Source organism: Paenarthrobacter sp. NPDC089714 (assembly GCF_044748905.1).
Lineage (GTDB): Bacteria > Actinomycetota > Actinomycetes > Actinomycetales > Micrococcaceae > Arthrobacter.
Window position 1 is genome coordinate 342418 of record NZ_JBIVGX010000003.1, and the last position, 57671, is coordinate 400088.

Below are 57671 nucleotides of genomic sequence, written 5' to 3' on the forward strand. Positions count from 1 at the left end.
AATGGCGACAAGGTTGCGGTGACCTACCGTAGCGAATCAGAACTCCCTGAAGGGATTCTGGGAGTGAAGGCCGACGTCACCGATGAAGGATCGATCGATGCCGCATTCAAGGCGGTCGAGGAAGCCCACGGGCCCGTGGAGGTGCTGGTGGCGAACGCCGGCATCACCAAGGACACCCTGTTGCTCCGGATGAGCGAGGACGACTTCACCTCGGTTTTGGACACGAACCTCACCGGCGCGTTCCGCGTCATCAAGCGGGCGTCCAAAGGCATGATCCGCCTCCGGAAGGGCCGCGTCATCCTGATCTCTTCGGTATCCGGCCTGTACGGTGCGCCAGGACAGATCAACTACTCGGCCTCAAAGGCCGGCATGGTTGGCATCGCCCGATCGCTCACCCGTGAACTCGGCAGCCGCGGCATTACCGCGAATGTGGTGGCGCCAGGATTCATCAACACCGACATGACGGCTGAGCTCCCCGAGGAGACACAGAAGTCCTACCTGGCCAACGTCCCGGCCGGCCGCTTTGCCGAGGCCTCCGAGGTAGCCAACGTGGTGCGCTGGGTTGCCAGTGATGAAGCCGCCTACATCTCCGGTGCCGTCATCCCCGTCGATGGCGGACTGGGCATGGGCCACTAGCCGTTGCCGCACTAGCCGATCAGGCAGTTTTTGTTGGCGCTCCACAATCATCTTTCCGGCACGCGCTGGCAAGATGGAATCCGAGCCCACAGTTTTTGGATGAAGTGAACAAAAGGAGCACGTATGGGAACGCTGGATAACAAGACTGCCATCGTCACGGGATCATCCCGCGGTATCGGAGCCGAAGTTGCCAAGATCCTCGCGGGCGAGGGTGCCGCCGTCGTCGTTAACTACCGCCAGAAGGCCCCGCGGGCCAATAAGGTGGTGGCTGGGATCCAGTCCGCAGGTGGACGCGCAGCCGCCGTCGGCGCGGACCTCACCACGGATGAAGGCGTCCATGCCCTGGCCAGTGCCGCCATGGAGGAGTTCGGATCACTCGACGTCCTGGTGCTGAATGCCTCCGGTGGCATGGAAACGGGCATGGAGGAGGGCTACGCATTGAAGCTCAACCGCGATGCCCAGATCAATATGCTGAACGCGGCCGTGCCGCTCATGCCCGAGGGTTCGCGGGTTGTCTTCGTGACCAGCCACCAGGCCCACTTCGTCGAGACCGTACCCACGATGCCTGAGTACGAGCCCGTAGCAAAGAGCAAGAGGGCCGGCGAGGATGCGCTCCGCGCCCTGTTGCCCGATCTTGCCAACAAGGGCATTTCGCTGGTGGTCGTCTCCGGCGACATGATCGAGGGAACGGTGACGGCTACTCTCCTTGACCGTTCCAACCCCGGTGCCATCGAGGCACGCCGTGCAGAGGCCGGCAAACTGTACTCCGTGGAGGAGTTTGCGGCCGAGGTGGCCAAGATGGTCACGGCCGACGTCGAATCGGGCCACACCGAGTACGTTGGTGGCGCCGATTACTTCGGTAAGAGCGAGCAGTAGCGGCACACGAGGAAGAGGCCCGGGATGGCATCCCGGGCCTCTTTCACGTTAAACGGACCTTCATCCCTGGCTCAACACTTCATGACGATTTCATAAATTATTGCCATTCTTTCGTCACGAATTTCATTAACTTGTTTCCAGATTCTAATTTTGCATTAAAGTTCGCCATCTGATTGACTCGGCAATACGCCTGCGTCCGTAGTTGCGTGCAATATTGTGCCTTGGGCAGCGCGCATCAACGGGCTTTTCCTGCCAGTCCCTCCGCGATTCTGCGAACAAGGAGCTTTATTGGACCTGCTACTGCACGCCGACGATATCCGCGCGTCCTATGACCAGCGGCGCATCCTCAAAGGCGTCAGCTTCTCATTGCACCGGGGTGAAATCCTGGGATTGATCGGAACCAACGGTGCCGGCAAAACCACATTGATGGGCGTCCTGGCTGGAGCCCACAAACACGACGGTGGCCGCATGAATCTCGCCGGAGAAAAGTTCGCACCCGACTCCCTGGAAGAAGCCCAAGCCTGCGGTGTCGGCCTCATTCCGCAAAACTTCCGGGTGGATCCTGAATTAACGGTTGCCGAAGCCATATTCCGCGGGACGTTCCAAGCGGGGAAAGCCCACGGGGAATTAAGGGAACAAACAGCGAAATTGATTCTGGACGCCGGGATTGACCTTGATCCGGACATGGAAGTCGGAGCCCTGATCCGTGCGGAGCAAACTTTGGTGGAAGTTCTCCGGATGGTTGCGGAGGAAGCCCAGCTTGTCATCATGGACGAAGTTGCGGCCTCCTTGCCGGACCACGACGTTGCCGTCCTGCACAAAGTCCTGCGAATGCTGAACCAGCAGGGCAGGGCGATCATCTACATCACCCACCGGCTCGATGAAGTGCGGTCCATAGCCCACCGCATCGCGATTCTGCGTGACGGGCGGGTTCATCGCGTGGTGGACGCAAGTCAGACAGACATCGCCGAACTCGCTTTCATGCTCTTGCAGCAAAAACTGGAGCCAAACGCCCGTCCCGTGGAACTGGCTACCGGTGAAGAGGCGCTGCGGGTGGTGAACCTGGGTGTAGGTGACGTGGTCCGCGACGTCACGTTCAACGTGGCCAAGGGCGAGATCTTTGGCCTCGTGGGTACGCACCGCTCCGGGATCTACCCTTTGATTGGTGCCCTTGTAGGGACGAACCCCAGCACCTCCGGGGAGATCTTCATGCACGGCGACAAGGTGGAAATCAGGGAACAGCCGGATGCCAAGCGTTTGAAGATCGGGTTCCTGTCAGAGACGGACGACAACTTTGAGGCGAGTGCCACCGTCGCCGACGGGCTTCAACAGGTGGCGGACGACCATGAGGTGAGCCTCCAGGACGAGGTGATGCAGCTCCGGGGGGTCATTGAACTTGTCAGGCGCATGCGGATCAACACCACGAACATCCACGGAACCATCGCAACATTGTCCGGCGGCGACCGGCAGAAGGTGCAGCTCGCCAAGTGGATGACCACCGATTGCGACATCCTGATCCTCAGCCACCCCAGCCGGGGCATCGACATCGGCGCCAAGGAAATCGTTTACAAGATGCTCCACGAACTCAGCCAAACGGGAGTGGCCATTATCCTGCTGTCATCTGACTTGTCTGAACTGGTTGGGTGGTGCCACAGGATCGGCGTGATGCGGGACGGCGAAATGGTTTCCATCGAAGCGAACGCAAATACCAACGAGGATGTCTTGGTCCACCACATGTTGGGCGAGAAATTCGAGGCAGCATCCCGGGAGCCCAGGCGCCAAAAGAGTTAGTTCGTTGGGAGATGAAGAAGGGGTGGTCCTCAGGAGGACCACCCCTTCTTCATTCGGTGACACTAGATGGTGATGCCCTTGGCCAGGTTCTTGAGCTTGTGGCGGGCCAAGGCAAGGTTCGCGTAGGTGCGGTCCAATACCAGGTAGACAAACAAGCCCTTGGAGCCGGCCGAGTTCAACACGTTGATCAAGTGGTACTGGGTATCCAACGTGATGAGAATGTCTTCGATATCGCTCTCCAGGTTCAGGTCGGACATGGTGCGCAGTTTTGCGCTGACCACATTCGAATTGCCTGCCGCCGCGACGCCGAGATCGAAGCCGGGGCTTCCGCCCTGGGCCAAAGCCATGCCGCTGGTGTAGTCAACCACGGCGGCACCGGTGGCGCCTTCAATGGACAGTAGTTGCTTTACGGCTTCGTCAAGTGAACTCATATTCCGATCTTCCTGTTCTGTTTCCTTGGTGGAGGGTTGCGGGAAGTAATCGGTGGTGGATTCGCGGAACGGAACCTCCAGGAAACCCGGCTCCCCAACCACCGCCTTCCCATGGGGCGTGCCCGTGCCAGGGTCTTCTTCCTTGAGTACCTCTTCCAGGAAGGAGGCAGAACCTGTTGTCGGGTCAGGGGACCCATCGGCAAGGGGACCTTCAGTAAGGCGTCTCCACCATTTCCAGGTGCGCTGTGAACCTTCCACTTACCGTCCTGGCGTCCATGTGGTCCTGACGGCCACATGGTGCGTTGCAGACGTGAAGATATGGTTCATGATGCTCCTGGGTCAACGATGGGACGCCAGGCAGCACCTCATCGAAGGAACCTCTGTCAACGAGTCGCCGGACCATGGCAGCCGGACACAACAGTTAAGTGTCGGGAACCCCGGTTCGTGACGACGATTCATCCACGGAGAAACGGCCGCATGCATCGCTGGATCCGCGGAACCGTTCTCCTCGACCACGGCGGCGAGGAAATCCGGCTCAGACGTTGGCGATATGCCGGACCGCGTCGAGGTAAGGCATGTTGATGGCCGCGTCCGCCACGGCCCGTACGGCCGGCTTCGCGTTGAAAGCCACGCCGATCCCAGCGGCCCCCAGCATGTCGAGGTCATTGGCACCGTCGCCGACGGCGATGGTGTGCTCAAGGTCGATGCCTTCGGCTGCAGCCCACTCCCGCAGGTACTTTTCCTTTGCGGCGCGGTCAATGACAGCGCCCAGCACCTTGCCCGTCAGCGCGCCGTCGACGATTTCAAGCTCGTTGGCAATCCAGTAATCGAGGCCGAGTTCCCCGGCAAGCGGACCAAGAATCTGGTTGAAGCCGCCGGAAACAACAGCCACCACATGGCCGGCCGCCTTGAACGCGGCAACGAGCTCTGCCGCACCCAGGCTGAGGCGCACCTCGGCACGAACGGAATTCACGACGTCGACCGGCAAGCCTGCCAGTACTGCGACGCGGGCGTGAAGGCTTTGGGCAAAGTCGAGTTCGCCGCGCATCGCCGCTTCGGTGACGGCCGCGACTTCCTCCCGCTTGCCGGCGTAGGCAGCAAGCAGTTCAATGACTTCCTGCTGGATGAGAGTGGAGTCGACGTCCATGATGAGCAGCTTCCGCGACGCCTTCCGGAGGCTTTCGGGCACCAGCGCCGTATCCATGCCTGGAGCATCCACCCCGGCAACAGTGCGGCGCAATGCAGCCACGTCTTCTGCCGTGGCTGCGGCGACGTTGAGTTCAGCGGTATGCACTGCGTAACGCCCGTCACCGGACTGTGATTCTGCTGACACTGTGACGCCGGCGCCCGTGAGTGCCTTGCGCACGCCATCAAGGGATTCGGGGGACAATGTCATGCCATAGCTGACCGCAGCCAAGTTCGAAGTCATGCCCTCAATCCTAGCGAGGCGGCTATATGTACCCGAATTGGTTTCGCCTGGTAAACAAGGACAAGTGCCGGTTATCAGTCATGTTCATTTTTGTCCTAGTGTCTACTGCTATGAGTGATGTTCTGGAATTGGCTTCCGTCAGCGTTGTCCGAGGCAAAAAAACCCTGCTGGACAAAGTGGACTGGCAGGTCAACGAGGGCGAACGCTGGGTCATCCTGGGACCCAACGGCGCGGGCAAGACCACGCTTCTGCAGATTGCTGCCGCACGTCTTCATCCCAGCAGCGGCAAGGCCGGCATCCTCGACGAAACCCTGGGCCGTGTGGATGTCTTCGAACTCCGCCCCAGGATCGGCCTCTCTTCGGCTGCCCTTGCCACCCAGATCCCCGAGCACGAGAACGTGCTTAACGTCGTTGTCACCGCGGCCTACGGTGTCACGGGCCGCTGGCGCGAAGGCTACGAGCGCGACGACGAACGCCGCGCCTTTGGTCTCTTGAACGACTGGGGGATGGGGCCGCTGCTGAACAGGACCTTCGCCACGCTGTCCGAGGGAGAGCGCAAGCGCGTCCAGATCGCCCGGGCACTCATGACCGACCCCGAACTCCTGCTCCTCGACGAGCCCGCGGCCGGGCTGGACCTTGGCGGACGCGAGGAACTGGTCCACAAGCTGGGCGAACTTGCCCAGGACGAAGCCTCCCCGGCAATGGTCCTCGTGACGCACCACCTTGAGGAAGTGCCGCCGGGCTTCACCCATGCCATGTTGCTGCGCGAAGGCGAAGTGGTGGCCGCGGGGCCCATCAACGACGTCCTGACCAATGAACACCTCAGCAGCACCTTCGGCCTTGAGCTGGACGTCACCGAAAACGCTGGCCGCTACACGGCCACTGCCCGCCGCTAGGCCGGAAACGCATATTCACTATGGAAATTCTTAGCAGCATCCTGGTCTTTTTCGCTGGCCTCTGGGCGGGCACCATCAACGCCGTCGTGGGATCCGGCACCCTGGTCACCTTCCCGGTACTTATCGCACTCGGTGTGGTTCCCGTGGTGGCCTCCATGAGCAATGCCATGGGCCTCGTCGCAGGCACCGCAGCTGGCGCCTGGGGCTACCGGCGCGAGCTGAAGGGCCGGGGCAGGCAACTGATGAAGTTGATGCCGGCCTCCCTCCTTGGCGGCATTACCGGCGCCTGGCTCCTCCTTCATTTGCCGGAGAAAGTCTTTGGCTATGTCGCACCGGTGCTGCTGGTTGCGGCCTTGCTGATGGTGCTGTTCCAGCCGAAGCTGCAGGGCTGGATAAAAAACCGCGAGCAGAACCCGGAGCACGCCCTCAAGGACAAGAGCCACGGCATCCTCCTGGTGGTCCTCATCTACCTCGCCGGCGTTTACGGCGGCTACTTCGTTGCAGCCCAGGGAATCCTCCTGGTAGGCATCCTTGGCGTGTTCATGTCCGGCACCATGCAAAACGCCAATGCCATGAAGAACATCCTGACGCTCACGGTCAACATGGTGGCGGCCATCTCCTACCTGATCTTCGCCTTCGACCGGATCGACTGGCTGGTGGTCCTCCTCATTGCCGTGAGCTCCACCATTGGCGGCCTGGTTGGCTCGAAGGTGGGCCGCAAACTCTCGCCGAAAGTCCTCCGCAGCGTCATTTTCACCCTCGGCATTGTGGCCCTCGGTTTCATGATCGCCAATCTCCTGAAGTAAACCCATCGTGACCTTCCACTATCTCGAAGCTGCGGACGACCCCCGCGTCTCCGACTACACGACGCTGACAGATGTCCATTTGCGCAAGCTGCGTGAGCCGGAAGAGGGAATGTACATCGCAGAGTCGTCCCGCGTGCTTCGCCGTGCACTGGCTGCCGGGCACCAGCCACGGTCCTTCTTCCTGGCGGAGAAATGGATCGACGACCTCGCGGACGTCTTCGAGGCATACCCCGAGGTTCCGGTCTTCATTGGCAAAGCCTCCCTGCTGGAAGAGATCACCGGCTTCCACCTGCACCGGGGCGCGATGGCTGCCATGCACCGGCCTGCCCCGGTAGCCCTGCCGGAACTGCTCGCCGGCGCCCAGCGAGTGGCGGTGCTCGAGGACATCGTGGACCACACGAATGTGGGTGCCATCTTCCGCTCCGCGGCGGCCCTCGGCGTGGATGCAGTCCTTGTCTCGCCGCGCTGCGGTGACCCGCTGTACCGGCGCAGCGTCCGCGTCAGCATGGGGACCGTATTTCAAGTTCCTTGGGCCCGGTTGGAAAACTGGCCCGGGGATCTGGCGCTGCTGCAGGAGCAAGGTTTTACTGTCGCGGCCATGGAACTAACGGATGACGCCCTGGACCTTGACGAACTGGCGGCCCGGGAGATCCCCAAGCTCGCGTTGGTGCTCGGCACCGAAGGAGCCGGCATGAGCGCCGGGACGCTCGCCGCCGTCGACCTTGCAGTGAAGATTCCCATGCGTGCCGGCGTCGACTCCCTCAACGTCGCCGCTGCCTCGGCGGTGGCTTTCTGGGAGCTGCGTCCCCGCGATTGACGCGGGGCCGCCCACTGGTTCGTGCAGATGGAAAGCATCAGGTAGGATGGTTTGTTGGTCCGGACGTTGAAATGAGTTATGGCATCTACGGACCACCTCCATTCATACCTGGCAGCTGGCAAAATCCAGCTGCGCGAACAAAGGTCCAATTATGAAGTCTGATATCCACCCGAAGTACGAAGCTGTTGTCTTCAACGACCTGGCTTCCGGCGTCAAGTTCCTGACCAAGTCCACCGTGTCTTCCTCGAAGACCATCGAGTGGGAAGACGGCAACACCTACCCGGTCATCGACGTCGAAATCTCCTCGGAGTCCCACCCGTTCTACACGGGCAAGCAGCGCATCATGGACTCCGCTGGCCGCGTCGAGCGCTTCAACGCTCGCTTCAAGGGCTTCGGCGGCAAGAAGTAACCCACTTCACCCCAAGTCTTCTCGAAGGCCCGCATCACCGGTTTCCGGCGAGGCGGGCTTTTGCGTTTTCCGGCAAGATGGAAACCATGACTTCCCTCCCAGCACAGGAAATGAACGACGACGGCACGCACCTTCACGGGGAGTACAAAGTTCCCGGCGGGAAGCTGGTTGTGGTTGATCTGGACGTCGTCGAGGGCCGGTTTGCGAATGTCTCCGTGAGCGGAGACTTCTTCCTTGAACCCGACGAAGCACTCCTGGACATCAACACGGCTCTCACCGGGCTCCCCGCTGAATCGTCGGCTGCGGAGATCGCGTCCGCCGTCAACTCGCGGGTTCCGGAGGGGGCAGTGCTGTTTGGCTTCTCGGCGGAGGCCGTGGCCGTCACCGTCCGGAGGGCCTTGTCCAAGGCCACGGGATGGGCGGACCACCAATGGGACGTTATCCCTCCGTCAGTCCTTCCGACACCTGTCAACGTGGCCCTCGACGAAGTCCTGACCGAGGAGGTGGGCGCTGGACTCCGGAATCCCACCCTCCGTTTTTGGGACTGGGCGGAACCCTCCGCGGTGATCGGGAGCTTCCAGTCCGTCCGCAACGAGGTGGATCCGGAGGGTGTCGCGAGGCACGGGGTGACAGTGGTCCGCCGCATCAGCGGGGGAGGGGCCATGTTCATGGAGGCGGGCAACTGTATCACCTACTCCCTCTACGTGCCGCAGACCCTGGTTGACGGGATCAGCTTCGCCGACTCCTACGCCTTCCTTGACTCCTGGGTCATGGCCGCCCTGGAGAAGCTCGGCATCAGTGCTTTCTATGTGCCGCTCAATGACATCGCCACGGACCAAGGCAAGATCGGTGGCGCGGCCCAGAAGCGGCTGGCGAACGGCGGCATGCTGCACCACGTGACCATGAGTTATGACATCGATGCGGACAAGATGGTGGACGTCCTGCGGATCGGCAAGGAGAAGCTCTCCGACAAGGGAACCCGCAGTGCGAAGAAACGGGTGGACCCCTTGAGGAGGCAAACAGGCCTCGCCCGGACGGCCATTATCGACGCCATGCAGGAGGTCTTTACAGAGCGCTACGGTGCCGTCGTGTCGCACCTGACGGATGCCGAGTTGACCGAGGCCAGGAAACGGGTGGACACCAAGTTCGGCACCGCCGAATGGCTCAACCGCGTTCCCTGACCCCGGCTGCCTCCTCTGCAAGGGTGGATGTCAGCCTGCTGCCTGCGCTGTCAGGGCGCGCAGCAGGTGGCTGCGCTGCTCGATGATGATCCGGCGCAGGGCGCGGGGCGCGTCTGCGTGCTCCTGCAACCACTGGTCGGTCCGTAGCACCACGGGGTGGGCGACAGGGTCGGTCCCCTCCGGGAGGTCCTGGGAAGCGGGGAACAGGCCCCGGACAATCCGGCCGGCGATCTCGATGGAACGCTCTGCCCACACCGTCTCAAGAGCCTGGAAGTACGGTTCGATATAGGGGTCGAGCAGCGCGGTGGGCGCCACCATGAAGCCGTTGATGGTGGCCGACAGGATCTCGTTGGAGAGCTCCGAGCCAAGAACGGCGGCTTTCCAGGCGGACGCCTTGACAGCATCGTCCGGCCGGGCCGCCATGGCCAGCGCGTGTCCTTCATGGCCCGAAGCCGTTCGGTCACCCACCAGCTCTGCGTCCAATTGCTCCTGGGAAGCCTGCCCATGCGCCGCCAGCGCCTGCCAGAGGCTCCACCGAAGCTCCGCATCCACCGTCAGGCCATCGATCACCACGCCGCCCTCCAACAGGCCCATCACCAGCGGAAGTTCCCGGTCCGAATGCCGTGACATATCTGCCAGGGTGCGCGCCCAAGCCAGTTGCTGGTCCGAGCCAGGCAGTGCAGCGCGAAGTTGGCGCGCTGCCACGGACAGGAACCCGGACCTGACCTTGTCCCGCTGGGGAGCCGGAACGTAGCGCCCGGCAGCAAAGGCGGCATTGGCCAGCACGTTGAGGAGCACGCCGATGCCGGTTTCCGCAGGAGCGAACTGTTCTACGGCGGACACGTACTGCGACGATGGCGTCACGCCGTCCCGCGCAGCGTCCCACAGGGCTGTCCAGCACAACGCGCGCGCCATGGGGTCCTGGATGCGGTGCAGGGACATACGGACGGTCTGCTCTGAAACCGTGTCCAGCCTGACCTTGGCATAGCTGAGATCGTCATCATTGACCAGGAGCAGGGCCGGGCGGGGTTTTCCGGAAAGCCCGTCCACCAAGGTCCGCGGGCCGGCCACATCCACCTCAATGCTGTCCACGCGGACCAAAGCGCCGTCCTGGTCCGGGTCGTACAGCCCGATCCGCATCCGGTGGGGACGCAATTCCTGGTCTCCGGTCAGCGGGTCCACCGCATCCTGCGTCAGTGTCACGGCCCCAAGGATGCCGTTGTCCTCGACGATCTCGGCACCGATCGTGGAGATGCCGGATGTCTGAAGCCATTGGCGGGCCCACACGGCTAGGTCCCGCCCGGACGCGTCGCTGAGCGCGCGCAGGAGGTCGTGGAGGGAGGTGTTGCCATATTCGTGGTTGCGGAAGTACTGCCTGGATCCGGCAATGAAGGCGTCGAATCCAACGTAGGCAACCAATTGCTTGAGCACCGAGGCGCCCTTGGCATAGGTGATGCCGTCGAAATTCTGTTTGGCCGCCTCCAGGTCGGGGATGTCGGCAACGATCGGGTGCGTGGTGGGCAGTTGGTCCTGGACATAGGCCCAGGCCTTGCGCTTGCTCGCGAAGTTCACCCACGCGGTGTCCCAGTCCGTGGCCCGGTCTACGCCCAACGTGCCCATGTAGTCGGCGAAAGACTCCTTCAACCACAAATCGTCCCACCAGGTCATGGTCACCAAGTCGCCAAACCACATGTGGGCCATCTCGTGCATGAGCGTGTTGGCACGTGCCTGGTACTGGGCGTCCGTTGCCCGTGACGCGTAGACGTACTTTTCGGTGAACGTCACCAGCCCGGGGTTCTCCATGGCTCCAAGGTTGTACTCGGGAACGAAGGCTTGGTCGTACTTCCCCCACGGGTACGGATAATCGAAGAGTTCATTGAAGAACGCGAGGCCCTTCTTGGTGAGTTTGAAGAGCTCACCGGCATCAAAGGACCCAGCCAAAGACGCGCGGCAGTAAAGGGCCAGCGGAACATCAAGGCGGGTGCCGCCGTCGAGCGTTGCTCCCCAGTGGTCCGTCGCCTTGAAGTACGGGCCAGCCAAAACGGTGGTGATGTAGGTGGACATCCGGGCCGTTGTGGCGAAGTCCCACAGGGCCGCGGACGGATCGTCGCGCAGTGGCGTCCGCGCCACCTCAACACCGTTGGAGGCAACTTCCCATCCGGTGGGCGCGATCACGTGGACGGTGAATTCGGCTTTCAGGTCAGGCTGTTCGAAGTTGGCGAAGACGCGCCTGCTGTCCGCCGGTTCGTACTGCGTGTAGAGGTAGCACTTGCCGTCCGCGGGATCCACGAAGCGGTGCATGCCCTCGCCGGAACGGCTGTAGAGGGCCGTCGCGGAGACCGTAACCACGTTTTCTGCCGCAAGGCTTTCAAGGATGATCCGGTCCTGGTCTACTGCCAGGGCGACGTCCAAGGCGCGGCCGTTAAGGACGACGGACTCAACGGTGCCGCCGATGAAATCAAGGAAAGTGGCCGAGCCGGGCTCGGCGGAAAAGGCGATGGTGCTGGTGCTCGGGTATCCGGTGACTGCGGGATCTGCCGCGTTGCGGACATCGAGGGTGACGTCGTAGGAATGGGTGGTGATCAGGGCTGAGCGGGTAGCGGCTTCTTCGCGCGACAAATTGTGATTCGACACACAGCCATCTAATCATGCGCCAGGTGACGGCCTGACGCGGGAGGCCTGCGAAACCGCGACACAATCAGCGCGAAATGCGCTCGACCCAAAAAGGTGATTGTCTATTTCCCATGTCTGACCTCTTCCAGGATTACTCAGAGGCCGCCGCGCGCAGCGGTGCCTATGACGAAATGTTTGCCAACGGCCACGTCGCCAGAAAATCCTACGGTCAGGTTGCCGGCGCCCTGCAGGAGCTTTCCCTGGCGGATGTCACCGCCCGGGCCGACTCCATGGCCCGCAGCTTCCTCGACCGTGGCGTCACCTTTGACTATGCGGGCGAGGAGCGGCCGTTCCCGCTGGACATTGTTCCCAGGGTCATCCCGGCTGACGAATGGGATGTGCTGGAACGCGGTGTGGCCCAGCGCGTCAAGGCCCTCGAAGCCTTCCTCAACGACGTCTACGGGCGCATGGCGGTGGTGGCGGACGGCGTGATCCCGCGCCAACTGGTGACCACCAGTGCGCACTTCCACCGCGCCGTGCATGGCTTCGAACCGTCCGGCGGTGTCCGCGTCCACGTTTCGGGCATCGATGTGGTCCGTGATGCGGCGGGCACGTTCCGGGTCCTTGAGGACAACGTCCGCGTCCCGTCGGGCGTCAGTTATGTCCTGGAAAACCGCCAGGCGATGGCCAAGGGCCTTCCCGAGGCGTTCGGCCAGCAGCATATCCGTCCCGTGGAGGAGTACCCCCGCAGGCTTCTCTCGGCTCTTCGCAAGACAGCTCCGGCGGGCGTGGACGACCCCACAGTGGTGGTCCTGACGCCCGGGGTCTTCAACAGCGCCTACTTTGAGCACACACTCCTTGCGGGCCTCATGGGCGTGGAACTGGTGGAAGGCCGCGACCTCATCTGCCGCGGCAACCGCGTCTATATGCGGACCACCGCCGGCGAGCAGCGCGTGGACGTCATCTACAAGAGGATCGATGACGACTTCCTTGATCCGTTGCAGTTCCGTTCCGACTCCATGCTGGGTTGTCCCGGATTGGTCAATGCAGCGCGGGCCGGCGGCGTGACGATCGCCAACGCCGTGGGCAACGGCGTCGCAGACGACAAGCTCGTGTACAGTTACGTCCCTGACCTGATCCGCTACTACCTTCACGAAGAGCCGATCATTGCCAACGTCGACACTTTCCGGCTCGAGGAAAAGGAAGCCAGGGAGCATGTTTTGGACCGGCTCGAAGAGTTGGTGGTCAAGCCCGTGGACGGTTCCGGCGGAAAGGGCCTGGTCATTGGCCCGGATGCTTCCAGGGACGAACTCGATGCTTTGCGCAAGCGCGTGATCGCCGATCCCCGAGGCTGGATCGCGCAGCCTGTGCTGCAGTTGTCCACGGTTCCGACGCTGTCCGGAGACAAGTTCGGCCCCCGGCACGTGGACTTGCGTCCGTTCGCAGTGAACGACGGCGACGACGTCTGGGTCCTGCCCGGCGGACTCACCCGTGTGGCGCTCAAGGAGGGGTCGCTGATTGTGAACTCCAGCCAGGGCGGCGGATCCAAGGACACGTGGGTACTGGCCAATTCGCCGCAGATGCCGTCCGAATTCATTCCACGGCAATCAGTGACCGTTCGCGAACAGGTGTCCGTGTGGCCGGTGGAAAGCAACTGGCGGGACCGGCAGACGGAACAACAGCAGTGAGCGGCGTTCCGTTCCTCCCCACCCTTGAACTTCGACAAGCACCACGCGAAGGAGGCACAGCCGCATGCTGAGCCGTATTGCCGAGTCACTCTTCTGGATCGGCCGCTATGTTGAGCGCGCCGATGGCACCGCCCGCATCCTGGACGTCCACTTGGAACGCCTCAACCACTTGCCCCTTGAGGAACAGCGCACCGTGGCAAGGGACCTGCTTGCCGTCATGGGCGCCAAGCCGCAAAACGAGGACTTCGGCCTGCCCGAACTCCTGCATGCCCTGGCCTACGACAAGCAAAGTGCGTCCTCGATCGCCGGTTCCCTCGGGGCCGCCCGTGAAAACGCACGCCGTGCCCGCGAGACCGTGTCCCAGTCGCTCTGGGAGAGCCTCAACACCACCTACTACGGCCTTAACCAGCACCGCAAGGACGTGGTGGGCACCTACCGGTTCTGCAACTGGGTCCTGGAACGAACCGCCATGGTCCGCGGCCTCGCCGACACTACGGTGAGCCACGACGAAAGCTGGCTGTTCATGGTGCTTGGCCGCTCCCTGGAACGGGCGGACATGACCGCACGCATGCTCTCCACCCGCGACGTCCAGTCGGCCGGCATGTCCTGGGTCAACATGCTGCGGTGCGCCGGTGCGTACGAGTCGTTCATCCGGACCCGCAGGGCCGCTTTCGGTGACCAGCACGCCGCCGAGTTCCTGCTCCTGGACCGGCTCTTCCCACGGTCCATCGTCTACGCACTGCGTGATGCCGACGAGTCCTTGGCCAAACTGGATCCCTCGGCCCAGCGCGTTGGCTTCATCAACGATGCCCGCAGGATCGTGGGCCAAGCCCGCACCTTCCTTGAGTTCCACCGGACCGACGACCTGATGTCCGAGCTTCCCGAGCACATGGAACGTGTGCAGAAGGCCGTGACGCAGGCCTCGGACGCGATTTCCCGTAAGTACTTCAATCAGGCTGATGAGCACGCCTGGGTGGGAGAAGTTTCATGACCCGGTTGAGCATCGTCCACAAGACCGCCTACAAGTACAACCGCCGTGTGACCCTCAGCTACAACGAGGCCCGCATGACGCCGTTGACGGACGGCCAGCAAGTGGTCCTTGAGTCCTCGCTGAAGGTGAGCCCCAGCCAGGCCTCGGTGAGTACCTACCGCGACTATTGGGGTACCCGCGTTACCGCCTTCGACATGCAGATGCCGCACGAGAACCTTGAGGTCCTGGCGACTGCCACTGTGGAGGTCCACCGCACTGAACGGGTGGCGAACGACGACGATATTGTTGGCTGGGACGTCATCCGTTCCGCGAAGATCCAGGACGAATTCAGCGACTGGTTGCCGCAGTCACGGCTCAGCGGTCCGGGCGAGGAAGTCCTCAGCCTGGTTCCCGGCGTCGTCGAGGGCAAGAACCCGCATGAGGCGGCACTTGCGGTCTTCTCCTGGATGGCCGGTGAGATGACCTACATGAAGGGCACCACGGGAGTCACCACCAACGCCGAGCAGGCCTGGACCCAGCGTCAGGGTGTTTGCCAGGACCTCGCACACCTGGCCATCGGCTCGCTGCGCAGTTGCGGCATTCCGGCGCGGTACGTCTCCGGCTACATCCACCCGAGGTCCTCGGCGGACATCGGCGAAACCGTGGCGGGCCAGTCCCACGCGTGGCTGGAGTGGTGGGATGGCGAATGGCGCAGCTGGGACCCCACCAACCACAAGCCGGCGGGGGACTACCACGTGACAGTTGCCAAGGGGCGCGACTACCGGGATGTGCCGCCGCTGAAGGGAATCCTTTCGGGCGGCGGCGGCTCCGGTTTGTCGGTGTCGGTGGAGATTACCCGCCTGGCGTAGTGCTCACCAGGGCGAGGACTTGTAATCCTTGAGGAAGACGCCGTACTGGTCCTCGCCCTGCTCGCCCATCACGATCGGATCGTAAACCCGGGCGGCGCCGTCCACCAGGTCCAAGGGAGCATGGAAGCCTTCCTCCATGAGCCGGATCTTGGTGTAGTGCGGCCGCTCGTCGGTGATCCATCCGGTATCGACGGCGGTCATCAGGATACCGTCGGCGTCCAGCATTTCCTGGGCACTGGTCCGCGTCATCATGTTCAAGGCTGCCTTGGCCATGTTGGTATGCGGATGGCCCGGCCCCTTGTAGGCGCGGGAGAACTGCCCCTCCATGGCGGAAACATTCACGATGTACTTCCGCCGTGCCGTGGAGCGCTTCATCGCGCCGCGAAGACGGCTGACCAGCAGGAACGGTGCCGTGACATTGCACAGTTGGACCTCCAGCATCTCGAGCGGATCCACCTCATCCACCACTTGCGTCCAGCTGTTGATCGTGGCGAGGTCCGGAACCAAGCCACCGGCATCGATCGCCGTTCCGGATTCGATCCGTTCCAGGGAAGCGGACCCTGTGGACAGCGCCAACGAGGTAATGGCGTCGCCGGCGAGGACCGGGTGCTCGGTCACGCTGCTCGCCAGGGCCAGCGGGTGCTTGTCGTGGGCGTGGCCGAAGGTGACCAACTCGGGCCCACCGTTGGCCGTTTCGAGGGCGGCGGGCAACGGCTCGTCCTCCGCGTCCACCAATGGCTTGTAGGCATTGCCTGACCTGCGCACCGTCTGAGCCGCGTTGTTGATGATGATGTCCAACGGACCGGCCTCGTTGAGTGAATCCGTCAGTGCCATGACCTGCGCCGGATCGCGGAGGTCGATGCCCACGATCTTCAGGCGGTGCAGCCATTCGGAACTGTCCTCCATGGCCGCGAAACGGCGCGCGGCATCTTTGGGGAAGCGCGTGGTGATGGTGGTGTGGGCGCCGTCACGGAGCAGTCGCAGCGCGATGTACATGCCGATCTTGGCCCGCCCGCCGGTCAGCAGCGCCCTGCGCCCGGTGAGGTCCGTGCGCGCATCCCGCTTGCTGTGGCTGAATGCGGCGCACTCCGGGCACAACTGGTGGTAGAAGGCATCCACCTGGGTGTAGTGCTGTTTGCAGATATAGCAGGGCCGGGACCGGATGAGGTGACCGGCTACCTCACCGGTTGCCGAGGGGGCCAGCTTGTTGCCCCGGGTTTCGTCGTCAATGCGGTCCGGGGCCGCTGTGGCGGTAAGGGCGATCACCGCGCGGTCCGCTTCCGCGATCAGGTCCCGCTTGGTCACCCGCCGGTGACGCTTGACCGCCTTGAACATCTTGCCCGTGGCACGGCGGACGGCAATATAGTCCGGATGCTCTTCGTCGTAGGCATGGATGGTGGTTAAAACCTTGAGGCAGGCCTGGATCTCCTCAGGCGTCAGGTCGGTGGAGCTCATTGACCTGATTTTACAGCCTTGGGACCCCGGGGCCTGCCTCGGGTTGGTGGTGCGGGCTTCGTCAGTGCGCGGCGCCTTGGGAAGCTGCGTCCACCACGCGCGCCTGGATCCCGGCGGCTACTTTCTCGGCAGAGTCGCGAATGTCGGGATCGCCCTGCGTTGCTGCCTTGAGGGCTTCAGGAAGGCTGCGGCGGTACTCGGCGGAAAGCGCCAGCTCTTCTTCGCCGGGTTCCGGGACCACCTGGCCCTTGGCCAGCACCGTGATGCCGGATTCGGTGACCTTGTACCCCCGGGCCTTGTCCAAGGCCGCATCCACGCCAATGGCAGCACCGGCGGGGACTTTGACGTTCTTGTCAAGGATGGCCCGTTTGATCACGGCACCCTCCCCAACGCGAACCTTGTCCATGAGTACGGAATCCTGGACCCGGCTGCCGGCTTCGACGAAGACGTCGTTGGACAGGACCGAACCCTCAACAATGCCACCGGAGATCACCACGCCGCTGGCAACGATCGAATCCAGGGCTGTTCCCACCGTGCTGTTTTCGCCGCGGACAAACTTGGCCGGCGGGGAAATGCTCTGCCGGGTGTAGATCGGCCATTCGGAGTTGTACAGGTTGAAGACGGGGACGGGGGAGATCAGGTCCATGTGGGCGTCGTAGAAGGAATCGATGGTTCCTACATCGCGCCAGTACGTGCGGTCGCGCTCCGTGGCGCCCGGGATGTCATTGAGCGTGAAGTCGTAGACCCCTGCCTCACCCTTGTCCACGAAATACGGGATGATGTCGCCGCCCATGTCGTGCTTGGTGTCCAGCCGTTCGGCATCCACATGCAACGCTTCCACCAGGGCGTCGGCGTTGAAGACGTAGTTGCCCATGGAAGCCAGGAACTGGCTGGGGTCGGCCGCGAGCCCAGGCGTGCTGGCGGGCTTCTCGACGAAGGCGGCGATCTTCTGGGGATCGTTCTGGTCGACCTCGATCACGCCGAACTGGTTGGCCATGTTCAGCGGCTGGCGCACGGCTGCAACGGTGGCCTTTGCGCCGCTGGCAATGTGCTGCTCAACCATCTGCGAGAAGTCCATGCGGTAGACGTGGTCAGCACCCACAACAACCACAATGTCCGGGGCGTCGTCGTGGATCAGGTTTAAGGATTGGTAGATGGCGTTGGCGCTGCCGAGGAACCAGCTCTTGCCCACCCGCTGCTGCGCCGGAACGGAAGCGACGTAGCGCCCCAGCTGGGTGGACATGCGCCAGGTCTCGGAGATATGGCGGTCCAGGCTGTGCGATTTGTATTGGGTCAGCACAACAATTCGCAAATATCCCGAATTGACCAGATTCGATAGTGCAAAGTCAATAAGCCGGTAACCGCCGGCAAACGGTACAGCTGGCTTGGCACGGTCTGCTGTCAGCGGCATCAGGCGGTTGCCCTCTCCACCGGCCAACACGATTGCCAAAACTTTCTTCAACGCCATGGTCACAGCTCCCCGTACGTCTTCGTAGCCCCCAAAAGTCCGATTTTCCGGACTCTTTCACACTAGAACACATACGGCTGAACGACTACGTTGGTTAGCGTGCGAATAGACATTGTGACTAAAGAATTCCCCCCGGAAATTTATGGCGGTGCCGGTGTCCATGTTGCCGAGCTCAGCCGCGTGCTGGCGAAGCACGTTGACCTCCATGTGCGGGCCTTCGGCGCGGCACGCGAAGCCGACTACCACGGTGCAACGGTTGACTCCTATGCGACACCCGGGGATCTGGACGGGGCCAACGCTGCCGTGCAGACCCTCGGCGTCGATCTGAGGATCGTTCCGGACGTTGCGGGGGCGGACCTCGTCCACTCGCATACCTGGTACGCGAACATGGCAGGGCACTTGGCGTCGCTGCTGCACGGTATTCCCCACGTGCTCAGTGCCCACAGCCTTGAACCGTTGCGGCCATGGAAAGCCGAGCAACTTGGTGGCGGATACGCGCTCTCGTCGTGGGTGGAAAAGACCGCCTACGAGGCCGCGGCCGCGATCATCGCCGTGTCGGAGGGGATGCGCCAGGATATCCTCCGCAGCTATCCCAACGTCGATCCGGCCAAGGTGCGCGTGGTCCACAACGGGATCGACGTGTCCCTGTGGGAGCGCGACGAGGAAGAAGACGCAATCCGTGCGCTCGGCATCGATCCCGCCAAGCCAAGTGTGGTCTTCGTGGGCCGCAATACGCGCCAGAAGGGTGTTCCCTACCTGCTGCGCGCTGCCTCGAGCCTTCCCGGGGACGTGCAGCTGGTTCTTTGCCTCGGCGCGGCTGACACCCCCGAACTTGCCGCGGAAACGGCCAAGCTCATCGAAGAACTGCAGAGCCAGCGTGAGGGCGTCATCCTCATTGAACGGATGCTGCCGCGGCGCGAGCTGATCCAGGTCCTGAGCCACGCCACCGCGTTCGCCTGCCCGTCCATCTACGAGCCCCTCGGCATCGTCAACCTTGAAGCCATGGCCTGCGGCGCGGCGGTGGTGGCCAGTGCCACCGGCGGCATCCCGGAGGTGGTGGACCACGGAAACACCGGGCTCCTGGTGGAGCTGGAACAGGTCACCGACGGGACGGGTACGCCGCTGGACCCGGAGAAGTTCGTCCGTGACTTCGCCGCTGCCCTCAACGAGGTGGTGACCGATCCGGACCGTGCACGCGCCATGGGTGTGGCAGGACGGCGCCGGGCCGAGGAACATTTCTCGTGGGAATCCATCACTGAGGCCACCCTTGAGGTCTACCGCTCGGTGCTCGCCTAAGCGTCGCTGAAGCAGCCGAAACCACGACGGCGCCGCCCCCTCAGGTGGGGACGGCGCCGTCGTGGTTTCCAAGCTTCAGCAATTGTTCACCCCTTGGCCAGCCCGGACTGCTAGACCCCGAAAATCACTGTTGCCGGCCCGCTTTCAGCGCCATCAGGGCCTTTTCGTCGGCTGGGGCGCTGCCGCTGGCTCGCTCGTGCCGGTAGTAGGTACGGGCTTCCTCCTGGCGCGTGGCCTCGGCACCGGTGGCTACCGCAGCCCGCAAGTGCTCCGGGCCGTAGCCGAAGGCATCCACGAGGTCCAGGGCATGCGGGCGGATCTTCACCAGCAGCCGGTTGATGTAGGTGCCTACCGTGCGGCCGCGCTGCATGGAGAGGCGGCCGTTCATGAGGTACCACGAGAGGTGTTTCTCAATCAGGGACAGTCCAAAGAGATCACGCAACCACGTCAGCACTTGCTTGGTTCCGGCATCGGATACCGATTCCAGGGCTTCGGTGAACGCCTCCCACTGAAGCAGTTCAGCGTGTGCCTGGGCGGCTTCGATGAGCTCATGCTGGTGCTGGTTGAACAGCGCTGCCGCCTGGTGCTGGAGAAGCTTGTTGGCGCCCTTCAACGCGGCCCCGACCTCCGCCACCATTGACTGGACCCTGTCCGTCAGCAGGGTGCGCTGGCCGGCCTCATCCCGCAAGGCCAGTGCGGCTTTCTGGACGGATCCGGAATCAGCCACGAACTGCGCTACTTGGCGAAGGCCGGTCCGGTGGAACGCCACATCCGCAGCCTGGTCTACAACGTAGCGGGCCAGCACTCCGAAATCGGCACTGCGGAATTCCTTGGCGTAATCGGCCAGCAGCCGCTTGGCCACCAACTGAAGGAGAACCGTATTGTCGCCTTCGAAGGTCACGTACACATCCAGGTCGGCCCGCAGGGAGGCGAATCGGTTCTCGATGAGGAACCCGGCCCCACCACAGGCTTCCCGGCACTCCTGCAAGGTGTCCAGGGCGTGCCAGGTGCTGAGCGGCTTCAAGGCTGCGGCGAGGGTTTCCAGATCCTGGCGGTCGGCGTCGGTGTCGTGGGCTCCGGAGAAAACGTCGTCGAACTTCGTGAGCAACTGTTCGTGCGCAAAGCTTGCCGCGTAGGTGGTGGCCAGCCGCGTGAACAGGCGGCGCTGGTGTCGCTGGTAGTCCAGCAGCACTTCCTCGTCCGTGGGCGATGACGCGTTGAACTGGCGGCGCTCTGCCGCGTAGTGGATGGCGGCCTTCAGGGCCACCTTGCTGGCCGCCACTGCGGCGCCGTCAAGGGAAACCCGCCCCTGGACCAACGTGCCCAGCATGGTGAAGAACCGGCGGCCCGGGCTTTCGATGGTGGAGCTGTAGGTGCCGTCGGCGGCGACGTCGCCGTAGCGGTTCAGCAGGTTGGTCCGCGGAACCCTGACGTTGGTGAAGTGCAGGCGTCCGTTGTCGATGCCGTTAAGCCCACCCTTGATGCCATCGTCCTCGCCCCCGATGCCCGGGAGGAACTCCTTGGTGTCCGGATCGCGCAACTCAACGTAGAACGCGTGGACGCCGTGGTTGACGTTGCGTGTGACGAGTTGGGCGAAGACCACCGCAGCCAGGCCGTCGTTGGCGGCGTTGCCGATGTAGTCCTTCCAGGCCGCCCGGAACGGAGTGTTGATGACGAATGCCTGGCTGGCGGCGTCATAGGTGGCTGTGGTGGCGATACTTGCCACGTCGGAACCGTGACCGGTTTCCGTCATGGCAAAGCACCCGGGGATGTCCAGGCTCATGATTCCTGGAAGCCATTTGTCGTGATGTTCCTGCGTGCCCAGGTGCATCACTGCGGAGCCGAAAAGCCCCCACTGCACGCCCGCCTTGATCTGAAGCGAAGGGTCGGCGGTGACCAGCTCCTCGAACCCGGCAATATTTCCGCCGTGATCGTCCGATCCGCCCAGGCGCACCGGAAAAGCCCGGTGGACGGCGTTGTTGTCCACGAGGTACTTCAACTGGTCGAAGACGCGGTGGCGGTGGTCTGTATGAGTGAGGCCCTCGATCTTCCGGACTTCGGGGCGGCCGGCGAGTTCACGGGCCTGGCGCCGGACGCCGGCCCACGTGCCGAGGAGTTGCTCGCCCAATGCCGCGACGTCCACGGCGGGCACGGCTTCGACACCGGGTGCAGGGTTGCCCGCGGTCGCCTGCCGGGCTGATGATTCGCGATCCACTACGTCGGTCATGCTTCTTCTTTCTCTGGTTCCGGACAACTGCTGCGTCTTTGCTGGTGTCAGGTGGTCTTGAGCTGTGGGGCGATGCCCAGGCACAGCCAGTCGGTGATGTTCGCGGCCATGGTGGCCTGGTCCGGCTTGGCGGGCGTGGCGGCACTTCCGAGCCACATTTCGCCGGCGTTCCGGACCAGGCCGATCGCAGCCGTAGGCCAATATTCGATGAGGGCCTCGTTGTCCGGCCCCAGGTATTGACGCATGGGAGTGGCGATCATGCCGGTGATCTGCTCGAAAAAGTTGCCCAGGGCGCCGGATGCGGCAATGGCATCCTGCGCCGAGGCTTCTCCCGGGGTCAGCCTGGTAATGAAGGCATAGACATTCGGGCTGGATTCGGCCATCTGGAGGTAGGCGGAGACCATGGCGTACAGCCCCTCACGCGGAGTCTGCGCCGACTGGGCTGCGTCCTTCATGCGGCGTTGCATCTGCCCAAGAACCACTTCGCCCATGGCCTGTTGCAGCCCCGCTTTGTCTCCGAAATACCGGTAGTAGACCGATTTGGAGGTTCCGGCCGCGCCAGCGATGTCCTCCATGGAAGCGTCGCTGCCGAGCGCGTGGACGGCCTTCCTCGCCGTCTTGATCAAGGCCCGCCGTCGTTCTTCGCGGTGGGACTGCCAACGGGCCGTGCGGCCATCCATGGCGGTTTCGGCCCCGGCGACGGCTGCAGGGGAGTGCTCGACGCCGGTTCGGCCGGCGCCTTGGTGGGCAGGTGGGAAATCTGCGGGACCGCTGTTCACGATACCCAGCGTATCAGGTACGCTGGGTATCAGTAACCGGCATCTTTTCAGGAGGAGACAAGCATGGCTGCAACAGAGGTAACCACGGGTGCAGGCCCGCAACCGCTCCAAGCACGTTCGGCAGTCATCGTGGGCGGAAACCGGATTCCGTTTGCGCGCACCGGCGGTGCGTACGTGAAGTCGTCCAACCAGGACATGCTCACCGCAGCACTGGACGGGCTGATCGCACGCTTTGGGTTGCAGGATGAACGCATCGGCGAAGTCGCGGCAGGGGCCGTGCTGAAGCATTCCCGGGATTTCAACCTCACCCGTGAGGCGGTCCTCGGCTCGGCGCTGTCTCCGGAGACTCCGGCGTACGACCTGCAGCAGGCTTGCGCCACCGGCCTTGAAACGGTCCTCGGCCTGGCCAACAAGATCAAACTGGGCCAGATCGATTCCGCCATTGCCGGCGGCGTGGACTCAGCCTCGGATGCCCCCATTGCAGTCAGCGAGGGGTTGCGGGAGATCCTCCTGGACCTTAACCGCGCCAAGACCCCGGTCCAGAAATTGCGCATCCTTGGAAAGATCAGGCCCAAGGACCTGGCCCCGGATGCGCCCAACACCGGCGAACCGCGCACCGGACTGTCCATGGGGGAACACCAGGCCCTGACTACGGCACAGTGGAAGATCTCCCGCGAGGCCCAGGATGAACTCGCCTTCAACAGCCACCACAATCTCGCCTCCGCCTACGACCACGGCTTCTTCGATGACCTCATCACCCCTTACCGTGGCCTCAACCGCGACTCGAACCTGCGACCGGACACGTCCCTTGAGAAGCTCGCTGCGCTCAAACCGGTGTTCGGAAAGAACCTTGGATCCCAGGCCACCATGACCGCCGGCAACTCGACGCCGCTCACGGACGGCGCTTCGACGGTGCTGCTCGCCAGCGCGGAGTGGGCGGAAAGCCGTGGCCTGCCCAAGCTGGCCACCGTCGTGGACGGTGAAGCCGCCGCCGTCGACTTTGTCCATGGCAAGGACGGGCTGCTCATGGCGCCGGTATTTGCCGTCCCGCGGCTTCTGGCACGCCAAGGACTCACCTTGGAGGACATCGACTTCTTCGAAATCCACGAGGCCTTTGCCGGGACCGTGCTCAGCACCCTGGCGGCGTGGGAGGACGAAGACTTTGGCCGCACCCGACTTGGCTTGGACGGTGCGCTGGGCAAGGTGGACCGCGCAAAGCTCAACGTGAATGGATCGTCCCTCGCGGCAGGCCATCCCTTCGCGGCGACCGGGGGCAGGATTGTTGCCTCGCTGGCCAAAATGCTGCACGGAAAGGGCACGGTGGACGGTCGTCCGGCCCGCGGCCTCATCTCCGTTTGCGCCGCGGGCGGCCAGGGCGTCGTCGCCATCCTGGAAGCTGCATAGGGGACCCGATGACGGACAAATACACCCAAATCGTCAGCGGTGGGCTGGGCCGGGACGTGGCCAGGAAGCTTGGCCTGCCCCAGCCCGTCCTGTTGCGTCGCTACCAGCCCGGTGCCCCGTTGATCTCCGGTCCGGTGTTGGTCAACGGGGACAGTGCGGGCGCCGACGATCTCGCCACCACCTTGCTGGGTTGGGGCCTGGACGTCCGCCGGAATGCCTTGCCCAAGGAAAAGTTGGGCGCCATCATTCTGGTCCTCGATTCAGTGCAGCACCCTGAGGACCTGGGCAAGCCTGTCCTTGCCGTGGGTGCTTCCCTCCGGGACCTTGCACCCAACGGCCGGGTCATCACGGTGTCCCGGGCACCCCAGGGAACCTCGTCGCCGGCAACCGCCGCCGCCCGCCAAGGCATCGACGGCCTGCTGCGTTCCCTGGCGAAGGAGCTCCGGTCGGGGGCTACGGCCAACGGCGTCGTGCTTGCGGAGGACCTGGCCACCACCAGCCCCTCCGCCCTCGGGGCCGTCCGGTTCTTCCTGTCCGGTCGCTCGGCCTACGTCGACGGACAATTCCTTTCGGTGACCTCGGCGGCCGGTCGGATGCCGGCTGTGGCGGACAAGCCCCTTGCAGGAAAAGTCGCCGTGGTCACCGGCGCGGCGCGGGGGATCGGTGCCGCGATCGCCCGCACCCTGCACCGGGATGGCGCGAAAGTGGTGTTGGTGGACATCCCTGCGGCCGGAGACCACCTGGCCGAGGTGGCCAACCAGGTGCACGGGACGGCGCTGCAACTGGACATCAGCCGCAGCGATGCGGGGCAGCGGATCATCGAGCACGCCGTGGAGCGACACGGCAGGCTGGACATCGTGGTGCATAATGCCGGCATCACCCGGGACCGCCTCCTCGCCAACATGGACCAGGGCCGGTGGCAGTCGGTCATTGCCGTGAACATCGCCGCGCAATTGCGGATCAATGAGGCACTCCTGGCGTCCGGGCATTTCAAGGATGCCCCGCGCATCGTCTCGGTGGCCTCTACCAGCGGCATCGCCGGCAACCGGGGCCAGACGAACTACGGTGCCTCCAAGGCCGGTGTGATCGGCATGGTGCGTTCAACCGCGCCGTTGATGGCCTCCTTTGGCGGGACCATCAACGCTGTTGCTCCGGGCTTCATCGAAACGGAGATGACCGCGCGGATGCCCCTGGCCATCAGGGAGGCGGCCCGCCGGCTGAACTCCCTCAAGCAGGGCGGCCAGCCGACGGATGTGGCCGAAGCCATTGCCTTCCTCGCGAGCGACTCCGCCGGGGGCATTTCCGGGGAGGTCCTTCGAGTCTGCGGACAGCAACTGGTGGGCGCATGATCCAGGCCCAGCCCGTCATCCTCGGGGAGTTGCCGTCGCTGTCCAAGCTCTACGTCAATGCCGCCGCCAACGCGGCCCGGAGGCGCGTCCTGGGGACCCCGCCGCGCAGGAAGCTTCCGGCCGTGAGCCATGAGGTCCGGGACGTGACGGCGGACGTTGAAAACCTCACGTCCTATCAGCATTTCCTGGGTGAAACGGCAAGCGACATCCTTCCTGCCGGGTTCGTCCACGCGCTGGCTTTCCCGGTGGCCATGAGCGTGATGAACCGTGACGACTTTCCGTTGCCACTGCTGGGGATGATCCATCTCAGGAACCACGTGGAGCAGTACAGCCCTATCCAGTTCACCCAGGCGCTGGATATCAGGGCCTGGGCGGAAAACCTCCACGGTCACCGCGCAGGTACCCAAGTGGATGTGGTGGCCGAAGTCCGTTCCCACGCTTCGGGAGTGTTGCTGTGGCGTGGCGTTTCCACTTACCTGGCCAAAGGCGTCTTCCTGCCCGGAATCGACAAGGCCGGGACGTCCAACAGTGCGGCAAAGACGGACTTCAAGCCCCCGTTTCCCACCGCTCTCTGGCAACTCGGGGTGGATACGGGACGCAGCTATGCCGCGGTATCAGGTGACTTCAACCCGATCCATTTGAGCGGTCTTTCCGCCAAGGCCCTGGGGCTGCGCGGATCGATTGCCCACGGCATGTACCTGGCGTCCAGGGCGTTGGCCGATGTGGGCGCCGTCAAGGCCGAAGCGTTCACTTGGGACGTGGCCTTCGAGGCCCCCGTGTTCCTGCCGGCGCGGGTGGCTTTGGATATCTCCACGACCCAGGCGGCATCCGGGGCTTGGGAACGCTCGGAGTACGTCGCCTGGAATCCGCGCAGCGGACGCCGCCATTTCATCGGCAGTGTTGCTGCGCCGGGCTAGGCCCCAGAGCACGTCGACGGCGGCAGTCAGCAATGGTGACTGCCGCCGTCGTCGTGTATATGACAAAGCGGGATTTCGGCACATGACGCCGGTGGCAATTAATGTGAGCAAGCTCGCAAGCGGGTATTTTTGCGACAATGCCTAAAACAATCAAGGCCCGGAATTCGAAAATTCCAGGCCTTGAATTGGTGCGCGGAGGGGGACTTGAACCCCCACCCCCTTTCGAGGACTAGCACCTCAAGCTAGCGCGTCTGCCATTCCGCCACCCGCGCAGGTGGTGTCCGAAGTAACTGTTTGCGCCGTGCGGCACTTTACTTTCCTTCGAAGCAGCGAGAAAAACTCTAACACGCTTTGGGGGAACACAGAAATCGGGCAGCCGGTGCGCGGTGGTGCGGTAGAGCCCGCTCCAACGGGTGGCCCGAATGTCTGCACCCTGGCCCATCCGATGAGTAGGCTGAGGGGACACGGGACAGCACAGCGGCGGAGTCCGCGCTGCGCGTCACCGGAACCTGCAGCCCAGCCACGCAAGGAGAACTTCCATGTCTGTCATCCGTCCCGAGGACGAAGTAGTCCGGATCTGCCAGGAGCTCATTCGCATCGACTCGTCCAACTTCGGCGATGGCAGCGGACCGGGGGAACGTGCTGCCGCTGAGTACACCGCAGGCCTCATCAGCGAAGTCGGCCTCGACGTCGAGATCTTCGAATCCGAGCCTGGGCGGGCAAGCGTGGTCACCCGCATGGCCGGCGAGAATCCATCCGCGGACGCGTTGGTGGTCCATGGCCACCTGGACGTGGTTCCGGCACTGAAGGACCAGTGGAGCGTGGATCCTTTCAGCGGTGAACTGAAGGACGGCCTGATCTGGGGCCGTGGAGCGGTGGACATGAAGGACATGGACGCCATGATCCTGTCCGTGCTGCGTGATTTCGCCAGGACTGGCCGCAAGCCCAAGAGGGACATCATTTTTGCCTTTTTCGCCGACGAGGAAGCGGGCGGAACGTACGGAGCGCGCTATGCCGTGGAGCACCGCCGTGAACTGTTCGACGGTGCAACTGAAGCCATCTCCGAAGTGGGCGGTTTCTCGGCAACAATCGGTGGCCAGCGGACGTATCTCCTGCAAACAGCCGAGAAGGGTATCTCCTGGCTGCGGCTTGTAGCCCACGGCCGCGCCGGCCACGGCTCCCAGATCAACACGGACAACGCAGTGACCCGTCTCGCGGCTGCCGTCACCAGGATCGGCGAGTACACGTGGCCCATCGAGCTGACTCCCACCACGCGGCAGTTCCTGGACGGCGTCACCGAACTCACCGGAGTGGAGTTCGACCCCGACAACCCGGACATCCTCCTCAAGGAACTGGGGACCGTGGCGCGGTTCGTTGGTGCGACCCTGCAGAACACTTCCAACCCCACGTACTTGCGCTCGGGTTACAAGCACAATGTCATTCCGGAGTCCGCCGAAGCTTTCGTCGATTGCCGCACGCTGCCGGGTCAGCAGGAGTTGGTGTTCCAGACCATCAAGGAGCTCGCCGGTGAAGGCATTGACATCAGCTACGTGAACAAGGACGTGTCCTTGGAAGTCCCGTTTGCGGGGAACCTGGTGGACTCCATGATCGATGCCCTCCACTCGGAGGACCCTGGAGCGAAAGTACTGCCCTATACGCTTTCCGGTGGAACGGACAACAAGTCGTTAAGCAAAATCGGCATCACGGGCTACGGCTTTGCCCCGCTCATGCTCCCGGACGAGCTCGATTTCACCGGCATGTTCCACGGCGTCGATGAGAGGGTTCCCGCCGAATCGTTGAAGTTCGGCGCCCGCGTCCTGAACAGGCTGCTCACCAACTACTAGGAAGGCTGAGGCAATGGTTCCCGAGGAAATCCTGCCCGACGAACTGCTCGAGCGGCTCCGGGGGCGGGCTGCGGGCTACGACAGGGACAATGCGTTCTTCCACGAAGACCTCGCGGACCTTGCCGACGCCGGTTACCTCAAGGCTTTTGTCCCGGCGTCCGACGGCGGCCTGGGCCTTGGCCTCGAAGCGGTGGCTGCGCTTCAGCGCCGGCTCGCCACGGCCGCGCCGGCCACAGCGTTGGGCGTGAACATGCACCTGGTCTGGACCGGCGTCGCGCATGTCATGAACGCAAGGGGAGACGATTCCCTGGCCTTTGTCCTCAAAGAAGCCGGAGAAGGGGAGGTCTTTGCCTTCGGGATTTCCGAAGCGGGCAATGACTCCATGCTCTTCGATTCCGGAACTGTGGCCGAGCCGTTGCCTGATGGCGGCTACCGGTTTACCGGCCGCAAGATCTTCACCAGCCTGTCCCACGGCTGGACACGGCTGGGTACCTTCGGCAAGGACTCCGATGCCCGTGATGGCGAGGGCGAACTGGTGTTCGGATTCCTGCGCCGCGAGGATCCCGGGCACCGGACCCTTGATGATTGGAACACGTTGGGCATGCGTGCCAGTGCGTCCAACAGCACCTTGCTGGAGGGTGCTGTGGTGCCGCCGGAACGGATCTTCCGGAAGCTCCCGGCAGGACCGAACCGGGATCTGCTGATCTTCGCGATTTTCGCCTGCTTCGAAACGTTGCTCGCCGCCGTCTACACCGGGCTTGCGGACCGTGCCTTCGTCCTGGGCGTGGACGCCGTGAAACGGCGCGTCTCCTCGAAGTACGGGGGACGCAGTTTTGCCCAGGATCCGGACATCCGCTGGAAGATCGCCGATGCCGCCATGGCCCTGGACGGCATCTACCCACAGCTGGCCGGCCTGGCCCGGGACGTGGACGGGTTGGTGGACCACGGTCCGCAATGGTTCCCGAAGCTGGTGGGCCTGAAATCACGGGCGACGGAGAATGCCCGCTACGTGGTTGACGTGGCCATCAGGGTGTCCGGGGCAGGGAGCTATTTCCGTGGCTCGGAGCTCGAGCGGCTCTACCGTGACGTGCTGGCCGGCATCTTCCACCCGTCCAACGACGAATCGGCGCACAATACAGTGGCCAGCGCCTGGTTGGGACCCTTGGAAAACTAGTCGGTGGGACTACACCGTTCGTTGGACGGAGTACACCTTCCGGCGAAGCCAGAAACGGCGGCCGCCGCCCATATACAGCCGGCTGCGCTCCAACTCCCACTTGCCGTACTCGGAGTGCTCAGCCAGCCGACGGCGGGCCTCCGGCAGCGAATCCTCAGGTCCAACCGTCAGGACGAGGTACTCGTACTGACGCGCATAGTCTCGTTGGCGCTCAACGGAGCCGCCTTGAAATTGTTCCTTCATCCCTCTCCATTTTGGTCCTTTTCCGGCTAACGTGAAGGCATGAGCATCGATCCGCGTGTCGCGCTGCAGTCACTGACTGCTGCCTTCGAAGAGCATCTGGCCGCTGCCTCCGCCCGGCGCGGGGAGGGTGATCCCACCGTCGAGGCGGCCTTCTTCGCCGTCGCCGATGCGTTCGAGGTTTACGAGGACGCACTCTACGAGGCCTATTCCGAGGTTACTCCCCTTCAAGTGTTCGACGAGGATGACGAGGACGGTGAAGAGGTCCTCGACGAGGACCTCGAAAGCCTGGAGGACTGAGCAACTGTCACCGGCCACCCAACGGGTGGCCGGTTTTTTTGTGCCGGTTTTGGCCTTCTTTGTGCTGCCTTGGGCCCGGATTGGCGCTGATCTCCGGCGTCGAACCACGAGCCAAGGCACGTAGTCCCAAGTAGCGCAGCTAGGTACTCGCGAGTATGCGCAAGGGGTAAACCTGCGCAAAGTTGAGTACCGACTACTGGTGCGCCCCCATTTCCCCCCGGCTTCACTGGGTTGTAGGCAATGGCAGGTCTGCAAAAGAAGGCTGACATGGTACGAGTTCCGCTCTTGCGCCAAGGCAAGGCAACAGCACCCAAGCGTGCAACCCACACCGTCGCGGCATTCCCCCTGCAACCGGCCGTTGCCACCGTCAATCCGCCGGTGTCTCCCTGGATTGACAAGTCCGTTGCTGCACAACGGACTGAAAAGGCGGGACTGGCGGCACTGGGGGCAGATGTCACCCTGGACCTCATGCCGCCAGTCACCCGCCGGCCCGCACACGCGGTGCTGCCGCGGCCCGACCGTTCAACGTGGATCCGGTTGCTGAGGAATGCCCTCCGCCTTTCCGACAGTGTTTTGGTGGCGGTCGCGGTTTTTGCCGGATACCTGCTGAACACCGATGGCTTCGCTACGGCCGCGGAGGGAACCGGATACACACGGCAAGCCATCCTGGGACTGCTCATCGGGTTGGCGTGGATTGGCGCACTGGAGGTCTACCGCACGCGGGATTCGAAGGTCCTTGGCGTCGGCCCGGAGGAATACAAGCGCGTCCTCTCGGCCAGCCTGCGGGTCTTCGGCTTCCTGGGCGTCGCCGCGGTGGTGTTCAGGATCGAGTCCGTCAGCACCTTCGTCCTTGTTTCGCTGCCCATCGGCGTTGCTGCCCTTGCGGTGAACCGGTGGGCTTTCAGGCGCTGGCTGGGCCGGCAGAAGGCCCATGGCCTGTGCCTCTCCCGAGCCATCGTGGTGGGTGAGCCGGAGGACGTCAGGTACGTCATCAAGCAAATCAACAGGAAGTCCGGAGCCCCTTACGACATTGTGGGAGCCTGCCTTCCGGGCGCACGCCGGGGAGCAACCCTGGTGGTGGACGAACGCCGTGTCCCTGTTCTCTCTTCGATCTACGGGGTGGCCCGCACCGTCCGGCAGACCGGAGCCAACGCAGTGATCGTGGCAGGCCCAGTTCCGGGCGGCAACCAGTTCATCCGCGAGCTGGGGTGGCGGCTCGAGGAAGACGCTGCCGAACTGGTCCTCGCGGCAACACTGACCAACGTCGCCGGTCCCCGCATCCACTGGCGGCCGGTCGAAGGCCTCCCCCTGATGCACGTCGACATCCCGCACTATTCCGGTGGCAAGCACACCCTCAAGCGGGTCATGGACATCGCCGTCGCGGGCGCAGCCCTCCTGGTCCTGGCGCCCGTGCTGCTGGCACTGGCCCTCGTAGTCCGGTCCGACAGCCCCGGTCCCGTCCTGTTCAAGCAGGAAAGGATCGGAAAGCGCGGAACCACCTTCCAGATGCTCAAGTTCCGCTCCATGGTGGTGGACGCCGAGGCCCGGTTGGAAGAACTCAGCACCAAGGACCAAGGAGCCGGCGTGCTGTTCAAGATCAAGGGCGACCCCAGGATCACCAAATGCGGACGCTGGATGCGGAAGTACTCCCTGGACGAACTGCCGCAGTTCTGGAACGTCCTGATGGGCACCATGAGCCTGGTGGGCCCCCGCCCGCCCTTGCTCCGCGAAGTTAACGGCTATGAGCAGCACACCCACCGCAGGCTACTGATCAAGCCGGGCATCACCGGCCTGTGGCAAATCAATGGACGGTCCGACCTCCCATGGGACGAAGCTGTCCGCCTGGACCTCTATTACGTCGAGAACTGGTCCATCGCGGGGGACCTCATGATCATGTGGCGGACCTTCCGGGCCATGACCCGGCCCGCCGGAGCCTACTAAACCCTTTCAACCCAGTCACCCTCACAGAATCCGAGTGGAAAATGAGCATAGGAACCATTCCATCAGGCCAACTGAATGGCCACGGGCTGCGCCCGAAACTGCGGATCGCCGTGGTGGGCGCGGGCTATTGGGGACCCAACCTGGCAAGGAACCTCAAAGCGAGCCCGGACTGGGAACTCGTGGCCATCTGCGACCTTGACGTGGAGCGGGGACTCCGCCTGGCGGAAACGGTGGGTGGGGTGGCCGTCGTCGAATCCCTCGACGAACTGTTGGACACCTACAACCTCGACGCCGTAGCCGTGGCGACGCCGGCCCACACCCACCACGGAGTGGTGATGACCGCCCTGCGGGCAGGCAAGCATGTACTGGTGGAGAAACCGCTGGCAGACAGCAGGGCAAAAGGCCTCGAGATGGTCGAGGAAGCCAAAGCCCGCGGCTTGGTCCTGATGGCCGACCACACCTACTGCTTTACCCCGGCGGTCCTGAAAATCCAGGAGCTGGTCAGCAGCGGCGCTTTGGGCGACATCCTGTACGTCGACTCGGTGCGTATCAACCTTGGCCTGGTCCAGCCCGATGTGAACGTGTTCTGGGACCTTGCCCCGCACGATCTGTCCATCCTGGATTTCATCCTCCCCGGCGGACTGCACCCGACGGAGATCTCCGCGCACGGAGCCGATCCACTCGGAACCGGGCGTGACTGCGTAGGCCACCTCACCTTCGGGTTGCCCAACGACGCCATGGTCCACATCCATGTGAACTGGCTCAGTCCCACGAAGATCAGGCAAATGATCATCGGCGGTTCCAAGAGGACGCTGGTGTGGGATGACCTGAATCCCCAGCAGCGGCTCAGCGTCTATGACCGCGGCGTCAGCCTGGAACACCAGCCCCGCTCTGCTGCGGACAAGAAAGCGACCGCCATTTCCTACCGCCTGGGAGACACATGGTCCCCGGCCCTCCAGGAACGGGAACCCTTGACCCAGGTAGTGGCCGAGCTGGCCTCGTCCATCCGCAACCACTCGACTCCGCGAACCAGCGGCGAGTCCGGACTGCGCGTCCTGTCAGTCCTGGAAGCCGTCACCCAAAGCCTCGGCACCGACGGTCATGCGGCCGTTGTGGCGGGGAACGAAGTTTCCCTCCAGGTTGCCCAATGAACGCCCTCCTCGGCGCCACCGTCCTGGTCACGGGCGGGGCCGGCACCATCGGGTCCACCCTCGTGGACCAGTTGCTCGACGCCGGAGTGGCCCACGTGGACATCCTGGACAACCTGGTACGCGGCCGCAAAGCCAACCTCGACGATGCCATGGCCTCAGGACGTGTCCGTTTGATCGAGGGGGATATCCGCGAGCGCGACCTGGTCCACGATGCGACGATCGGCAAGGACCTGGTGTTTCATCAGGCGGCCATCCGCATCACCCAGTGCGCGGAAGAACCACGGCTCGCGCTGGAAGTACTGGTGGACGGGACGTTCACTGTCCTTGAAGCGGCCGTCGAGCACAAAGTAGGAAAGCTCATCGCGGCTTCCAGTGCGTCGGTTTACGGCATGGCAGAGGAATTTCCCACGACGGAACGCCACCACCACCACAACAACGACACCTTCTACGGCGCCGCCAAGTCGTTCAACGAAGGCATGGCCAGGAGTTTCCGGGCCATGTCCGGCCTGGACTACGTGCTGCTGCGCTACTTCAACGTCTATGGTCCCCGCATGGACGTCCACGGACTCTATACCGAGGTGCTGGTCCGCTGGATGGAGAGGATCGTTGATGGACTTCCTCCGTTGATCTTCGGAAACGGTGAGCAGACCATGGACTTCGTGCACACGGCAGACGTGGCCCGGGCCAATGTCCTTGCAGCGGCGAGCCCCGTGAATGAGGGCGTGTACAACGTGGCCAGCGGCACGGAGACCAGCCTTGCTGACCTCGCCCGTACCCTGCTGCACGTCATGGATTCGCCTTTGCACCTGGAGCATGGGCCGGAACGGGCAGTGAACGGAGTTGTCCGCCGGCTGGCTGACACCACCCTTGCCCGGCGGGACCTGGGATTTGAGGCCGCGGTGGGATTGGAGGACGGATTGCGTTCCCTGGTTGATTGGTGGAGGCCACTCCGGGAGGAAATCGCCGCAGCCAGGTCCGCCACCCGGCCGGCAGTGCCTGCGGCAGGTGCACGATGACCCTGTCAGAGACCTCGCTGGCGCGTATCGACGTCATGAAGCCGTGGCTTGGAGCCGAAGAGGCCCAGGCCGTGGCGGAGGTCATCGCATCGGGCTGGGTTGCCCAGGGACCGAAGGTGCGCCAGTTCGAGGAAGCTTTCGCTGTGGAACAGCAGGCGGCTTATGCCGTTGCCGTCTCGAGCTGCACGTCCGCCCTGCATCTGGCTTTGGCCGTTGCCGGTGTTGGTCCCGGCGATGACGTGGTTGTGCCGTCCCTTTCCTTCATCGCCACTGCGAACGCGCCCACGTACGTGGGCGCACGGCCGGTGTTCGCCGACGTCGACCGCGTCACCGGCTGCGTGACGGCCGAAACCGTGGCCGCCGCGCTTACTCCCGCCACCCGGGCCGTGATCGCCGTGGACCAGGGTGGTGTGCCGGTGGACCTGGAACCCATCCGTGAGCTGTGTGATCCTTTGGGCATCGTGGTGGTGGAAGATGCGGCGTGCGCCATCGGGTCGCGCTACCGCGGGCGGCCGGTGGGTGCCGGTGCGGACGTGGCTGCATGGTCCTTCCACCCCCGCAAGATCCTCACCACAGGAGAGGGTGGCATGCTCTCGACGTCCCGGAAGGACTTCGGCGACCGTGCCCGCAGGCTCCGCGAACATGCCATGAGCGTTTCTGCCGCCGACCGGCATGCAAGCGTCCTGGCCCCGGCCGAGGAGTACCTCGAAGTTGGCTTCAATTACCGCATGACAGACCTTCAGGCCGCCGTCGGACTCGTGCAGTTGGGCCGGCTGGCCCAAGCCGTACGGCGGCGTCGTGAAATGGCCGCCAACTACGCTGACGCGTTTGCCGGTGTGGAAGGACTGCGGCTCGTGGAGGATCCCGTGTACGGGGCGGGCAATTACCAGTCGTGCTGGCTGGAAATCGGTGACGCCTTCCCGTTGGGACGCGACCAGCTGATGGTCCGCCTGGCGGAGGACGGAATCTCGGCCCGCCGCGGCATCATGGCCGCGCACCGCCAGCCCGCCTATGCCGGCAGGGATACCGGCAGCGCAGCCCTCGACGCCACGGAATGGCTCACGGACCACACGTTGATCCTGCCCCTCTACCATCAGCTCACGCTCGCCGACCAGGTCCGCGTCATTGATTCCGTGCTCCGGGCGGCAGGGCGGGGACGATGAGCGAGTTGCTCCTGATCGCTGCAAGCGGCCTGGCCCGGGAAGTCCTGGCCATGGTCCGCACCAGCGGGCCGTTCGACGTCATCGGCATACTTGACGACGACGAAGACAAGCTCGGACGTGTTGTGGATGGAGCCCACGTACTCGGTCCCATCCGCGACGCCCTGAAATTCCCGCATGCACTGCTGTTGGTCTGCATCGGATCGGGCAGCGGCAGGGAAAGCGTCGTCATGCGGCTTCGGGCGCTCGGGCTGTCCGAGGACCGTTACGCGACCGCCGTCGATCCCTCCGCCCATGTTCCGGAAGGGTGCCGCATTGGCCCCGGCAGCATCATCCTGGCGCACGTCACCATGACTGCTTCGGTGACCCTCGGCAGCCACGTCGTGGCCATGCCCGGAGTGACGTTCACGCACGATGATGTTGTGAGCGACTTCGCGACCTTCGCCGCGGGCGTGTCCCTGGGCGGGAACGTCCACATCGGCAGGTCAGCGTACATCGGAATGAACGCCAGCGTCCGCGAGCGCCGCACGGTTGGCGCCGGTGCCACCATTGGCATGGGTGCCGCCGTTCTGAGCGACGTTCCCGAGGATGAGACGTGGGCGGGTGTTCCTGCACGGATCATCCGGCGCGGCAACTACCCCGCGCTGGAGGGCATCCTGTGACTCTCCAGAAGCACGTGGCGACCCAACGCCGGCCAACGCCTTCAAGGGCCTTTGCGCTGAGCGTCATCAATGCGTTCGTCACGCGCCTGGGGACCATTGGCATTGGCATTGCCCTGGCCCGTTTGCTGGGACCGGAGGAGTTCGGTACGTACGCGGTGGCGTTCGTCGCCCTGATCGCCGTGTTGAGCTTCAACGAGTTGGGGGTGAGCCTGGCCATTGTCCGGTGGCCCGGGGACCCAAAGCATATCGCTGCTACGGTTACCACGATTTCCACGGCGTGCAGTGTTGTTCTCTTCGCTGCGTCCTATGTGGCTGCCCCGTACTTTGCTGCTGCCATGGGCAACGAGGCCGCCACGGATGTTGTCCGGCTGCTTGCCACCTGCATCGTCTTCAACGGCCTCGTGGCCACCCCCGCTGCCCTCCTGCAAAGAAACTTCCGTCAAGGGCAGCGGATGGCCATCGACCAGGTGAACGTGTGGCTCGGTGCGGGTGTTTCCCTGGTCCTGGTCATCGCCGGCATGGGAGCCATGAGCCTTGCCGTCGGCCGGGTGGCAGCAAGCATTGTGTCTGCCGTGCTCTTCGTCGTTTTTTCGCCGTTGCCTTACCGCTTCGGCTTTTCCCGGAAGGCGGCCCGCGAGCTGTTGTCGTTCGGGCTGCCGCTGGCAGGGGCGAGCCTGGTGGTTTTCAGCGTCGGCTACGTGGACCAGCTGGTGGCAGGCAAGATGCTGGGACCCGTGACGCTGGGACTCTACGTGATGGCGTTCAACATGGCCGGTTGGCCCGCGGCGCTGTTGTCACAGCCCCTCAGGAGCGTCGCCCCGGCCATGTTTGCCCGCTTGCAGGACAATCCGGAAGATATGCGCGCCGCGTTGCTTTCCTTGCTCGGTGCATTGTCCGCGGTGCTCCTTCCGGTCTGCGCGGTGATGATGGGCTGCGCTGTCGCGTTGGTGACCTTGGTCTACGGGGATGCCTGGTCCTTGGCGGGCCTGGCCCTGGTATGGCTTGCACCGTTGACGGCACTGCGCATCCTTCACGAGCTGCTCTATGACTACCTCGTGGTGGTTGGCCTCTCCATGTCAATCTTCAGTGTCCAACTGGTGGCGCTGCTGGCATTGGTTCCAGGACTGATTGCCGGGGCCGCGCTTGGCGGGATGCCCGGCCTGGCCATGGCTCCGGCAGGGGTGGCCCTGCTGGTGACCACTCCCATGTATCTGAGGACCCTGCACCGGGCGAACGTGGCCATGAAGGACCTGGCGGCCCGTGTTGCCGTTCCGCTCGCCCTGGCCGCCGCCACTGGTTACGCATCGTGGCTCGTGTCCCAGGCGCTGCACTCACCCTTGCCGGCTGTCCTTGCTTCCACCGGCATTGGACTCGTGGCCATGGGTGCCGCCCTCGCCCTGAGGCGCTCCGACGTCGCCGAAATCCGGCGCTGGGGCCGTGGCCGCGAGGAGGTGGCCGCATGAGGATCGTTGTCTACCCCCACGACCTTGGCCTCGGCGGCAGCCAACTGAACGCCATCGAACTGGGCGCCGCCGTCCAGGCACTGGGACACGAAGTGATGCTGTTCGGACAGCCCGGCCCCTTGGTTCGCAGGGCCAGGGAACTGGGCCTCGAGTACATCCAGGCTCCAGTACCGGGGAAACGTCCCTCTCCGGCCGTGGTCCGGGCACTGGGACGCCTGGTCCGCGAGCGCGGCGTCGACATCATCCACGGCTATGAATGGCCCCCCGCCTTGGAATGCCTCGCCGCCAGCAAAATCGCGGGCGGTTCCGCCGTCGCCACCGTCATGTCCATGGCGGTCGCACCCTTCATCCCGTATTCCATGCCCCTGATGGTGGGAACAGAGCAGATCCGCCGCCATGAAGAGAAGGCTGGCCGGGGAATGGTCCGCCTGATGGAACCACCTGTGGATACTGCAGCCAACGTTCCGGATACGGGCGCTGCCACAGACGAATTCCGGGAACGGTGGGGGCTGGCGGACGCGGCCATGCACGTTGTCTGTGTTTCGCGCCTGGCGCACGAACTTAAGCTGGAGGGAATTCTCGCAGCCATGGACGCCGTGGCGGATCTTTCCCGCGCAGGAGACGTGCGTCTGGTAGTTGTGGGATCCGGGCCGGCCGAGGCAACCGTCCGCGCACGGGCCGAACGGATCAATGCCGGGGCCGGACGCACCGTGGTTGTCCTGACCGGGGAAATCGAGGACCCACGTCCCGCCTACGGCATGGCCGACGTGATCTTGGGAATGGGCGGCTCAGCCTTGCGGGGCATGGCGTTTGCCAAACCCTTGGTGGTCCAGGGCGAGGAGGGCTTTTGGGAGCTCCTCACGCCGGAATCGCTGCCAACCTTCCTGTGGCAGGGCTGGTACGGCGCAGGGCCCGGGAGTTCCGGGCAGGGAAGCGGTGCACTCACCGCCATCCTGGCCCGCCTGCTTGATGACCAGGGGCTGCGCATCGCCCTGGGAAGCTACGGCCGGCGCCTGGTTGTGGAACGTTTCTCCCTGGAGCACTCCGCACAACGGCAACTTGACCTCTACACGGAAGTTACCGGGTCACCGCAGCGGCCGCCTGCGCTGGCACCGGCCGAGGCGACGGCCCTGGCACGGTATGCCGCTTACATTGCGCGACGCCGCTGGCTCCGGCTCCGCGGCAGGGCCGCCTTGGATGATTTCAATTCCCGCCCCGTGGCGTCGTCGCCACGTCCGGCCTGGAACCCCGCTGAGGTCCGGCCATGACGCAGACCATCATGTACATTTCCGGAGGTCGCTGGGACGGCATCCCCGGCACGGACAGGCTCCTCGCCGAGGCGCTCGCAGCACGAGGCGATGTGTTGTGGGCGGACCAGCCAGTCTCCGTCCACCGCTACGCCGACGTCCGCCGCCACGCGTTCAGGAGCCTCAACGGTGTTCCCGAACAGGTGGCACCGTCCATCAACCGGCTCCGCCTCCCTGCACTTCCCGGCTTCAGCCGCCCCCTGGTCCGGCGAAGCACCGAAGCGCTGGCCACAAGGGCGCTGGTGTCCGCCGCGCAGAAGGCGGACATCGCCGTCGTCGTCAATTCCTCCCCGGTGGTGCCGTTCCCTGCAACCATCAGGGCTCCCCGGCTTCTCCACCTCACTGACGACTGGCTGGCGGCCTCGGACCTCCTTGGCTTGTCGCGCCGCCATGTGGAACGGGTCCTGCAGGCCAACTGCGCCATGGCAGATGTGGTCACCGCGGTCTCGCCAGGCCTGGCCGAAAAAATGACCGCGCTCGCAGGCCGCACAGTGGAATTGCTGCCCAATGGTTGCCGAACCCCGGCGGCAGGGGACCCGGACGCCGTGCGGCGGCCCGTTGCCGCCCTGGTGGGGCAACTGAACGAACGGCTGGACAAGGACATCCTCACCGAACTGGGCCATGCCGCAGTGCCCCTGGTGGTGGTGGGACCCCGGACCGAACGTGATCCGGGGATGGCACGGTTCCTGGATGGCTTCCTGGCCCTGCCGTCGGTGGATTGGCGCGGTGCAGTCCCCGCCGAAGAGGTGGCCCGGATCCTCCAAACAGTCGCGGTGGGCCTGACCCCATACAGCGTTTCGGAGTTCAATACGTCAAGTTTTCCCTTGAAGACCCTCGAATACCTTGCATCAGGTGTTCCCGTGGTTGCGACGGACCTGCCCGCCACACGGTGGGCTGGGGGATTGTCCGTCGCCATCGCCGGGACACCAAGGGAATTCGTGGATCTTGTGCGTTCCAGGATCGTTGACCCGCCCGGCCCTGTGCGGCGGCTGGCGATCCAGGACTCGGCCCTCGCGCACACGTGGGATGTCAGGGCAGAACAGCTGCTTTCCCTTGTGGGCAAGCATCAAACCACGGAGCCGGGCAGCACACGCGGATCCCGTCATGTTGGGAGCAAATGATGCAATTTCGTACCGTCATAGCGAGCATAATCCGGCGGTGGTACGTGCTGGTCGCCGGCATCCTGGTCACCGGGCTGTTGTGCGTGGCCATCCAGATGAACGCCCCGGACAAGTTCAAAGCCCAAGCCAGCCTGGTGCTGATGCCCTCCAGCCAAAGCATCGGCAGCGCGGGCAACCCCTACCTCTACCTGGGAGGCATGAGCGAGGCACTGGACATCCTGATCCGCAAACTCTCCTCGCAGCCGGTCAAGGAGCGCGTCCTGGCGAACTTCGGCACGGCCACGTACACGGCCGAACCGGACCGCGGCACCAACGGCGCCATCCTGGTCATCACGGCAAATGCTGACTCACCGGAACAGACCATGTCCCTCCTCAAGGCCGTGATGGAGGAAACCCCGCGCTCCCTCAACGAGATGCAGGAAGCACTCAATGTCGCCGTTCCGGCCAGGATCACCACCATGAACCTGCTGGTGGACCGGCAGGCCGTGCCGGAGGTGAAAGCCCGGACCCAGCTGGTGTTGGTAGCAGGCGCCGGTGGCGTCGCCGTGACCCTGGTGATCGCCGTCCTCCTGGACGGGCTGCTCCTGACCCGGCGCCGCCGCAAGCTCGCAGCAGAGCAGGAAATCACCGTGGACCCCTTGGCCGCCTCGCCGGTGCGATCCCGTAACCGGAACAAGACCCAGGCCACCACGGAACCTGAAGCAGACGGCGTCCTGCCCTTGTCTTCCGGACCAAGTTAGCCATGACGGCGGCTACATTCCTCGGGATCCTCCTGCGCCGTTGGTACGTAGTAGCCATAGGCCTGGTGCTGGGCCTGGCTGCATTGGGCGCCATCAGATCCTCCGAGCCCGTTTTCTGGACCGAGGCAGATGTCACCTTCCTCGCCCCGGAACGGGAACCTGCCTATTGGATCTCAGGGGGCAGCGCCATGACGTTGGTGGAGTTCGCGGACATGGTCAAGCGCCGGGTCAACCAGGATTCTGCTGCCGTGGACCTGGTCCTGACGAGCGGAACACTGTACGGCGCAGGAGTCCAGCAGGGCTACTCCGTTACCTTGCCCAACAATGGTGGCCAGTGGAACAAGACCTTCAGCCAGCCCGTGCTCAAAGTGCAGGTTGTGGATTCGAGCGCGGAGAAGGTGAACCAGGTGCTGGCGAACGTCCTTGACCGGATCAACGACGCTACCGTCGCGCTGCAATCCGAAGCCAAGGTCAAAGGGGACCTCATCTCCACCCAGACCACTCCGTCCAAATCGGAGGTGGTCTTCGGCGGTGGAACTCCGGTCACGCGGCTCAAAGGAGCGGTGGTGCTCGAGGCGCTCTGCCTGGCGGTCACGTCCGTGGCCACCATCTACATTGACCGCATCATGGTCCGCCGCCGCCAGAGCAAGATGCAACCAAGGGAGGTGTCCGATGCCAAGGCCCGGGTCTGAGCGGAACACGCTGCTTGCCAACCCCACACCCCTCGAACCCGCTGAACGCAGGGACGTCTCATCGTTCGTCATCGTCTACCTGCTACTCACCTGTGCCATCCCTTCCAACCTGACACTCACCGCCTTGGGGTCCGTGGGCAGGCCCAGCACCCTGTGCGGGCTCCTGGCCTTCGCGTGGTGGTTGCTGTACCAACTGCAGCGCACCACCCCAAGCCGTGCTGGAACGCAAATGGTCCGCAACGCCATGGCCGTTTTCCTGGCCATGGCGTTGGCCAGCTACGCCCTGGCCATGCTCCACGGAGTCCCCGCACCCGAAACGAGCCCGGCCGACAGCGGCATCATCCGCCTGACGAGCTGGGCGGGCATCTTCTTGCTGATCAACGATGGCCTGGCCAGTCGCCGAACCCTGATGAAGGTCCTCCGCGCCCTGGTCCTGGTGGGAACAGGAACAGCACTGCTGGGCCTCCTGCAGTTTGCCACAGGCCAGTCGCTGGTGGACTGGATCAGCTTGCCCGGGTTCAGCGCCGCCTCGGAGCTCACCGGCGTACAGTCCAGGGGTGGCTTCGTTCGCGCGGCCGGCATGGCCAGCCACCCCCTGGAGTACGGCGTCGTCCTGGTGGCCTCCCTCCCCGTAGCCATCGCATTCGCCGTGACCGACAGGCACCGGGGATGGCTCCTCAGATGGTCACCGGCAGCGATCATCTCTGCCGCAGCCGTCCTCTCGGTGTCCCGTTCAGCGCTCACAGCCTTCGCCGTCGCTATCGTCGCCCTGGTTCCGTCATGGCCCAAAAAGATCCGACGCCGGGCGATCCTCCTGGCCGTCGTCCTGGCCGGCGCCCTGTACGTCCTGACTCCCGGCATGCTGGGTACCCTTCGCGGACTCTTCACGGTGGGAACCGAGGACCCCAGCATCAGCTCCCGCACCAGCGCCTACAGCACTGCGTTCGGGATGCTGGCCAACAACCCAATCGTCGGCCGCGGGTTCGGAACGTTCCTGCCCGATTACGTGATCGTGGATAACCAGTACCTTGGCACCCTCGTGGAACTTGGAGTCCTCGGCCTCCTGGCCTTCCTTGGGGTCATCGCCTGCGCGCTCGCCGCCACCTGGCAGGCCAGGAAACTCGCCACGGATCCCGCCGCCCAACAGCTCTCCCAAGCGGTTCTGGCCTCAGTAGCAGCAATCGCGGTCACCTTCGCCTTCTTCGATGGATTGTCCTTCGCCATGTCCGCCAGCGTCCTGTTCTTCATGCTCGGAATCTCCGGAGCGCTGTGGCGGCTGGCCCGCACGGACGCAGCCCTCGAACCCACTCCGCACTGACCACCGGGAATCGGGGAACCATGAACCGCAGGTCCGCGGCAATACTCGGAGCGCTGGCACTGCTCTGCCTCCTGGCAGGTGCCACGATCAGCGGGGGAGCACCCCTCGCGGGCACGGCGCCGCAACCTGAACCAACCCACCCGGCGGGCACTGCACTGCGCCCTGTAGACGGCGGACCGGGCTTCTACGGACAATTCCGCAACCCATTGCCTACCGATCCGGACTACTTTCCCGTGGGTGTCTGGTTCGAAAGTGCCTTGGAAAAGGACTATGTGGCCAAGGACCTCGCGGCGGGACTCAACACGTACGTCGTGCTCACACCGGACTCCGACATGGAACTCATCAAGTCCTCCGGAATGTACGCCATCCCCACCTACCCGGCCGGGACAGCCTCAGGCTTCGCGTTGGGTGACGAAGTGGACATGTGGGCCGGCGGCGGTGACGGTGCGTGGAGCGGCAAATACCCCGGGGAGGGGACCATCTGCGTTCCCGAACAAGCCAAATGCGGCTACACGGTCCAGGGCCAACTGCGCGCCGCCGCGCCACCAGGCACCATGGTCTACGCCAACTATGGCAAGGGTGTCACTTTCTGGCTGTCCGACGAACAATCACAAAAGTTCCTTCGCGAATATCAGGACGTTGTCTCGGCGGACAACTACTGGTTCACGGACCCCAACATCTGCGCCAAGACCGAAGGCGGCGCCATCAACGGCTACCTCCGGGACCTCACCCCCGCAGAATGCCGGCTCGCGGCCAATTACGGGTGGACGGTGGAGCGCATCCGCAAACTCACGGGAGGCAGCCAACCCGTATGGGCTTTCGTCGAGGCAGGCCACCCGTTCGAGGACTCACCAGCCGCTGCCACCATTACCGGTCCCCAACTGCGTGCGGCCGTATGGAGCAGCCTCATCCACGGTGCCCGCGGAATCGTGTACTTCAACCACAGCTTTGGCGGGGACTGTGTGACCCAGCACGTGCTTCGTGACTGCCCCGGAGACGTCCGGCCTGCGGTCACGGCAGTGAACCACCAGATCAAGCAGCTCGCCCCCGTGCTGAACGCGCCGTTCCTGGATGGTGCCGCCACCGCATCCGGTCCCGTGGATGTCGCGACGAAACTCCACAACGGGCAGGTCTACGTCTTCTCCGGTGCCAACACCCAGGCCGCAGGCCAGGCCACCTTCCACCTCGCCTGCGGCGGCAGCACCGCCGTCGTGATCGATGAAAACCGCACCATTCCCATCACTGACGGAACGTTCACCGACAGTTTCGCCGACGGCAACGCGGTCCACCTCTACCGCATTGAAGGAGGCACCAGCTGCGGCTGGTGACTTAGCGGCTGCTGTTGTCCCTCTCCCAGGCCAACGCCGGGGTGCCCGGGCGTAGTGCACGACGGCGGCCCGCACCTGCGAAGGCCGCATACACCAACGCGTCGAAGGCCGTCAGCGGACCACGGACCGATTCCACCAACTGCCGCAGCGTCCTGGAAGCCGAGGCATCACCGGAAACCGCATCCTGCTGGGCGTTACCCCGGGACGTACGCCGCAGGACGGCCATCAAGGCAGACGGGGAACGGGGGGTCCGAACCACCACCGGTTCCGTGTCCAGGACGGCCTTCTCCTCTGCCGTGAACAACCTGTCAACGTAGTAGTCGTCGCCACTCAGCGGCGGAAAGGTCCCCAAGCGGGCGTGTCCCGCCTCGCTGAGGGCATAAGCCCCCGCACCCCACAAGCCCTCCGAGTTCCCGGGGATCCTGGTCCTGGCCCGGTAATAGGCGCGGACAAGGAACGTTGCACCCGTGGTGTCGTACCGGTAGGCGGGGCGCCCGGCAAGGAGACTACCCTCCGTCAGCGCCGAGAACACCGCAGACAGGGCACCGGCCGTCACTTCTATGTCGGCATCCAGGTACAGCCGTGGCCACAGCTGCGCAGCCTCATCAGCGGCATTCAATGCCGCCACCTTCGAAGCTGCCTCCACCTCGATGACACGCACGCCGTCATAGGCCGCCGCAATGGCCTCCGTCCCATCCGAACACCCATTGCAGGCAACAATCACCTCCACGGTGCCCCATGCCAGCACCTCGCGCAACGAATCCAGCGTCCGCCCGATCACCGCGGCCTCATTGTGCGCCGGAATAACCACCGAGCCCACCGGGCGAACAACCGGTCCCGGTTCCGGGTAGGCTCCCGCATGGGGCAAGGAAGCCCAACGCCTGCGGCTCAGCAACGCCACAGCGGCCTCCCGGTGACCGGGTTTCCCGAGGCGCGCAATCTCCGAGCCCAGCACCGCCAGCCGGAAAGCCCCCGAACGCCCACGGCCCAGATGCTTCTCCGCATACCGCACCCGGTTGACCGACATCAGGGCCGACAACTGCGCAGACGAACCCGACCCGCCACGCTCGTGCCACATCCTGGCAGACGGCTCAAACCAAATCGGGAAGCCCAACTCCCTGACCCGCCGGCAAAAGTCTGTTTCCTCCGAGTAGAGGAAGAACTGTTCGTCCCACTCGCCCACGGCCTCAGCCACCCTCGCATCGATCAGCAAGGCCGCACCCGTTGCCCACTCCACAGCGTGGGCATACTTGTAGCTCTCTGCATCAAAGTCCATCTCGGACAACCATCCGGGCCGTCCGGGCAGACGGCTTCCCATGGCCGCGTCACCCAGCGCTCGCAGGATGCTGGGTTCGCGCCGCAAAGAGGGATAGACGCTACCGTCGTCATCGAGGAGAACAGGTACCACCGCACCGGCGCCCGATGCCGCCATGCGGCGCCGCAGCGCAGCCACCGCGCCCCGTTCCACGCGCAGGTCAGGGTTGAGAATGAGGAAGGCACCAGCCGGACCAGCGGCCCGGAGCCCCACGTTGATTCCACCGGCATACCCCAGGTTGCCGCCCGTGCTCTTGGCAATCACATCTGGATGGTCCGCCAGGGCTGCCATGGTGTCGCCGTTCGGTGAGTTGTCCGCCACCACTACCTTGAGCGTCTGGGTTGCCGTTTCGGCCCGGAGGCTTTCGATGAGCGGGCCAATATCATCGGCGTTGTTGTAGGTCACCACCACGACGGCGATGTCCGCTTGGTCTTCCGCCGAAGCGAAGGTGCCCGGCGCCTGGAGTGGCGCGTGCGCAGGTTGTCCCACGGCGCGGGTCATCCCGGACGCGGCGGACAGTCCGCTGTCCCGCCGCAGGTGGAGGTAGGCCTCGGGGCCGTCCACGAGGTAGCGGTGGGCCAGCCGGCGGGGCTCGAGCATGAGGCGCCATGCCCATTCGAAGCCATGTCCGGCCACCCAGGCCGGTGCCCTCGTGATGCGGCCGGCAAGGAAGTCCACCACGGCACCGAACGCCAGAAGGACCTTGGCTCCTGTCAGGTGGCCGTACTCGGTGATCCACAGTTCCTGGCGCGGTTTGCCCAAACCCACCACCAGGAGGTCTGCGTCGCTGGCAGCTATCTCACCGGCCAGTCGCCTCGATGCCTCCGGATCGCTGATCTCGGACCGGTCCGGCGCCCACCAGCCAGCGATGGCCAGTCCCGGACGATCCGCGGCGAACCGCTGGCGGATCAGCTGCTGGGCCTGCCCGGACCCACCGAGGAAGCCCACGCGCAATCCGCGTCTCTCTGCTTCGTCGAGGAGGGGTCCCACCAGGTCGCTGCCCGCCAGCCGTGGCCACGGCTTGCCGGTGAGGCGCTCCGCTTCCACGGCAAGGGGAGCGCCATCGATGAGGGTGAGCCACTCAACCGCGGGGCCGGCCATCGTTCCTGCCCAACGGCTTCCCGTGCCGAAGTGCCGGATGTGGTCCAGGTTCGCCGAGCACACACCGAGGGGCGGTGTTCCCAGGTGTGTGGCGCGGTCCATGATGAAGCGGACGGCCTCCGGGAACTCCATGAGCCGGACCGAGGAGCCGCCGAGACAAAGCTCCTTGGCTTGGGCCGCCTGTGGCGCTGCTGGAGGGTGGTAACTCAGCCGTCCGGCGAGGTCGTGGAAAAGGCCCCCGATGGGGAAGGTCTTTGACTGCAGCATTATCGGCTCTCCAGACGCAAGGTCTCGCTCGGGTCCAACTCAAGGCATGGACAATTGACCGGCGATCCCTGGCCGCTGCACTGCCTTGGATCGCCGCGGGCAACTGGTGCTGCCCGTACTTGCTTGAGTTGTCTCCCGGCCCCGTCTGATCGAGGTTGCCGTACGGCCACTGTAGGACGTTTTGTGCCGCAGGGCTAGGGTTTCAGGTCCTGCAGGTACTCCTTGAGCCGGACGTGTGCCTCCGGGGGCACGAATCCGGCCGCCTTGATCCTGCCAAGATCCAGCACGCTTCGTCGCGGACGGGCCGCCATGCCGGGTTTGGCGTACTCTTCGGCGCTCACCGGGGTCACCAGCCCGGGATCCACGCCGCTGAGGCGGTAGACGTCCCGCGCGATGTCCGCCCACGATTGCACCGGCCCGTCGTTGCTGACGTTGTACGTTCCATACGGAGCGCCGGTGCCCAGCAAGTGCCTGATCGCCGCCGCGATGTCCTCGGCAAACGTCAGGCGCCCCCACTGATCGTCGACGACGGACGGTCCTGCACCGCGTCCGGCCAGCGCGGCCATGGTGCGCACGAAGTTCTTTCCATCGCCTACCACCCAGCTGCTCCGGAGGATGTAGTGCTTCGGTGCCACAGCAGCGGCCGCATCGCCCGCGGCCTTGCTCTGCCCGTAGACGCCGAGGGGACTGGGTTGCTCGTCCTCGCCGTGGATCTCCGCCGTGCCGTCGAAGACGTAGTCGCTGGAGACGTGCACCAAGGTCAGTGAATGGTCGACGGCGGTCCTCGCCAGGTTCGACACCGCACCGGCATTGACCTGCCAGGCCGCAGTCCGGCCCGCCGGGGTTTCGGCGGCGTCGACGGCGGTGTAGGCGGCGGCGTTGATGACCGTGGCGTACTTCCGCCAATCGGCCCGGTCAAAGGAGCTGCCATCCGTGACATCAAAGTCCGCCCGGTCAAAGAAGTCCACGGTGTCCAGATGCGCGAAGACCTTCCGCAAGGCGGACCCCAGTTGGCCGTTGGCGCCCAGAACCATGGTCCGGAGCGGCTTCATGGGAGCAACCTGGGCCAAGGATGGGTGCTGTTGGTCCTGGGTGGACATGGTGGCTTCGGCCAAGGGGATCGGCCACGGCACAGCAGCGGTGGCGTCGGCCAGGTTCAGGAACGTGTAGTCGGCCTGGGCTTCGGAGCTCCAGTGGTCGTTGACCAGATACGTGTACGCCGTGTTGTCGTCAAGGGTTTGGAAGGCGTTGCCCACGCCCCGCGGGACGAAGACGGCCTCGCCGGGACCCATTTCGGTGAAAAACACCGTGCCGAATCCCGGACCGCTCCTCAGGTCCACCCACGCTCCGAAGATCCTGCCGGAAGCTACCGAAATGAACTTGTCCCACGGCTCGGCATGGATTCCCCGCGTCGTACCGCGTCGGGCATTGAATGAGATGTTGTTTTGCACGGGCCCGAAGTCGGGCAGGCCCAGGGCGCCCATTGTCCTGCGGTTCCAGTTCTCCTTGAACCAGCCTCTTTCGTCTGCGTGCACCGGCAGGTCGAAGAGCAGTAAACCGCGGATCGGGGTGGACCGGGACGTCAACTCTTTGGGTGTCGGCATCGGCGCTAGTGACCTTGCCCTGCGTACTTCACTTCAGTTTCGGCTTTTTGCGGCCGCCACCAGTCCTCGTTCTCCTGGTACCACTGCACTGTAGCCGCCAGTCCGGCGTCGAAATCTTCGAACAGCGGCCGCCACCCGAGCTCGCGTCGCAACTTGGTGGAGTCTATGGCGTAGCGCAGGTCGTGGCCTGGGCGGTCCGTGACGAGGTCGTAGGCATCGGATGGTTGGCCCATCAGGTGGAGCAGTTTCTCCACCACCGTGCGGTTGGACTGTTCCCCGTCGGCGCCGATCAAGTACGTCTCACCAATGCGGCCGCGTTCCAGGATGGCCGCCACCGCCGAGGAATGGTCTTCCACATGGATCCAGTCCCGGACATTCAGGCCTTGTCCGTAGAGCCGTGGCCGGTGTCCATCCAGGAGATTCGTGATCTGGCGGGGAATGAATTTCTCCACGTGCTGGTATGGCCCGTAATTGTTGGAGCAATTGCTGATGGTGGCCTGCAACCCGAAAGAACGGACCCAGGCCCGCACCAGCAGGTCCGAACCGGCTTTCGTTGCGGAGTAGGGGCTCGTGGGCCGGTACACCGAATGCTCGGTGAAACGGGTGGGCTCATCCAGGGCGAGGTCTCCATATACCTCATCGGTTGAGATGTGATGGAATCGCGTCCCGTGCTTCCGGGCAGCCTCAATGAGGGTGTAGGTCCCCAAGAGATTGGTGTCCATGAATGGCCTGGGATCCTGCAGGGAATTGTCATTGTGGGATTCCGCCGCGAAATGCACCACCGCATCAACACTGGCCGTAAGCCGGTCAACAAGCACGGAGTCGCAAATATCGCCCTTGATGAATTCGAATCTTTCCGGTGGCAGCCCGGCCAGGGATGATTCATTTCCCGCATAGGTCAATTTGTCCAGGACAGTGACATGAACGCTGCCGTGTTCCATGATGTAGTGGACAAAGTTGCATCCGATGAATCCGGCCCCGCCGGTGACAAGGATTCTCTGCATGGCGATAGCGTAACCGCCAGCACCGGTCACGGGCAGGGGAGAGGAGCGCAAAATGCGCGGAATTATTCTGGCAGGTGGAACGGGCTCACGGCTTCATCCCATCACGCTCGGAATCAGCAAACAATTGGTTCCGGTGTTTGACAAGCCCATGATCTACTACCCGCTCTGCACCCTCATGCTGGCGGGAATCCGCGACATCCTGGTGATCACCACCCCCAAGGACGCCCCCCAATTCGAGAACCTCCTGGGCGATGGCTCCCACTTCGGCATTTCCCTCACGTACGCCCAGCAGCCCACCCCGGACGGCCTGGCACAGGCCTTCATCCTGGGCGAGGAACACATCGGCGGCGGCAAGGTGGCGCTCATCCTCGGGGACAACATCTTCAACGGTCCCGGCATGGGTGCCCAGCTCCGGCATTACAACGACGTCGACGGCGGCGCCATCTTCGGCTACTGGGTCAAGGACCCGACGGCGTACGGCGTGGTGGAGTTCGACGACGACGGCCTCGCCATCTCGATCGAGGAAAAGCCCGCGCATCCAAAGAGCAACTACGCCGTACCGGGACTCTACTTCTACGACAACGACGTCGTTTCCATGGCCAAGGACCTGGCGCCCTCGCCCCGTGGCGAACTGGAGATCACGGACATCAACAGGAAGTACATGGAGCTTGGCAAACTCCACGTCCAGAAGTTCCCACGCGGCACCGCGTGGCTGGATACCGGTACCTTCGGCGACCTTAATGACGCCTCGAACTATGTCCGCACCACGGAAAACCGGCAGGGGCTGAAAATCGGCGCGCCGGAAGAAGTGGCATGGCGCATGGGCTACCTGAGCGATGACGAACTGCGCCGGCAGGCGGCCAAACTGGCCAAGAGCGGCTACGGGAGCTATCTCCTGGACATCCTGGACAGGCGCTAGGAAACGTCTTCCAGGGCCCGCGAAATTTCCGCCGGCAGGACACCCAGTTGCGCGTCGAGGAGTTCCTTGAGCTGGACTGCGTTGCGCGGTCCGACGATGGCGGTAGAGACGCCCGGGCGGGAGAGCAGCCAGCTCAGTGACACATCCAGCGGCGAGCGTCCCAGACCCCGCGCTGCCATGGCCACGGCTTCCACCACCCGGGAGGCCTGAGGGTCAAGGTACCTTTCCACGTACGCGGTCAACCGGCCCTGGGCTGCCCGTGAATCCGTGGGGATCTGTCCGCGGTACTTGCCGCTCAGCACTCCGCGGCCCAGTGGAGCCCAGGCCATGAGTCCCAAGCCGGCATCTTCAATGGCCGGGACAAGTTCATCTTCCGGCCGGCGCTGGAGGAGCGAGTACTCGGATTGGTTGGCCACGAGGGTGAAGCCGGCAATCGCCGCAGCTTTGGCTGTTTGCCAGCCGTTGTAGTTCGAAATTCCCACATAGCGTGCCCGACCGGTCCGCTGGGCCAGTTCCAGCGCGGACAGGGTCTCTTCGAGGGGAACGTTCGGATCCCACTCGTGGGCGAACCAGATGTCAATGTAATCCGTCCCGAGCCGCGCCAGGCTCGCGTCCAAAGCAGCCAGCATGGCACCCCGCGAAGCGTTGATGCTGCGACGGGATTCGGAACTGGACACGCCGGCTTTCGTGGAAAGGACCACTTCGGAACGGGCAACCACGTCTCCCAGCATGGAGCCGAGCATCGCTTCGGCCTGACCCTGGGCGTAGGACGCGGCGGTATCGATCACGGTCCCGCCGCCGTCCACGAAGGCATGCAGGAGGGCGGCGGCTTCCTGTTCGTCCGTCTCTTGTGCCCAGGACATGGTTCCAAGCGACAAAGAGGACACCCGGAACCCACTGTTTCCGACATAACGCTGCTGCATGCTGATAGCTTACGGGGAGTTCCCATACTTCATGACGTAGGGTCTATTCACGTGAACTGGATAGAAGCTGCCTTGCTGGGCCTGGTGCAGGGCCTCACCGAATTCCTCCCGATCTCTTCGAGCGCGCACCTGCGGATTGTGGGCTCGTTCCTCCCGAATGCCTCCGATCCCGGCGCCGCGTTTACGGCGATTACGCAGCTCGGTACGGAAACCGCCGTCATTGTGTATTTCTGGCGGGACATCGTCAGGATCATTCGCGCCTGGTTCGGTTCCCTGACCGGCAAAGTCGCCAGGAACAACCCCGACGCGCGGATGGGGTGGCTGGTGATCCTCGGCAGCCTGCCCATCGTCATTTTGGGCCTTTTGTTCCAGGACCAGATCGAATCCGTGTTCCGCAGCATGTGGATCGTTGCCACCATGCTGATCGTCTTCGGCATGATCCTGGCGGTGGCAGATGCCACAGGCAAACAGGAAAGGGACCTTTCCCAGCTGAGCTACAAGCACGGCATCCTGTACGGCTTCGCCCAGGCCATGGCGTTGATCCCAGGCGTCTCCCGTTCCGGGGGCACCATCACTGCCGGCCTCCTGATGGGCTACACGCGTGAGGCGGCCGCCCGCTACTCCTTCCTCCTTGCGATCCCCGCGGTGTTCGGCAGTGGCTTCTACCAGTTGTACAAGACCGTCTCCAAGGAAGGGCTCGCTGGCCCCTACGGTCTCCCCGAGACTGCCCTGGCCACCGTGATCGCCTTCGTGGTGGGCTACGTCATCATTGGCTGGTTCCTCAAGTTCGTTTCGACCAGGAGCTACCGGCTCTTCGTTTGGTACAGGATCCTGCTGGGCTTGGCGTTGTATGTCCTGCTCGGTTTCGGTGTGATAAGCGCCTAGCACTAAGGTTGACTCGTGAAATCGTGGATCTCCCGCCCTGTTCCTGAGCTGCCCGGCAGCCTGGCGTCCCTGCGCCTTTTCGATACTGCCCTGGGGCAGGTGGTGGAGGTCGGCCACAAAGCGGACCAGTCCATGTACGTGTGCGGCATCACCCCGTATGACGCTACGCACATGGGCCACGCCGCCAGCTATGTGGCCTTCGACCTCCTCAACCGTGCGTGGCGTGACGCCGGAACCACAGTGTCCTACGTCCAGAACGTGACGGACATTGACGATCCCCTCCTGGAGCGGGCCAATGCCACCGGCGTGGACTGGCGGGAGCTGGCAGCGAGCCAGATCGAGCTGTTCCACACTGACATGGACGCCCTCAATGTCCTGGCTCCGGACCACTACATCGGTGCCGTGGAGGCCATCCCGGACATTGTGCCTGCGGTCGAGCGCTTGATCGCCGACGGCGTCGCTTACCGGGTCCAGGGTGCGGATGGCGAACCTGACGGCGACGTCTATTACGACGTCGAAACGGCCGGCAAACGCTCGGACGCCACCGATGCCTGGACCCTCGGTGACGTCTCCGGTCTGGGCGAAGCGGAAATGCTGGAGCTCTTCGCCGAGCGTGGCGGCGATCCGGCCCGCCCGGGAAAGCGCCAGGCCCTTGACCCACTGCTGTGGCGCGTAGCCCGCGAGGGCGAGCCGAGCTGGCCGGGTGCCAGCCTCGGTGACGGCCGGCCCGGCTGGCACATTGAGTGTACGGTGATCGCCCAGAAGTACCTCCCGGCACCGTTCACCGTCCAGGGTGGTGGCTCAGACCTCATCTTCCCGCACCACGAAATGGGAGCCGGCCACGCCTACTCCTTGGCCCATGTTCCCCTCGCACGGCACTACGCCCACGCTGGCATGGTGGGCCTTGACGGCGAAAAAATGAGCAAGTCCAAGGGCAACCTCGTCCTCGTTTCCAAGCTTCGCGCCGCCGGCGAAGAGCCTGCGGCCATCCGCCTGGCCATCCTTGCCCACCACTACCGTTCCGATTGGTCCTGGACTGCGGAGGGGTTTGCTGAGGCCAAGCAGCGGCTGGCCACGTGGCGCGAGGCAGCCCTGAAGGCACCTGCGGCATCGGCCACGCCGCTCATTGCAGCCATGCGCACGGAGCTGGCCAACGACCTGAACGCCCCAGGTGCCATCGCCGCCGTCGACCACTGGGCACAATCGGCGCTCACCGCAGGTGCCGCCGAAGCCTCACCCGTGGACGGCGCCCTGGTGACGGACGCCCTGAACGCCTTGCTCGGCGTCGAACTCTGAACCGAAGTGCAGTAAAACGAAGCGGCCCTGACGGATATCCGTCAGGGCCGCTTCGTTGCCGGCAGCAGCTGTACCAGCGGTCCGCCTAGGGGCGTTCCTTACCCCGCCGTTTGAGATAGCGTTCGAATTCCCGGGCAATGGACTCTCCGGAGGCCTCGGGAAGGTCCGCAGTGTCCTTGGCTTCTTCGAGTTGGCGAACGTAGGCCGCGATCTCCGGATCTTCCGTGGCGAGTTCATCCACGCCGCGTTCCCAGGCCTCTGACTCTTCGGCCAGCGTGCGGCTGTCCAAGGGAACCTGCAGCAGGTCCTCGATCTTGTGGAGGATCGCCAGCTGCGCTTTGGGCGACGGTGGCTGGGCAACGTAGTGGGGGACTGCGGCCCACAGCGAAACGGTGGGTAGTCCGGCGAGCATGGCGAACTCTGCCAGCACGCCCACAATGCCCACGGGTCCCTCGTACTGGGAGGCCTCGAGGTTGAGCCGCTCGCGCAGGGAGTTGTCCTCGGTGGTGGTGCTTACGGGGATGGGGCGGCTGTGCGGAACGTCGGCCAGCAAGGCCCCGACCAGGATCACGGAGTCAACCTTGAGTGCTTCGGCGTGGACCAGCAACTCAGTGGTGTAGGCGCGCCAACGGTACGACGGTTCCGTGCCGAGGACGAACACCACGTCAACATTGCTGTCCGGTATGGAGGCCTTGTAGATCCGGGTGGACGGCCATTTCACCTTGCGGGCGCCGGACGAGGTACGCCGCACGGTGGGGCGGGTGAACTGGAAGTCGTAATACTCCTCGGCATCCACCGTGCCCACCTTCTTGCCGTCCCACAACTTGTTCACATAGTGCAAGGCGTCGCTGGCGGCCTCTCCGGCGTCGTTCCAGCCTTCAAACGCGGCGATCATTACGGTGACACGTTGGCCTTCCGCGGGTTCCTTGAGGAAACGCTCGGGCTCCGCAACGGTGTCCTGTCCTTCGGGGGTCCCGTCCACACTGTTCATCCACTCACCCTACGTCCAAGACCCGCGTGGATGCATGGCATTTCAACGGGGCGCGTCCCCGGTCTTCGCCCACAGCGCAAGCACGGCAAGGTTGGCTCCGTGTTCCACGTAGACTTGAAGCCATGCATTCCTCACCCAGCCAGCCCTTCCTCAAAGCCGTGCTCTGGGATATGGATGGCACCCTCGTGGACACCGAACCCTACTGGATTGCTGCTGAGCGTGCCCTCGTGGAGGCCCACGGCGGTTCCTGGTCCCACCAACAGGCCATGCAGCTGGTAGGCCAATCCTTGCTCCACTCGGCTGCGATTCTGCAAGCGGCAGGTGTCCGGCTCGAGGCCCGTGAAATCATTGACACCCTCAGCTCCCAGGTGATCCAGCAGGTCCGCAACGAAGTTCCCTGGCGGCCCGGGGCGCGCGAGCTCCTGGAGGATCTCCACCAGGCCGGCATCCGCTGCGCCCTGGTCACCATGTCCGAGGGCCCCTTGGCCGGCGTGGTGGTGGAAAGCCTGCCCAAGCCGTACTTCGAGTTCCTCGTCACCGGCGACACCGTGACCAACGGCAAACCCCATCCCGAGGCCTACCTGACGGCAGTCGACCGCCTGCGGCTGGACGATCCAACGCTGACCATCGATCACTGCGTGGCGCTCGAGGATTCGGTTCCGGGAGCCACCGCGGCCATGGCATCGGGAGTCGTCACCATCGGTGTTCCCCACCAAGTGCCCCTTCCGGACGATCCCCGCATGGTCCTGTGGGACACCTTGGTGGGCAGGTCCGCCGCCGACGTCTCCGGCCTCGTCCTCGACCGCTTCGCAGCAGCAAACCTGCTTGAAGGGGCCAACTAAGTGAGCAGTCCCTCCGCGCCACACCATGCCGCCACGAAGCGGGACGGCATACCCCTGGGCAAAATCGCCGGAATCCCCGTGTACCTGGCTTACTCGTGGTTCGTGATCGCCGGGTTTACGGTGATCGTTTACGGTCCTGCCGTGTTGGTTCAATTTCCTGGATTGGGTCTTGGCGCGTACTTCGTGGCCTTTGGTTACGCACTGTTGCTGGCCGTGTCCGTGTTGGTTCACGAGCTTGCGCACGCTTTGAGTGCCAAGGCGTTTAAGTGGCCAACGGAGAAGATTGTTCTCAATCTTTGGGGAGGGCACACGCAATTCCAGAACTTCACGGCATCGCCCGGGCGTGCGGTGGTGGTGGCCATGGCCGGCCCCGCGTCAAACTTCATCCTGGCCGGGACTTTGGCTCCGTTTGTGTTCGGCCATGCCTTCCACGGCGTCGTTGAGATGCTTGCGAACATTCTCATGTGGGCCAACTTCCTGATCGGCATCTTCAACGTCCTGCCCGGAACCCCGTTGGACGGGGGACGCCTCGTCGAGTCAGCCGTGTGGAAGGCCACCGGAAGCCAGGACAAGGGGACTATCGCCGCAGGGTGGTCGGGGCGTGTCATCGCGGTAGCACTGTTTCTCTGGTTCATTGCCCGGCCCTTCCTCAGCGGGGAGCGGCTGGACATCAACCTCATGTTGATCACTTTGCTGGTCTGCGGGTTCCTCTGGATGGGTGCGTCGGGTTCGATTCGGCATGCCCAACTGCGCAGCCGGCTCTACCTGGTGAGCGCCGGCGGACTGGCCGATCCCGCGGTCGGCATCCCGAACTCCGCCAGCGTCGCGGACGTGGTGGCCATGTCACCGGAAGGACGTCCCGCCGTCGTGATCTGCGGTCCGGACGGTAAGCCCCAGGGCGTGGTGGACACCAGCGCGGCCGCCGCTGTGCCGCCCTATGCGTTAGCCACGACGCCGGTCACGGCGGTGGCGCACGCCCTCGCAGCCGGTGCCTACGTGCCGGAATGGTCGAAGGGCCAGGAGCTGATCCAGTACCTGGCCAGACTGGACGGCAACGAATATGCGGTGGTGGACCACAACGGCATGGTGACCGGATTGCTCCGCCAGCAGGCGGTGGTGACGGCCATAACAGGTAAAGAAGCCCGCGGAGGCGGGCGGGCCTGACGCCTTAACCGGTAGAGTTACGTGCCGGCCCGAAAAGATCCAGACGAATTTTTGGCGCCCTCAGGGCAGCGATATATGGCGGCACAGCCGCACAGGAGTGAGGAACACCAGATGAGCAGCGAAACCGCCGCGGAAACGGCCACCACCGTCACCGGCGCGAGCCCGGCGGCCCAACCAACCGGCGCTGCGCGGCGCCGTGGGCCCTTCCGCGTCGGCGAACGCGTCCAGCTCACGGACGAGCGTGGCCGCATGAATACCATCACGCTCGAGGTGGGCGGCGCCTTCCACACGCACCGTGGATTCCTGAACCACGATGAAATCATCGGCAAGGTGGACGGCTCGGTGGTCAGCAACAACATCGGCCAGCAGTACCAAACGCTGCGCCCGCTGCTTTCGGACTTCGTTCTTTCCATGCCGCGCGGGGCTGCCGTCGTGTACCCCAAGGACGCAGCCCAGATTGTCACCATGGCGGATATCTTCCCTGGTGCCCGCGTGGTGGAAGCCGGCGTCGGCTCCGGTGCCCTCTCGATCTCCCTGCTGCGGGCCGTCGGCGACGGCGGCTACCTCCACTCGTTTGAACGTCGCGAAGAATTTGCCGACATTGCCCGCGGAAACGTGGAGACCATCTTCGGCGGGCCGCACCCCGCGTGGCAGATCTCCCTGGGTGACTTCCAGGACGAAGTGGTCAAGGCTGAGGCCCCGGGGTCGGTGGACCGGGTTGTCCTGGACATGCTGGCGCCGTGGGAATGCCTCGATGCCGTGGCAACCGTCCTGGCACCGGGCGGCGTCTGGATCAACTACGTGGCCACCGTGACCCAGTTGTCCCGGACCGCGGAGGCCATCAGGGCCGACGGCCGCTTTACTGAGCCGGACGCCTGGGAATCCATGGTCCGCGGCTGGCACCTTGAGGGACTGGCTGTCCGCCCCGACCACCGCATGGTGGCCCACACCGGTTTCCTCCTGGTGACCCGGCGTCTGGCCGACGGCGTCCAAGGCATTTCCGTGAAGCGCCGCCCGTCCAAGACCGAGTTCAGCGAAGAGGACTTGAACGCCTGGACGCCCGGTGCCGTGGGGGAGCGTTCCGTCTCGGACAAGAAGCTTCGCCGTGCGGCCCGTGACGCAATCGCCGGCACCAACGTCCAGGACGATCCGCCGGTCACAAACTGACAAAGGTCACAATAGGGTCCGCATTCCGGATGTCTCCCAGCACCCTGAGCTTTTCGGGACTAAGGTCTTCTTAAGCGCAGGAAGGGGCTGATGAATCGTGGATACGTCGAACAACGACATTGGACGGCCGACGCCGGAAGAAGCAAACGCAGCAGCGGAAGAGGCTGCCCGCCGAAGGCTTGCCGCCATCCAACCGCCTGACCCTTCGAGTGAACTTACCGTGGCCGAACGGCAGATCAACATCCTTCGGGACAAACTCCGCCATATCGACCGCCAGTTGGCCGCTGCCACGCAGAACAACACCAAGCTCGTCACCATGCTGGAAACGGCCAAGGCCGAGATTCTCCGGCTGAAGGGCGCGTTGGAGCAGGAGGGGCAGCCACCGTACAGCTTTGGCACGGTGGTCCAGATCAATCCGCGCAGGCAGCC

50 protein-coding genes and 1 tRNA gene (2 of these 51 only partly in view) are annotated in these 57671 nt (G+C 64.1%); 37 read left to right on the forward strand and 14 right to left on the reverse strand.

Annotation, left to right across the window (positions count from 1 at the left end):
• The 3 genes from ACIPY3_RS08230 to ACIPY3_RS08240 form a co-directional block, all read left to right on the forward strand.
• A protein-coding gene (locus ACIPY3_RS08230; protein ID WP_400332363.1) for a beta-ketoacyl-ACP reductase crosses the window boundary here: on the forward strand, window positions 1-636 show its 3' portion. 90 nt of this gene lie to the left of the window's left edge; only the last 636 of its 726 coding nucleotides appear in the window; its start codon lies beyond the left edge, outside the window; the stop codon is at window positions 634-636.
• A gap of 123 nt (window positions 637-759) precedes the next feature.
• A complete protein-coding gene (locus tag ACIPY3_RS08235) occupies window positions 760-1512 on the forward strand; it encodes an SDR family oxidoreductase (protein ID WP_400332366.1) in 753 nt (250 codons plus the stop codon).
• A 288-nt stretch (window positions 1513-1800) separates the two neighbouring features.
• Entirely contained in the window at window positions 1801-3303 is a 1503-nt protein-coding gene (locus tag ACIPY3_RS08240; RefSeq protein ID WP_400332368.1) for an ATP-binding cassette domain-containing protein, read from the forward strand.
• A 62-nt stretch (window positions 3304-3365) separates the two neighbouring features.
• On the opposite strand, the gene ACIPY3_RS08245 is transcribed toward ACIPY3_RS08240, so the two are convergent.
• Window positions 3366-3992, reverse strand: coding sequence for a hypothetical protein (locus ACIPY3_RS08245; protein WP_400332370.1), 627 nt, complete (start codon window positions 3990-3992; stop codon window positions 3366-3368).
• A 277-nt stretch (window positions 3993-4269) separates the two neighbouring features.
• Window positions 4270-5163 (reverse strand): phosphoserine phosphatase SerB, encoded by an 894-nt coding sequence (serB, locus tag ACIPY3_RS08250; protein ID WP_400332372.1) that lies wholly within the window; start codon window positions 5161-5163, stop codon window positions 4270-4272.
• 110 nt (window positions 5164-5273) lie between these two features.
• On the opposite strand from serB, the gene ACIPY3_RS08255 reads away from it, so the two are divergent.
• The 5 genes from ACIPY3_RS08255 (at window position 5274) to ACIPY3_RS08275 (ending at window position 9272) form a co-directional block, all read left to right on the forward strand.
• Window positions 5274-6059, forward strand: a complete 786-nt coding sequence (locus ACIPY3_RS08255) for an ABC transporter ATP-binding protein (RefSeq protein ID WP_400332375.1) — start codon at window positions 5274-5276, stop codon at window positions 6057-6059.
• A 20-nt stretch (window positions 6060-6079) separates the two neighbouring features.
• Window positions 6080-6865: a sulfite exporter TauE/SafE family protein gene (locus ACIPY3_RS08260; RefSeq protein WP_397321812.1), complete on the forward strand. Its 786-nt coding sequence runs from the start codon at window positions 6080-6082 to the stop codon at window positions 6863-6865.
• 7 nt (window positions 6866-6872) lie between these two features.
• Window positions 6873-7682, forward strand: coding sequence for a TrmH family RNA methyltransferase (locus ACIPY3_RS08265; protein WP_400332379.1), 810 nt, complete (start codon window positions 6873-6875; stop codon window positions 7680-7682).
• Window positions 7683-7833: 151 nt separating this feature from the next.
• A complete protein-coding gene (locus tag ACIPY3_RS08270; protein ID WP_009358283.1) occupies window positions 7834-8091 on the forward strand; it encodes a type B 50S ribosomal protein L31 in 258 nt (85 codons plus the stop codon).
• Window positions 8092-8177: 86 nt separating this feature from the next.
• Window positions 8178-9272, forward strand: coding sequence for a biotin/lipoate A/B protein ligase family protein (locus ACIPY3_RS08275; RefSeq protein ID WP_400332382.1), 1095 nt, complete (start codon window positions 8178-8180; stop codon window positions 9270-9272).
• 30 nt (window positions 9273-9302) lie between these two features.
• Here ACIPY3_RS08275 and pepN read toward each other — a convergent pair whose 3' ends face one another.
• Window positions 9303-11906: an aminopeptidase N gene (pepN, locus tag ACIPY3_RS08280; RefSeq protein WP_400332385.1), complete on the reverse strand. Its 2604-nt coding sequence runs from the start codon at window positions 11904-11906 to the stop codon at window positions 9303-9305.
• Window positions 11907-12016: 110 nt separating this feature from the next.
• Here pepN and ACIPY3_RS08285 point away from each other — a divergent pair, with 110 nt between their 5' ends.
• The 3 genes from ACIPY3_RS08285 to ACIPY3_RS08295 all read left to right on the forward strand — a co-directional run bounded on the left by ACIPY3_RS08285 (window position 12017) and on the right by ACIPY3_RS08295 (window position 15412).
• Window positions 12017-13573 carry a circularly permuted type 2 ATP-grasp protein gene (locus tag ACIPY3_RS08285; RefSeq protein WP_400332388.1) on the forward strand — a complete coding sequence of 519 codons (1557 nt, stop codon included), beginning with the start codon at window positions 12017-12019 and terminating at the stop codon, window positions 13571-13573.
• 64 nt (window positions 13574-13637) lie between these two features.
• Window positions 13638-14564: an alpha-E domain-containing protein gene (locus ACIPY3_RS08290; protein WP_400332391.1), complete on the forward strand. Its 927-nt coding sequence runs from the start codon at window positions 13638-13640 to the stop codon at window positions 14562-14564.
• On the forward strand, window positions 14561-15412 hold the full coding sequence (locus ACIPY3_RS08295) for a transglutaminase N-terminal domain-containing protein (RefSeq protein ID WP_397321818.1): 852 nt from the start codon (window positions 14561-14563) through the stop codon (window positions 15410-15412). Before ACIPY3_RS08290 ends, ACIPY3_RS08295 begins: the two co-directional genes overlap by 4 nt.
• A gap of 3 nt (window positions 15413-15415) precedes the next feature.
• Here ACIPY3_RS08295 and ACIPY3_RS08300 read toward each other — a convergent pair whose 3' ends face one another.
• Both ACIPY3_RS08300 and glgC read right to left on the reverse strand, forming a co-directional pair.
• The gene (locus ACIPY3_RS08300) at window positions 15416-16867 is read right to left on the reverse strand and encodes an SDR family NAD(P)-dependent oxidoreductase (protein WP_400332394.1); all 1452 of its coding nucleotides are present in this window, start codon (window positions 16865-16867) and stop codon (window positions 15416-15418) included.
• 61 nt (window positions 16868-16928) lie between these two features.
• Window positions 16929-18341: a glucose-1-phosphate adenylyltransferase gene (gene glgC / locus ACIPY3_RS08305; protein ID WP_400332397.1), complete on the reverse strand. Its 1413-nt coding sequence runs from the start codon at window positions 18339-18341 to the stop codon at window positions 16929-16931.
• A gap of 93 nt (window positions 18342-18434) precedes the next feature.
• On the opposite strand from glgC, the gene glgA reads away from it, so the two are divergent.
• The gene (glgA, locus tag ACIPY3_RS08310; RefSeq protein WP_400332400.1) at window positions 18435-19631 is read left to right on the forward strand and encodes a glycogen synthase; all 1197 of its coding nucleotides are present in this window, start codon (window positions 18435-18437) and stop codon (window positions 19629-19631) included.
• Between the two features lie 124 nt (window positions 19632-19755).
• Here glgA and ACIPY3_RS08315 read toward each other — a convergent pair whose 3' ends face one another.
• Entirely contained in the window at window positions 19756-21858 is a 2103-nt protein-coding gene (locus ACIPY3_RS08315; RefSeq protein ID WP_400332403.1) for an acyl-CoA dehydrogenase, read from the reverse strand.
• 47 nt (window positions 21859-21905) lie between these two features.
• A complete protein-coding gene (locus ACIPY3_RS08320; RefSeq protein WP_400332624.1) occupies window positions 21906-22538 on the reverse strand; it encodes a TetR family transcriptional regulator in 633 nt (210 codons plus the stop codon).
• 162 nt (window positions 22539-22700) lie between these two features.
• Between ACIPY3_RS08320 and ACIPY3_RS08325 the strand changes: the two genes are divergently transcribed.
• From ACIPY3_RS08325 to ACIPY3_RS08335, 3 genes are read left to right on the forward strand one after another with little or no spacing between them, the layout of a single operon-like run.
• Entirely contained in the window at window positions 22701-24041 is a 1341-nt protein-coding gene (locus ACIPY3_RS08325) for an acetyl-CoA C-acetyltransferase (RefSeq protein WP_400332406.1), read from the forward strand.
• A gap of 8 nt (window positions 24042-24049) precedes the next feature.
• Complete coding sequence (locus ACIPY3_RS08330; protein WP_400332409.1) at window positions 24050-25390, forward strand: 3-oxoacyl-ACP reductase; 1341 nt, start codon at window positions 24050-24052, stop codon at window positions 25388-25390.
• Entirely contained in the window at window positions 25387-26307 is a 921-nt protein-coding gene (locus ACIPY3_RS08335) for a MaoC family dehydratase (protein WP_400332411.1), read from the forward strand. Before ACIPY3_RS08330 ends, ACIPY3_RS08335 begins: the two co-directional genes overlap by 4 nt.
• Before the next feature lie 186 nt (window positions 26308-26493).
• On the opposite strand, the gene ACIPY3_RS08340 is transcribed toward ACIPY3_RS08335, so the two are convergent.
• Window positions 26494-26579, reverse strand: a tRNA-Leu gene (locus ACIPY3_RS08340).
• Window positions 26580-26846: 267 nt separating this feature from the next.
• Between ACIPY3_RS08340 and ACIPY3_RS08345 the strand changes: the two genes are divergently transcribed.
• Window positions 26847-28151, forward strand: a complete 1305-nt coding sequence (locus tag ACIPY3_RS08345) for a M20/M25/M40 family metallo-hydrolase (RefSeq protein ID WP_400332414.1) — start codon at window positions 26847-26849, stop codon at window positions 28149-28151.
• A 13-nt stretch (window positions 28152-28164) separates the two neighbouring features.
• Window positions 28165-29325, forward strand: a complete 1161-nt coding sequence (locus ACIPY3_RS08350; RefSeq protein WP_400332417.1) for an acyl-CoA dehydrogenase family protein — start codon at window positions 28165-28167, stop codon at window positions 29323-29325.
• A gap of 9 nt (window positions 29326-29334) precedes the next feature.
• Here the strand turns inward: ACIPY3_RS08350 and ACIPY3_RS08355 are convergent, their stop codons facing one another.
• Window positions 29335-29568, reverse strand: coding sequence for a DUF5703 family protein (locus ACIPY3_RS08355; protein ID WP_387438396.1), 234 nt, complete (start codon window positions 29566-29568; stop codon window positions 29335-29337).
• A gap of 39 nt (window positions 29569-29607) precedes the next feature.
• On the opposite strand from ACIPY3_RS08355, the gene ACIPY3_RS08360 reads away from it, so the two are divergent.
• The 13 genes from ACIPY3_RS08360 (at window position 29608) to ACIPY3_RS08420 (ending at window position 43764) form a co-directional block, all read left to right on the forward strand.
• Window positions 29608-29865 (forward strand): hypothetical protein, encoded by a 258-nt coding sequence (locus ACIPY3_RS08360; RefSeq protein WP_397321829.1) that lies wholly within the window; start codon window positions 29608-29610, stop codon window positions 29863-29865.
• A gap of 267 nt (window positions 29866-30132) precedes the next feature.
• Entirely contained in the window at window positions 30133-31806 is a 1674-nt protein-coding gene (locus ACIPY3_RS08365; protein ID WP_400332626.1) for a sugar transferase, read from the forward strand.
• 41 nt (window positions 31807-31847) lie between these two features.
• Window positions 31848-32957 (forward strand): Gfo/Idh/MocA family protein, encoded by a 1110-nt coding sequence (locus ACIPY3_RS08370; RefSeq protein WP_397321831.1) that lies wholly within the window; start codon window positions 31848-31850, stop codon window positions 32955-32957.
• On the forward strand, window positions 32954-33973 hold the full coding sequence (locus ACIPY3_RS08375; protein ID WP_400332421.1) for an NAD-dependent epimerase/dehydratase family protein: 1020 nt from the start codon (window positions 32954-32956) through the stop codon (window positions 33971-33973). The genes ACIPY3_RS08370 and ACIPY3_RS08375 overlap by 4 nt, the downstream gene beginning before the upstream one ends.
• Window positions 33970-35136 carry a DegT/DnrJ/EryC1/StrS family aminotransferase gene (locus ACIPY3_RS08380; RefSeq protein WP_400332424.1) on the forward strand — a complete coding sequence of 389 codons (1167 nt, stop codon included), beginning with the start codon at window positions 33970-33972 and terminating at the stop codon, window positions 35134-35136. The genes ACIPY3_RS08375 and ACIPY3_RS08380 overlap by 4 nt, the downstream gene beginning before the upstream one ends.
• The gene (locus tag ACIPY3_RS08385; protein ID WP_400332426.1) at window positions 35133-35795 is read left to right on the forward strand and encodes an acetyltransferase; all 663 of its coding nucleotides are present in this window, start codon (window positions 35133-35135) and stop codon (window positions 35793-35795) included. The genes ACIPY3_RS08380 and ACIPY3_RS08385 overlap by 4 nt, the downstream gene beginning before the upstream one ends.
• Window positions 35792-37258: an oligosaccharide flippase family protein gene (locus ACIPY3_RS08390; protein ID WP_400332429.1), complete on the forward strand. Its 1467-nt coding sequence runs from the start codon at window positions 35792-35794 to the stop codon at window positions 37256-37258. Before ACIPY3_RS08385 ends, ACIPY3_RS08390 begins: the two co-directional genes overlap by 4 nt.
• The gene (locus ACIPY3_RS08395; protein WP_400332432.1) at window positions 37255-38526 is read left to right on the forward strand and encodes a glycosyltransferase; all 1272 of its coding nucleotides are present in this window, start codon (window positions 37255-37257) and stop codon (window positions 38524-38526) included. Before ACIPY3_RS08390 ends, ACIPY3_RS08395 begins: the two co-directional genes overlap by 4 nt.
• A complete protein-coding gene (locus ACIPY3_RS08400; RefSeq protein WP_400332434.1) occupies window positions 38523-39686 on the forward strand; it encodes a glycosyltransferase in 1164 nt (387 codons plus the stop codon). The genes ACIPY3_RS08395 and ACIPY3_RS08400 overlap by 4 nt, the downstream gene beginning before the upstream one ends.
• Window positions 39683-40426, forward strand: a complete 744-nt coding sequence (locus tag ACIPY3_RS08405) for a hypothetical protein (protein WP_400332436.1) — start codon at window positions 39683-39685, stop codon at window positions 40424-40426. The genes ACIPY3_RS08400 and ACIPY3_RS08405 overlap by 4 nt, the downstream gene beginning before the upstream one ends.
• Window positions 40427-40428: 2 nt before the next feature.
• Entirely contained in the window at window positions 40429-41118 is a 690-nt protein-coding gene (locus ACIPY3_RS08410) for a hypothetical protein (protein ID WP_400332439.1), read from the forward strand.
• Window positions 41099-42436 carry an O-antigen ligase family protein gene (locus ACIPY3_RS08415; protein ID WP_400332443.1) on the forward strand — a complete coding sequence of 446 codons (1338 nt, stop codon included), beginning with the start codon at window positions 41099-41101 and terminating at the stop codon, window positions 42434-42436. The genes ACIPY3_RS08410 and ACIPY3_RS08415 overlap by 20 nt, the downstream gene beginning before the upstream one ends.
• 20 nt (window positions 42437-42456) lie before the next feature.
• Entirely contained in the window at window positions 42457-43764 is a 1308-nt protein-coding gene (locus ACIPY3_RS08420; protein WP_400332446.1) for a hypothetical protein, read from the forward strand.
• Window position 43765: 1 nt separating this feature from the next.
• On the opposite strand, the gene ACIPY3_RS08425 is transcribed toward ACIPY3_RS08420, so the two are convergent.
• From ACIPY3_RS08425 to rfbB, 3 genes are all read right to left on the reverse strand, one after another.
• The gene (locus tag ACIPY3_RS08425) at window positions 43766-46447 is read right to left on the reverse strand and encodes a WecB/TagA/CpsF family glycosyltransferase (protein ID WP_400332449.1); all 2682 of its coding nucleotides are present in this window, start codon (window positions 46445-46447) and stop codon (window positions 43766-43768) included.
• Window positions 46448-46641: 194 nt separating this feature from the next.
• A complete protein-coding gene (locus ACIPY3_RS08430) occupies window positions 46642-48051 on the reverse strand; it encodes a sugar nucleotide-binding protein (RefSeq protein ID WP_400332452.1) in 1410 nt (469 codons plus the stop codon).
• Window positions 48052-48056: 5 nt separating this feature from the next.
• Window positions 48057-49055: a dTDP-glucose 4,6-dehydratase gene (gene rfbB, locus ACIPY3_RS08435; RefSeq protein WP_400332454.1), complete on the reverse strand. Its 999-nt coding sequence runs from the start codon at window positions 49053-49055 to the stop codon at window positions 48057-48059.
• Between the two features lie 52 nt (window positions 49056-49107).
• Between rfbB and rfbA the strand changes: the two genes are divergently transcribed.
• Entirely contained in the window at window positions 49108-49974 is an 867-nt protein-coding gene (gene rfbA / locus ACIPY3_RS08440) for a glucose-1-phosphate thymidylyltransferase RfbA (protein ID WP_400332457.1), read from the forward strand.
• On the opposite strand, the gene ACIPY3_RS08445 is transcribed toward rfbA, so the two are convergent.
• Window positions 49971-50897, reverse strand: coding sequence for an aldo/keto reductase (locus ACIPY3_RS08445; protein WP_397321849.1), 927 nt, complete (start codon window positions 50895-50897; stop codon window positions 49971-49973). The genes rfbA and ACIPY3_RS08445 overlap by 4 nt on opposite strands.
• Window positions 50898-50948: 51 nt before the next feature.
• On the opposite strand from ACIPY3_RS08445, the gene ACIPY3_RS08450 reads away from it, so the two are divergent.
• Together ACIPY3_RS08450 and mshC are read left to right on the forward strand one after the other, a co-directional pair.
• On the forward strand, window positions 50949-51782 hold the full coding sequence (locus ACIPY3_RS08450; protein WP_400332460.1) for an undecaprenyl-diphosphate phosphatase: 834 nt from the start codon (window positions 50949-50951) through the stop codon (window positions 51780-51782).
• A gap of 15 nt (window positions 51783-51797) precedes the next feature.
• Complete coding sequence (gene mshC, locus ACIPY3_RS08455; RefSeq protein WP_400332462.1) at window positions 51798-53078, forward strand: cysteine--1-D-myo-inosityl 2-amino-2-deoxy-alpha-D-glucopyranoside ligase; 1281 nt, start codon at window positions 51798-51800, stop codon at window positions 53076-53078.
• Window positions 53079-53163: 85 nt separating this feature from the next.
• On the opposite strand, the gene ACIPY3_RS08460 is transcribed toward mshC, so the two are convergent.
• Window positions 53164-54069: a PAC2 family protein gene (locus ACIPY3_RS08460; protein ID WP_400332464.1), complete on the reverse strand. Its 906-nt coding sequence runs from the start codon at window positions 54067-54069 to the stop codon at window positions 53164-53166.
• Between the two features lie 122 nt (window positions 54070-54191).
• On the opposite strand from ACIPY3_RS08460, the gene ACIPY3_RS08465 reads away from it, so the two are divergent.
• The 4 genes from ACIPY3_RS08465 to arc form a co-directional block, all read left to right on the forward strand.
• The gene (locus tag ACIPY3_RS08465) at window positions 54192-54911 is read left to right on the forward strand and encodes an HAD family hydrolase (RefSeq protein ID WP_400332467.1); all 720 of its coding nucleotides are present in this window, start codon (window positions 54192-54194) and stop codon (window positions 54909-54911) included.
• The gene (locus tag ACIPY3_RS08470) at window positions 54912-56075 is read left to right on the forward strand and encodes a site-2 protease family protein (protein ID WP_400332470.1); all 1164 of its coding nucleotides are present in this window, start codon (window positions 54912-54914) and stop codon (window positions 56073-56075) included.
• 111 nt (window positions 56076-56186) lie between these two features.
• Window positions 56187-57242, forward strand: a complete 1056-nt coding sequence (locus ACIPY3_RS08475) for a tRNA (adenine-N1)-methyltransferase (protein WP_400332472.1) — start codon at window positions 56187-56189, stop codon at window positions 57240-57242.
• Window positions 57243-57339: 97 nt separating this feature from the next.
• Window positions 57340-57671: the beginning of a proteasome ATPase gene (arc, locus tag ACIPY3_RS08480; protein WP_400332475.1), read on the forward strand. It continues 1477 nt past the right edge of the window; the window shows 332 of its 1809 coding nt (coding positions 1-332); its start codon is at window positions 57340-57342; its stop codon lies beyond the right edge, outside the window.

Excerpts from the sequence above, each read along its gene's own strand:
- ACIPY3_RS08355 (WP_387438396.1), bottom strand. The coding sequence starts at position 29,568 with ATGAAGGAACAATTTCAAGGCGGCTCCGTTGAGCGCCAACGAGACTAT.
- ACIPY3_RS08395 (WP_400332432.1), top strand. The coding sequence starts at position 37,255 with ATGAGGATCGTTGTCTACCCCCACGACCTTGGCCTCGGCGGCAGCCAA.
- ACIPY3_RS08410 (WP_400332439.1), top strand. The coding sequence starts at position 40,429 with ATGACGGCGGCTACATTCCTCGGGATCCTCCTGCGCCGTTGGTACGTA.
- ACIPY3_RS08465 (WP_400332467.1), top strand. The coding sequence starts at position 54,192 with ATGCATTCCTCACCCAGCCAGCCCTTCCTCAAAGCCGTGCTCTGGGAT.
- ACIPY3_RS08370 (WP_397321831.1), top strand. The coding sequence starts at position 31,848 with ATGAGCATAGGAACCATTCCATCAGGCCAACTGAATGGCCACGGGCTG.
- ACIPY3_RS08290 (WP_400332391.1), top strand. The coding sequence starts at position 13,638 with ATGCTGAGCCGTATTGCCGAGTCACTCTTCTGGATCGGCCGCTATGTT.
- ACIPY3_RS08300 (WP_400332394.1), bottom strand. The coding sequence starts at position 16,867 with ATGAGCTCCACCGACCTGACGCCTGAGGAGATCCAGGCCTGCCTCAAG.
- ACIPY3_RS08380 (WP_400332424.1), top strand. The coding sequence starts at position 33,970 with ATGACCCTGTCAGAGACCTCGCTGGCGCGTATCGACGTCATGAAGCCG.
- ACIPY3_RS08315 (WP_400332403.1), bottom strand. The coding sequence starts at position 21,858 with ATGACCGACGTAGTGGATCGCGAATCATCAGCCCGGCAGGCGACCGCG.
- ACIPY3_RS08345 (WP_400332414.1), top strand. The coding sequence starts at position 26,847 with ATGTCTGTCATCCGTCCCGAGGACGAAGTAGTCCGGATCTGCCAGGAG.
- ACIPY3_RS08295 (WP_397321818.1), top strand. The coding sequence starts at position 14,561 with ATGACCCGGTTGAGCATCGTCCACAAGACCGCCTACAAGTACAACCGC.
- ACIPY3_RS08400 (WP_400332434.1), top strand. The coding sequence starts at position 38,523 with ATGACGCAGACCATCATGTACATTTCCGGAGGTCGCTGGGACGGCATC.
- ACIPY3_RS08430 (WP_400332452.1), bottom strand. The coding sequence starts at position 48,051 with ATGCCGACACCCAAAGAGTTGACGTCCCGGTCCACCCCGATCCGCGGT.
- ACIPY3_RS08415 (WP_400332443.1), top strand. The coding sequence starts at position 41,099 with ATGCCAAGGCCCGGGTCTGAGCGGAACACGCTGCTTGCCAACCCCACA.
- ACIPY3_RS08320 (WP_400332624.1), bottom strand. The coding sequence starts at position 22,538 with ATGGATGGCCGCACGGCCCGTTGGCAGTCCCACCGCGAAGAACGACGG.
- ACIPY3_RS08385 (WP_400332426.1), top strand. The coding sequence starts at position 35,133 with ATGAGCGAGTTGCTCCTGATCGCTGCAAGCGGCCTGGCCCGGGAAGTC.
- ACIPY3_RS08325 (WP_400332406.1), top strand. The coding sequence starts at position 22,701 with ATGGCTGCAACAGAGGTAACCACGGGTGCAGGCCCGCAACCGCTCCAA.
- serB (WP_400332372.1), bottom strand. The coding sequence starts at position 5,163 with ATGACTTCGAACTTGGCTGCGGTCAGCTATGGCATGACATTGTCCCCC.
- ACIPY3_RS08260 (WP_397321812.1), top strand. The coding sequence starts at position 6,080 with ATGGAAATTCTTAGCAGCATCCTGGTCTTTTTCGCTGGCCTCTGGGCG.
- rfbA (WP_400332457.1), top strand. The coding sequence starts at position 49,108 with ATGCGCGGAATTATTCTGGCAGGTGGAACGGGCTCACGGCTTCATCCC.
- ACIPY3_RS08350 (WP_400332417.1), top strand. The coding sequence starts at position 28,165 with ATGGTTCCCGAGGAAATCCTGCCCGACGAACTGCTCGAGCGGCTCCGG.
- ACIPY3_RS08460 (WP_400332464.1), bottom strand. The coding sequence starts at position 54,069 with ATGAACAGTGTGGACGGGACCCCCGAAGGACAGGACACCGTTGCGGAG.
- ACIPY3_RS08330 (WP_400332409.1), top strand. The coding sequence starts at position 24,050 with ATGACGGACAAATACACCCAAATCGTCAGCGGTGGGCTGGGCCGGGAC.
- ACIPY3_RS08425 (WP_400332449.1), bottom strand. The coding sequence starts at position 46,447 with ATGCTGCAGTCAAAGACCTTCCCCATCGGGGGCCTTTTCCACGACCTC.
- ACIPY3_RS08275 (WP_400332382.1), top strand. The coding sequence starts at position 8,178 with ATGACTTCCCTCCCAGCACAGGAAATGAACGACGACGGCACGCACCTT.
- ACIPY3_RS08445 (WP_397321849.1), bottom strand. The coding sequence starts at position 50,897 with ATGCAGCAGCGTTATGTCGGAAACAGTGGGTTCCGGGTGTCCTCTTTG.
- ACIPY3_RS08235 (WP_400332366.1), top strand. The coding sequence starts at position 760 with ATGGGAACGCTGGATAACAAGACTGCCATCGTCACGGGATCATCCCGC.
- ACIPY3_RS08475 (WP_400332472.1), top strand. The coding sequence starts at position 56,187 with ATGAGCAGCGAAACCGCCGCGGAAACGGCCACCACCGTCACCGGCGCG.
- ACIPY3_RS08420 (WP_400332446.1), top strand. The coding sequence starts at position 42,457 with ATGAACCGCAGGTCCGCGGCAATACTCGGAGCGCTGGCACTGCTCTGC.
- ACIPY3_RS08285 (WP_400332388.1), top strand. The coding sequence starts at position 12,017 with ATGTCTGACCTCTTCCAGGATTACTCAGAGGCCGCCGCGCGCAGCGGT.
- ACIPY3_RS08375 (WP_400332421.1), top strand. The coding sequence starts at position 32,954 with ATGAACGCCCTCCTCGGCGCCACCGTCCTGGTCACGGGCGGGGCCGGC.
- ACIPY3_RS08255 (WP_400332375.1), top strand. The coding sequence starts at position 5,274 with ATGAGTGATGTTCTGGAATTGGCTTCCGTCAGCGTTGTCCGAGGCAAA.
- ACIPY3_RS08360 (WP_397321829.1), top strand. The coding sequence starts at position 29,608 with ATGAGCATCGATCCGCGTGTCGCGCTGCAGTCACTGACTGCTGCCTTC.
- rfbB (WP_400332454.1), bottom strand. The coding sequence starts at position 49,055 with ATGCAGAGAATCCTTGTCACCGGCGGGGCCGGATTCATCGGATGCAAC.
- ACIPY3_RS08270 (WP_009358283.1), top strand. The coding sequence starts at position 7,834 with ATGAAGTCTGATATCCACCCGAAGTACGAAGCTGTTGTCTTCAACGAC.
- ACIPY3_RS08365 (WP_400332626.1), top strand. The coding sequence starts at position 30,133 with ATGGTACGAGTTCCGCTCTTGCGCCAAGGCAAGGCAACAGCACCCAAG.
- ACIPY3_RS08405 (WP_400332436.1), top strand. The coding sequence starts at position 39,683 with ATGATGCAATTTCGTACCGTCATAGCGAGCATAATCCGGCGGTGGTAC.
- ACIPY3_RS08335 (WP_400332411.1), top strand. The coding sequence starts at position 25,387 with ATGATCCAGGCCCAGCCCGTCATCCTCGGGGAGTTGCCGTCGCTGTCC.